Source organism: Thalassotalea sp. Y01 (assembly GCF_012932945.1).
GTDB lineage: Bacteria > Pseudomonadota > Gammaproteobacteria > Enterobacterales > Alteromonadaceae > Thalassotalea_A.
In genome coordinates, this window is the sequence record NZ_JABBXG010000008.1 from 115,343 (window position 1) to 173,013 (window position 57,671).

Annotated in this window: 53 protein-coding genes (2 of these 53 running past the window's edge); 38 read left to right on the forward strand and 15 right to left on the reverse strand. The window is 43.1% G+C overall.

The window, feature by feature from the left end; all coding sequences use genetic code 11:
* Window positions 1-635, forward strand: the 3' portion of a protein-coding gene (locus tag HII16_RS17150) for a type II CAAX endopeptidase family protein (RefSeq protein ID WP_169130619.1). 121 nt of this gene lie to the left of the window's left edge; the window shows 635 of its 756 coding nt (coding positions 122-756); its start codon lies beyond the left edge, outside the window; the stop codon is at window positions 633-635.
* Between the two features lie 225 nt (window positions 636-860).
* Here HII16_RS17150 and HII16_RS16780 read toward each other — a convergent pair whose 3' ends face one another.
* Window positions 861-1,568: a DUF4114 domain-containing protein gene (locus tag HII16_RS16780; protein WP_189637860.1), complete on the reverse strand. Its 708-nt coding sequence runs from the start codon at window positions 1,566-1,568 to the stop codon at window positions 861-863.
* Between the two features lie 328 nt (window positions 1,569-1,896).
* Between HII16_RS16780 and ttcA the strand changes: the two genes are divergently transcribed.
* From ttcA to HII16_RS12740, 7 genes are all read left to right on the forward strand, one after another.
* Window positions 1,897-2,820 carry a tRNA 2-thiocytidine(32) synthetase TtcA gene (gene ttcA / locus HII16_RS12710; protein ID WP_169130621.1) on the forward strand — a complete coding sequence of 308 codons (924 nt, stop codon included), beginning with the start codon at window positions 1,897-1,899 and terminating at the stop codon, window positions 2,818-2,820.
* A 92-nt stretch (window positions 2,821-2,912) separates the two neighbouring features.
* A complete protein-coding gene (locus HII16_RS12715; RefSeq protein WP_248289620.1) occupies window positions 2,913-4,082 on the forward strand; it encodes a hypothetical protein in 1,170 nt (389 codons plus the stop codon).
* Between the two features lie 131 nt (window positions 4,083-4,213).
* Window positions 4,214-5,182, forward strand: coding sequence for a glutathione S-transferase family protein (locus HII16_RS12720; protein ID WP_169130623.1), 969 nt, complete (start codon window positions 4,214-4,216; stop codon window positions 5,180-5,182).
* A 36-nt stretch (window positions 5,183-5,218) separates the two neighbouring features.
* On the forward strand, window positions 5,219-6,115 hold the full coding sequence (locus tag HII16_RS12725) for a LysR family transcriptional regulator (RefSeq protein WP_248289621.1): 897 nt from the start codon (window positions 5,219-5,221) through the stop codon (window positions 6,113-6,115).
* 210 nt (window positions 6,116-6,325) lie between these two features.
* Window positions 6,326-7,033: a histidine utilization repressor gene (gene hutC, locus HII16_RS12730; protein WP_248289622.1), complete on the forward strand. Its 708-nt coding sequence runs from the start codon at window positions 6,326-6,328 to the stop codon at window positions 7,031-7,033.
* A 19-nt stretch (window positions 7,034-7,052) separates the two neighbouring features.
* Complete coding sequence (gene hutH, locus HII16_RS12735) at window positions 7,053-8,555, forward strand: histidine ammonia-lyase (RefSeq protein WP_169130625.1); 1,503 nt, start codon at window positions 7,053-7,055, stop codon at window positions 8,553-8,555.
* 17 nt (window positions 8,556-8,572) lie between these two features.
* The gene (locus HII16_RS12740) at window positions 8,573-10,576 is read left to right on the forward strand and encodes a urocanate hydratase (protein ID WP_169130627.1); all 2,004 of its coding nucleotides are present in this window, start codon (window positions 8,573-8,575) and stop codon (window positions 10,574-10,576) included.
* 168 nt (window positions 10,577-10,744) lie between these two features.
* On the opposite strand, the gene HII16_RS12745 is transcribed toward HII16_RS12740, so the two are convergent.
* Window positions 10,745-10,981 carry a hypothetical protein gene (locus HII16_RS12745; protein ID WP_169130629.1) on the reverse strand — a complete coding sequence of 79 codons (237 nt, stop codon included), beginning with the start codon at window positions 10,979-10,981 and terminating at the stop codon, window positions 10,745-10,747.
* A gap of 282 nt (window positions 10,982-11,263) precedes the next feature.
* Here HII16_RS12745 and HII16_RS12750 point away from each other — a divergent pair, with 282 nt between their 5' ends.
* A complete protein-coding gene (locus HII16_RS12750; protein WP_169130631.1) occupies window positions 11,264-11,950 on the forward strand; it encodes a pirin-like bicupin family protein in 687 nt (228 codons plus the stop codon).
* 8 nt (window positions 11,951-11,958) lie between these two features.
* On the opposite strand, the gene HII16_RS12755 is transcribed toward HII16_RS12750, so the two are convergent.
* Window positions 11,959-14,061 (reverse strand): TonB-dependent receptor, encoded by a 2,103-nt coding sequence (locus tag HII16_RS12755; protein WP_169130633.1) that lies wholly within the window; start codon window positions 14,059-14,061, stop codon window positions 11,959-11,961.
* Between the two features lie 199 nt (window positions 14,062-14,260).
* Here HII16_RS12755 and hutI point away from each other — a divergent pair, with 199 nt between their 5' ends.
* Window positions 14,261-15,496 (forward strand): imidazolonepropionase, encoded by a 1,236-nt coding sequence (gene hutI / locus HII16_RS12760; RefSeq protein ID WP_169130635.1) that lies wholly within the window; start codon window positions 14,261-14,263, stop codon window positions 15,494-15,496.
* Between the two features lie 99 nt (window positions 15,497-15,595).
* On the opposite strand, the gene rraA is transcribed toward hutI, so the two are convergent.
* The 8 genes from rraA to rpmE all read right to left on the reverse strand — a co-directional run bounded on the left by rraA (window position 15,596) and on the right by rpmE (window position 23,949).
* A complete protein-coding gene (rraA, locus tag HII16_RS12765; protein ID WP_169130637.1) occupies window positions 15,596-16,081 on the reverse strand; it encodes a ribonuclease E activity regulator RraA in 486 nt (161 codons plus the stop codon).
* A 150-nt stretch (window positions 16,082-16,231) separates the two neighbouring features.
* Entirely contained in the window at window positions 16,232-17,338 is a 1,107-nt protein-coding gene (locus tag HII16_RS12770) for a DUF3541 domain-containing protein (protein ID WP_211183513.1), read from the reverse strand.
* The gene (locus HII16_RS12775; protein ID WP_169130641.1) at window positions 17,322-18,419 is read right to left on the reverse strand and encodes a DUF3541 domain-containing protein; all 1,098 of its coding nucleotides are present in this window, start codon (window positions 18,417-18,419) and stop codon (window positions 17,322-17,324) included. The genes HII16_RS12770 and HII16_RS12775 overlap by 17 nt, the downstream gene beginning before the upstream one ends.
* On the reverse strand, window positions 18,403-20,265 hold the full coding sequence (locus HII16_RS12780) for a M3 family metallopeptidase (protein WP_169130642.1): 1,863 nt from the start codon (window positions 20,263-20,265) through the stop codon (window positions 18,403-18,405). Before HII16_RS12780 ends, HII16_RS12775 begins: the two co-directional genes overlap by 17 nt.
* Window positions 20,240-21,190 carry an alpha-L-glutamate ligase-like protein gene (locus HII16_RS12785; RefSeq protein ID WP_169130644.1) on the reverse strand — a complete coding sequence of 317 codons (951 nt, stop codon included), beginning with the start codon at window positions 21,188-21,190 and terminating at the stop codon, window positions 20,240-20,242. Before HII16_RS12785 ends, HII16_RS12780 begins: the two co-directional genes overlap by 26 nt.
* 17 nt (window positions 21,191-21,207) lie before the next feature.
* Window positions 21,208-22,704, reverse strand: coding sequence for an inactive transglutaminase family protein (locus tag HII16_RS17155; protein ID WP_169130646.1), 1,497 nt, complete (start codon window positions 22,702-22,704; stop codon window positions 21,208-21,210).
* A 3-nt stretch (window positions 22,705-22,707) separates the two neighbouring features.
* A complete protein-coding gene (locus tag HII16_RS12795; protein ID WP_169130648.1) occupies window positions 22,708-23,421 on the reverse strand; it encodes a RimK/LysX family protein in 714 nt (237 codons plus the stop codon).
* Between the two features lie 315 nt (window positions 23,422-23,736).
* Window positions 23,737-23,949, reverse strand: coding sequence for a 50S ribosomal protein L31 (gene rpmE / locus HII16_RS12800; protein WP_135438119.1), 213 nt, complete (start codon window positions 23,947-23,949; stop codon window positions 23,737-23,739).
* A 219-nt stretch (window positions 23,950-24,168) separates the two neighbouring features.
* Here rpmE and priA point away from each other — a divergent pair, with 219 nt between their 5' ends.
* From priA to HII16_RS12835, 7 genes are all read left to right on the forward strand, one after another.
* On the forward strand, window positions 24,169-26,391 hold the full coding sequence (priA, locus tag HII16_RS12805) for a primosomal protein N' (RefSeq protein WP_169130650.1): 2,223 nt from the start codon (window positions 24,169-24,171) through the stop codon (window positions 26,389-26,391).
* Window positions 26,392-26,529: 138 nt separating this feature from the next.
* On the forward strand, window positions 26,530-27,129 hold the full coding sequence (locus HII16_RS12810) for an SPOR domain-containing protein (RefSeq protein ID WP_169130652.1): 600 nt from the start codon (window positions 26,530-26,532) through the stop codon (window positions 27,127-27,129).
* 116 nt (window positions 27,130-27,245) lie between these two features.
* On the forward strand, window positions 27,246-27,764 hold the full coding sequence (gene hslV, locus HII16_RS12815) for an ATP-dependent protease subunit HslV (protein ID WP_135438116.1): 519 nt from the start codon (window positions 27,246-27,248) through the stop codon (window positions 27,762-27,764).
* A gap of 50 nt (window positions 27,765-27,814) precedes the next feature.
* Window positions 27,815-29,146: an HslU--HslV peptidase ATPase subunit gene (gene hslU, locus HII16_RS12820; protein ID WP_169130654.1), complete on the forward strand. Its 1,332-nt coding sequence runs from the start codon at window positions 27,815-27,817 to the stop codon at window positions 29,144-29,146.
* A gap of 113 nt (window positions 29,147-29,259) precedes the next feature.
* Window positions 29,260-29,610, forward strand: coding sequence for a gamma-butyrobetaine hydroxylase-like domain-containing protein (locus HII16_RS12825; protein ID WP_169130656.1), 351 nt, complete (start codon window positions 29,260-29,262; stop codon window positions 29,608-29,610).
* Between the two features lie 21 nt (window positions 29,611-29,631).
* Window positions 29,632-30,105 carry a DUF1456 family protein gene (locus HII16_RS12830; protein WP_135438113.1) on the forward strand — a complete coding sequence of 158 codons (474 nt, stop codon included), beginning with the start codon at window positions 29,632-29,634 and terminating at the stop codon, window positions 30,103-30,105.
* An 18-nt stretch (window positions 30,106-30,123) separates the two neighbouring features.
* Window positions 30,124-30,507, forward strand: a complete 384-nt coding sequence (locus HII16_RS12835) for a YbaN family protein (RefSeq protein ID WP_169130658.1) — start codon at window positions 30,124-30,126, stop codon at window positions 30,505-30,507.
* Here HII16_RS12835 and HII16_RS12840 read toward each other — a convergent pair.
* The 3 genes from HII16_RS12840 to HII16_RS12850 are packed head-to-tail and all read right to left on the reverse strand — an operon-like array spanning window position 30,453 to window position 32,944.
* Window positions 30,453-31,454, reverse strand: coding sequence for a biotin-dependent carboxyltransferase family protein (locus HII16_RS12840; protein WP_169130660.1), 1,002 nt, complete (start codon window positions 31,452-31,454; stop codon window positions 30,453-30,455). The two genes, HII16_RS12835 and HII16_RS12840, sit on opposite strands and share 55 nt — an antisense overlap.
* A gap of 7 nt (window positions 31,455-31,461) precedes the next feature.
* The gene (locus tag HII16_RS12845) at window positions 31,462-32,196 is read right to left on the reverse strand and encodes an allophanate hydrolase subunit 1 (RefSeq protein WP_169130662.1); all 735 of its coding nucleotides are present in this window, start codon (window positions 32,194-32,196) and stop codon (window positions 31,462-31,464) included.
* Window positions 32,189-32,944, reverse strand: a complete 756-nt coding sequence (locus HII16_RS12850; RefSeq protein WP_169130664.1) for a 5-oxoprolinase subunit PxpA — start codon at window positions 32,942-32,944, stop codon at window positions 32,189-32,191. The genes HII16_RS12845 and HII16_RS12850 overlap by 8 nt, the downstream gene beginning before the upstream one ends.
* Before the next feature lie 168 nt (window positions 32,945-33,112).
* Between HII16_RS12850 and HII16_RS12855 the strand changes: the two genes are divergently transcribed.
* From HII16_RS12855 to HII16_RS12895, 9 genes are all read left to right on the forward strand, one after another.
* A complete protein-coding gene (locus HII16_RS12855; protein WP_169130666.1) occupies window positions 33,113-33,673 on the forward strand; it encodes an RNA polymerase sigma factor in 561 nt (186 codons plus the stop codon).
* 11 nt (window positions 33,674-33,684) lie between these two features.
* On the forward strand, window positions 33,685-34,185 hold the full coding sequence (locus HII16_RS12860; RefSeq protein WP_169130668.1) for a hypothetical protein: 501 nt from the start codon (window positions 33,685-33,687) through the stop codon (window positions 34,183-34,185).
* A 51-nt stretch (window positions 34,186-34,236) separates the two neighbouring features.
* Window positions 34,237-35,211: a DUF4097 family beta strand repeat-containing protein gene (locus HII16_RS12865; protein WP_169130670.1), complete on the forward strand. Its 975-nt coding sequence runs from the start codon at window positions 34,237-34,239 to the stop codon at window positions 35,209-35,211.
* A 564-nt stretch (window positions 35,212-35,775) separates the two neighbouring features.
* Window positions 35,776-37,710, forward strand: a complete 1,935-nt coding sequence (locus HII16_RS12870; RefSeq protein ID WP_169130672.1) for a PrkA family serine protein kinase — start codon at window positions 35,776-35,778, stop codon at window positions 37,708-37,710.
* Between the two features lie 80 nt (window positions 37,711-37,790).
* Entirely contained in the window at window positions 37,791-39,095 is a 1,305-nt protein-coding gene (locus tag HII16_RS12875) for a YeaH/YhbH family protein (protein ID WP_169130674.1), read from the forward strand.
* The gene (locus HII16_RS12880; protein WP_169130676.1) at window positions 39,088-40,644 is read left to right on the forward strand and encodes a SpoVR family protein; all 1,557 of its coding nucleotides are present in this window, start codon (window positions 39,088-39,090) and stop codon (window positions 40,642-40,644) included. Before HII16_RS12875 ends, HII16_RS12880 begins: the two co-directional genes overlap by 8 nt.
* A 102-nt stretch (window positions 40,645-40,746) precedes the next feature.
* The gene (gene dnaB, locus HII16_RS12885) at window positions 40,747-42,150 is read left to right on the forward strand and encodes a replicative DNA helicase (RefSeq protein WP_169130678.1); all 1,404 of its coding nucleotides are present in this window, start codon (window positions 40,747-40,749) and stop codon (window positions 42,148-42,150) included.
* A gap of 6 nt (window positions 42,151-42,156) precedes the next feature.
* Window positions 42,157-43,242 carry an alanine racemase gene (gene alr / locus HII16_RS12890; protein WP_169130680.1) on the forward strand — a complete coding sequence of 362 codons (1,086 nt, stop codon included), beginning with the start codon at window positions 42,157-42,159 and terminating at the stop codon, window positions 43,240-43,242.
* 150 nt (window positions 43,243-43,392) lie between these two features.
* Complete coding sequence (locus tag HII16_RS12895; RefSeq protein ID WP_135438101.1) at window positions 43,393-43,611, forward strand: DUF2375 family protein; 219 nt, start codon at window positions 43,393-43,395, stop codon at window positions 43,609-43,611.
* A gap of 12 nt (window positions 43,612-43,623) precedes the next feature.
* Here the strand turns inward: HII16_RS12895 and HII16_RS12900 are convergent, their stop codons facing one another.
* The gene (locus tag HII16_RS12900) at window positions 43,624-44,058 is read right to left on the reverse strand and encodes a transcriptional repressor (protein ID WP_169130682.1); all 435 of its coding nucleotides are present in this window, start codon (window positions 44,056-44,058) and stop codon (window positions 43,624-43,626) included.
* Window positions 44,059-44,250: 192 nt separating this feature from the next.
* On the opposite strand from HII16_RS12900, the gene HII16_RS12905 reads away from it, so the two are divergent.
* From HII16_RS12905 to HII16_RS12960, 12 genes are all read left to right on the forward strand, one after another.
* A complete protein-coding gene (locus HII16_RS12905) occupies window positions 44,251-47,196 on the forward strand; it encodes an esterase (RefSeq protein ID WP_169130684.1) in 2,946 nt (981 codons plus the stop codon).
* Between the two features lie 204 nt (window positions 47,197-47,400).
* The gene (gene dusA, locus HII16_RS12910; RefSeq protein ID WP_169130685.1) at window positions 47,401-48,384 is read left to right on the forward strand and encodes a tRNA dihydrouridine(20/20a) synthase DusA; all 984 of its coding nucleotides are present in this window, start codon (window positions 47,401-47,403) and stop codon (window positions 48,382-48,384) included.
* A 727-nt stretch (window positions 48,385-49,111) separates the two neighbouring features.
* Complete coding sequence (locus HII16_RS12915; protein WP_135438097.1) at window positions 49,112-49,429, forward strand: hypothetical protein; 318 nt, start codon at window positions 49,112-49,114, stop codon at window positions 49,427-49,429.
* A gap of 12 nt (window positions 49,430-49,441) precedes the next feature.
* The gene (gene pspA, locus HII16_RS12920; protein WP_169130687.1) at window positions 49,442-50,104 is read left to right on the forward strand and encodes a phage shock protein PspA; all 663 of its coding nucleotides are present in this window, start codon (window positions 49,442-49,444) and stop codon (window positions 50,102-50,104) included.
* Between the two features lie 183 nt (window positions 50,105-50,287).
* Window positions 50,288-50,491 carry a PspC domain-containing protein gene (locus HII16_RS12925; protein WP_135438095.1) on the forward strand — a complete coding sequence of 68 codons (204 nt, stop codon included), beginning with the start codon at window positions 50,288-50,290 and terminating at the stop codon, window positions 50,489-50,491.
* 21 nt (window positions 50,492-50,512) lie between these two features.
* Window positions 50,513-50,857: a hypothetical protein gene (locus HII16_RS12930; protein WP_169130689.1), complete on the forward strand. Its 345-nt coding sequence runs from the start codon at window positions 50,513-50,515 to the stop codon at window positions 50,855-50,857.
* Between the two features lie 99 nt (window positions 50,858-50,956).
* On the forward strand, window positions 50,957-51,391 hold the full coding sequence (locus tag HII16_RS12935) for a copper chaperone PCu(A)C (RefSeq protein WP_169130691.1): 435 nt from the start codon (window positions 50,957-50,959) through the stop codon (window positions 51,389-51,391).
* Between the two features lie 20 nt (window positions 51,392-51,411).
* Window positions 51,412-52,404 (forward strand): DUF2333 family protein, encoded by a 993-nt coding sequence (locus HII16_RS12940; RefSeq protein WP_169130693.1) that lies wholly within the window; start codon window positions 51,412-51,414, stop codon window positions 52,402-52,404.
* A gap of 7 nt (window positions 52,405-52,411) precedes the next feature.
* A complete protein-coding gene (locus tag HII16_RS12945; RefSeq protein ID WP_135438091.1) occupies window positions 52,412-53,131 on the forward strand; it encodes a TIGR04219 family outer membrane beta-barrel protein in 720 nt (239 codons plus the stop codon).
* A 242-nt stretch (window positions 53,132-53,373) separates the two neighbouring features.
* Window positions 53,374-55,194 (forward strand): assimilatory sulfite reductase (NADPH) flavoprotein subunit, encoded by a 1,821-nt coding sequence (locus HII16_RS12950; RefSeq protein ID WP_169130695.1) that lies wholly within the window; start codon window positions 53,374-53,376, stop codon window positions 55,192-55,194.
* A complete protein-coding gene (cysI, locus tag HII16_RS12955; RefSeq protein WP_169130697.1) occupies window positions 55,195-56,922 on the forward strand; it encodes an assimilatory sulfite reductase (NADPH) hemoprotein subunit in 1,728 nt (575 codons plus the stop codon).
* 15 nt (window positions 56,923-56,937) lie between these two features.
* Window positions 56,938-57,671, forward strand: the 5' portion of a protein-coding gene (locus HII16_RS12960) for a phosphoadenylyl-sulfate reductase (protein WP_169130699.1). It continues 7 nt past the right edge of the window; only the first 734 of its 741 coding nucleotides appear in the window; it begins with the start codon at window positions 56,938-56,940; its stop codon lies beyond the right edge, outside the window.

Genomic DNA, 57,671 nt, shown 5'->3' on the forward strand with positions numbered 1-57,671 from the left:
TACCTACCATCCTTTTGAGCATTGGCTTTGCCGTTTACGCCGATATAAACCCAAATATTATTGACCCGAGAGTGTGGTTTTTCGATGGTGATACCACATCGCTATTCACCATACTTATGGCGTTTGTGACCTTACCTATGTTGTACCTTGGTAGTTTTCGAGAGCCATATCGACAAGCGTTTTTTGCCCTACATAAACCGTTTACTGTCGGTGAATTTCGACCGTACTTTTTGGCGACTTGTTTGTACATTATTGCCAGTGTGGTTATTCATACACTGGTCAATACGCCAACACCGGCATTTATGGTTGATATCCTAAATACCACGGATTATATCTGGTTGAGTTTTTTGGCGATTTGCATTGTCGCACCGATATTTGAAGAGCTGGTGTTTCGAGGTTTTATTTATGCCAAATTGGCGTCCACTCGATTACGACATTCCGGTTCTATACTGGTAACTGCCATACTGTTTACTTTTGTTCATAGCCAATACAGTGGCTTAGTATTGGTCGATTTGTTTATCTTAGCTATGTTATTGTCAATAACGCGCTACAAGACAGGGAATGTTTATTATTGTATCGCCATTCACGCCATTAATAATATGATGTCGATGCTGTTGTTATACACCTCAAATTAACGGCTTTATGAAAACCAAAGGCTCGAGCTAATTGCTCGAGCCTTTGGTTTTCTCTTTGTATATAAAGTTTGTATTTGAAATATCTGTGCCTGAATTATCACCACTGAACCATTCGAGTTATTTTGCTACTAGCCAAAGGCAACACTCGAGCTGCTTGTGCCATTTTCTGACCAGCTAATTTACGCCAAAGCCTCTTATTTGCGCTGGTGTCACAGCTAGGCACGGTTACTTATGCAATGATTTTCTGCTGTATACAAACAACAATAAACCAAGGCCCATCAAAAACAACGTTTCTGGCTCAGGTACTTCCGCTGGTGGGTTAATGGGCGGTTGCACTGGTGGTTGTACGGGAGGCTGCACTGGTGGTTGAACAGGCGGCTGCACTGGTGGTTGTACAGGCGGCTGCACTGGTGGTTGAACAGGCGGCTGCACTGGTGGTTGTACAGGCGGTTGTGTAGGTGGGATAACATCGGTATTGGAAAATAAAAATTGCAGATCGTCGTAATCAAAATCAAACCCGCCAAAGCGGTCTTCAAAACCTACATATGTTTTACCACTTTCATGCATTGCATCAACAAAAGTGTGCAAAATATTATCAGGGTTTAATGACGGATCATTGCCGCTGTAGTATCGGTAATCATTTTTAATTTCAAGAATGTAAAACAGCAGGATATCGCCGGCGTCGAATTCGCCAATGGTGATTAGGTCACCAACTTCATTTACTTTATTGTTGAATAAAAACAAGTCATCGCCATCTTCAACGTAGAGAAACAACAGGTTGGTTAGCGATGCCGTATGGCTTAATACTTCAAGTACGACCTCACCATCTTCTTCAACAACGATTTCGCCACCTAAAATTAAGGTCGAGTGTGCCTGTTGAGTTATAAACAGGGAACTCAAAATAAAGAGAAAATTGCGTATCCACCTTTTCATGTTTCGTCCTTTGTCGGCCTTAAAGTCTTTCTTGAAGCCATGTATAGCTTGGTTTTAAAGAAGCAAACTATATGCCATTACCGTTGCAAGATTTATACCGCTAAATATCATTATGATTTTGCTACTCTTTTTATTGGCGTGTTTTTGAGGTGTAAAAATATCTGACAGAAGAGCGAATAAATGAGCGATTTTAATCTGTTTTTTTCGCCTTAAAGCCTTTTAAATAGGGCTTTTCGGTGGTTGTGTGTACAATTTTTAATACCCTTTATTGTCGAATTTCAGTATAATCCGCGCCGATTTACTTTTATCCCTATCATTTGAGGTCAAGATGCAAGACGCTATCAGCAAAAAACAGGATTTCAATTTTATTAAATTGGAAAAACGTATACGCCGCGAGGTGGGTAAAGCCATAGCTGACTTTAATATGATAGAAGATGGCGACAAGATTATGGTCTGTTTATCCGGTGGTAAAGACAGTTATACCATGCTTGATTTGTTGTTACATATGCAGCGTGTGGCGCCAATTTCGTTTGACATTGTTGCCGTTAACCTTGATCAAAAGCAACCTGGCTTTCCAGAGCATGTATTACCAAAGTATTTGTCATCAATCAATGTTGAGCACATGATTGTTAACGAAGATACCTACTCCATCGTCAAAGATAAGATCCCCGAAGGCAAAACCACCTGTTCATTATGCTCGCGTTTACGTCGCGGTATTCTTTATAAAACGGCGAAAAAAATTGGTGCAACAAAAATTGCCTTAGGGCACCATCGTGACGATATATTAGAAACACTATTATTGAATATGTTTTATGGTGGTAAGTTAAAGAGTATGCCACCTAAATTGGTTACGGATAATGGTGAACATATCGTCATTCGACCTTTGGCCTATTGCCGCGAAAAAGATATTATTCGCTACGCCGATGAAAAAAATTACCCAATCATTCCCTGCAACCTCTGTGGCTCACAAGAAAATTTGCAGCGTAAAATTATCAAAGAAATGCTTAATGGATGGGATAAACAATACCCTGGACGTATTGAAACCATGTTTAAAGCAGTCACCGATGTTGTACCTTCACATTTAGCCGATACCAAGCTATATGACTTTGCTGGATTGCAAGCGACAGGAGCGCCATTTGCTGACGGCGATATTGGTTTTGACAGCCCTGATATTCCCAAGCAGCCACTAATTGTTGATGAAGATGATAAACAGCAGCAAATGAATCAGCTGAACATTGTTAATCTAAGCTAATCATTGCTGACAATTGAAACTCTCTGAAACAGCGCTTTTTAAGCGCTGTTTTTTTTGCTTTAATAAAGTAAATTCTCAACAAGACGATGCCCATGCGCCATTTCAAAAAACACCTGATGCTTGCTTGTAGCTTTTGCTTGTCATCATTGAGCTATGCTCAATCACCGACTTATATCAGTTATGAAGAGGCTAAGATAGCTCAAGCTGTAAAAGAGTTGCCGTTAGTCGCGGATAAATACCAGCGTCAAGTAGCTCGATTTAGCGCCGAATTAACCTCGTTGAAAGATGCCAGTAAGGTAACCAGTTTGGTCATAGAGCACGCCAGTAAGCTATGGTATATCGCCCGTAACGATGTGCAACGAGAGCAAAGCTTTGATGGCAGAAGTTTGTATTGGGGGCGATTGCAATTGAGCAAGGCCTTAAAAGTATCGGCATTGTTTCATCAGCTGACCCCAGTTCAACAACAACAACTTTTGTGGCAACTTGAACTCGCGAGCCGTGGTAATGAGGACATCGATTTTCAACAAAATACCGACAAGAAAATTGTCATCACCGGCTTCGACCCGTTTTTCTTACATCGCAATATTGGCCAAGCGAATCCATCAGGGATTGCTGCGTTAAGTCTTGATGGCATGATAATCGAACACCAAGGTCAAACCGCCGAAATTCAAGCATTAATGATCCCGGTACGTTTTACTGATTTTGATCAGGGCATGATTGAAACCATGTTAACGCAACATTTTAAAAATCCTGATGTCGATATGATCGTAACCATCTCTATGGGGCGAGAACACTTTGATTTAGAACGCTTTCCTGGGTTAAGGCGCAGTGCGGTGGCACCGGGCAATCGAGGATTCTATACCGGTGCTAACAGTAAAGCTCCTTTAAAACCTTTATTACACGATGAGCCTTTACAAGGCCCTGAATTTGTTGAATTCAGCTTACCTGTTAAGGCGATGCAGCAGGCGCAAGGAGCTTATCAAGTGATTGATAATGGTAAGGTAGAAACCTTAGAAAAGGGTAAGTTTTCCGCAAAGACCTTGGCTGAGCTAGCGCAACAAACATCGGTCAATGGCTCTGGTGGCGGTTACTTGTCGAACGAAATATCGTATCGCAGTATTTTGTTGCGCGACAAATATCGACGCGACTTTCCGGTAGGGCACATTCATACACCGCGAATTTCCAGCTATGAACAACCGCAAGTGAAAGCCATTGTCGAGCAAATCAAAGCAATGCTGCAGTACAGCATTAGCGAAATTTAATCAGTCACAAGCATTTTACAAACGCCATTCATTCGTTATATTAGAATGAATGGCGCTTATATTTGAAATTTTAATCTTTCTAGTCGAACGCCATACTGTCCTTAATGAACAACACATCGTTAGGAAATATTATGGGCTTATTGGTTGATGGTGTCTGGCACGACACCTGGTATGAAACAAAAGAAAATAAAGGTGAATTTAAGCGTGAAGCGGCACAGTTGCGAAACTGGATAACCGTGGATGGCAAATCAGGCACCACCGGCGATAGCGGATTTAAAGCTGAAAAAGGGCGCTATCATTTGTACGTTTCTTTAGCTTGTCCTTGGGCGCATCGCACTCTTATCTTCCGTCAACTAAAAGGCTTGCAGGATTATATTGATGTCTCGGTTGTTAGCCCCGACATGCTTGATAACGGTTGGTCATTTGATACATCGACAGGCTCTAGCGGTGATGCGTTATATCAGCTTGATTTTATGCATCAGCTTTATACAAAAAGCAAAACCAATTATTCGGGGCGTGTCACCGTTCCGGTGTTGTGGGATAAACACAGCCAGCGTATCGTTTCCAATGAGTCATCGGAAATTATTCGCATGTTTAATAGTGCCTTTAATCATTTAACGGGTAACAAAGACGATTATTATCCTCAGCCGTTACGCGACGAAATCGATGAAATAAACGATTTTGTCTACGATGCGATTAACAATGGTGTGTACCGCGCTGGGTTTGCCACAAGCCAACAGGCGTATCAACAAGCCTATGATAAATTATTTGCTGCATTAGATGTGATTGAGCAGCGATTAGCTAAGCAACGCTATTTAGTTGGCGACACATTAACCGAAGCTGATTGGCGTTTATTTACCACATTAATTCGTTTTGATAGTGTCTATGTAGGCCATTTCAAATGCAATAAACAAACCATTGAAGAGTATGACAATATCAGTAATTATCTGCGTGAGTTATACCAATTTAGCAGTGTCAGTGAAACCGTCGATTTCTATCATATTAAACGACATTATTACTTCTCTCACACCATGATAAATCCGACGCAAGTGGTGCCAGCAGGCCCTGAAATTGATTACTTAGCGACGCATAACCGCTAATAAGTAGCGCTTAATAGAATGACAAATGAGTATAAAATGGATCAATTACTACGAATTACATTAGAGCAATGGCGCATGTTTCGCGCCGTGGTGAAACATGGCGGATTTAATCAAGCTGCAGCACATATACACAAAAGTCAGTCGAGTATTCACAGTGCGGTAAGTAAAATCGAAGATTCATTGAGTCTTAAATTATTTGTTGTAGAAGGCCGTAAAACGGTGTTAACCCCGGCCGGCGAAAAACTGTTGCAACGAGCCGATTATTTGCTGCAAGAAGCGGCCAAATTGGAGGCTGTAGGTATGACTTTAGCGCAAGGCGAAGAAACCACCTTGCGTGTTGCGGTAGAGGAAATCTTCCCTGCGGCGGTATTATATCAAGTTTTAGAGAACGTATCGGCTCAATTTCCACAGCTTAATATTGAAGTGAGGGAGTCGATTCTTGGCGGGGCACGAGAATTACTCGAGAATGACGAGGTCGATTTAGCGATTTCACCGTTTAGTATTGATGGTGGCTTTAGTGAGCAAATCACTCGCATTGTTTTTCAAATTGTCGCCAATCCTAATCATGCCTTGCATCAAGTCAGCAGACCGCTAACGATTGAAGATCTAAAGGCCCACCGACAAATCGTGGTTCGCGATTCAGCGCTTAACACCAACACTGACGCCGGTTGGCTAGGTGCAGAGCAGCGTTGGACCGTTAGCCATATGCGCACCTCAATTGACATCATAAAAAGTGGTTTAGGTTATGCGTGGCTTCCCCATAGCTCCATTGCTAATGAGTTGAAATCAGGCGAATTAAAGCCATTGAATATGAGCTTTGAAAATCATCGTGAAGCGCCTTTGTATGTCATATTTAAAGATGGCGATCGCTTAGGGCCAGCAACCAAAAGCTTTTTAGGCGAGCTACGATACCTATGTGAGGATGAGCAATAATCCTAACCTGACCCGGTAAAACGCTCTCCAAATCCAGTTTTATAACCCATACCTTCACCTAGGTTAACAGCGTCTTTGTCTAAGGCGCTGCTCAATCTGCAGCGCAAATCCCCCCCTTTTTACTGAAAACATTTGCAAACTCCACCCTTGTATATACAAGGTTTTTGTGACAGACTACGGCCTCTAAGATTGTATATACAAGTAATTGTGATGAATGAATCCATGCCAAAATTTGTTGTCATCAAACAACACATTTTTAATAACATTGAGCTAGGTCTGTGGCCTGAAAATCATAAAGTTCCTTCAGAAAATGAGTTGTCAGAGCAATTTAATGTCAGTCGCATGACGGCACGCCGCGCCTTGCAAGAACTTACCGATGAGAATGTCTTATTCCGTACTAAAGGCATCGGCACCTTTGTTGCCAGCTTTAAATCGCAATCTTCTTTGTTAGAAATTAAAAATATCGCCGATGAAATTCGTGAACGTGGCCACAGTTACAAGGCGAAAACGATTCAAATAAAACAGACATCTTTGCCACAGGCATTAGCACCATTATTTGGGCTTAAGCAGGGCACAAAGATTTTTTATAGTGAGATTTTGCATCTTGAAAATGATCAGCCGATTCAACTAGAGCAGCGTTATATCAATTCGTTAGTCGCACCGGATTATTTAGATCAAGATTTTAGTGAGCTCACGCCACACGAATACTTGTCAAATGTTGCACCGTTAACCGAAGCAACTCACGAAATAGAAGCTATTATTGCTTCAAAGCAAATTAATCAGTTGTTGGCGATTACTAGCCAGCAACCTTGTTTACAGGTAAAACGCCGAACCTGGTCATCTCAGGGTGTAGTAAGTTTTGCCATATTGACCGCTCCAGGTGATAAATATCGCCTCGGTGGGCATTTAACATTTTAAGAATATGTAGGAGAATACTGTGACGTTTAAATATGGTGTTGATCGTTTAGATCTAGATACTGTGAACGGCATAGCCGATGGGCGTATTAAAGCCGAGCTTAGCCAAGAAGCGTTGGATAAAATTAACCAAAGCCGACGAAATGTTGAGGTTATGGCAAGTTCTAACGAAGCTGTTTACGGTATCAATACCGGTTTTGGCCCTTTATGTGATACGCAAATTTCACCTGAAGAAACCCATTTACTGCAAAAGAATTTATTGATCACCCATGCCGTTGGCGTAGGTGAACCAATTGCCAAAGACATTTCAAAGCTTATGTTGATCACCAAAGTCCATGCCTTAAGTCAGGGGTTTTCTGGTATCCGTTTAGAGGTTGTTGAGCGCATGCTGACCTTTATTGAGCTTGATTTAATACCGGTTGTACCAGAGCAAGGCTCTGTTGGTGCGTCAGGTGATTTGGCACCATTGTCGCACTTGTTTTTGCCTCTATTAGGCGAAGGTGAGTTTTGGCAAGATGGCAAAGTCGTAGCGGCCTCGCAATTGTTGCAAGAGCACGGCTTAGAGCCAATAGAATTGCATGCTAAAGAAGGTTTGGCATTGATTAACGGTACGCAATTTATCTTATCCCATGCGATTACCGCGTTAACCAAAATGGGGTACTTGTTAAATCTTGCTGATTTAGCCGGAGCAATGAGTATCGAAGGTATGCAAGGTAGCGAATCGCCATTTAGAGATGAGTTACACCAAACCCGTGCCTTTAAAGGTAACTTAGAAGTTGCAGCGCGTATGCGTGGTTTCTTTAAAGACTCGCAAAATATGGCTGATCATGAAGAATGTGATCGTGTTCAAGATCCTTATTCATTGCGCTGTATCCCACAAGTTCACGGTGCCTCGCGTAACGCTTATTACCACTTAAAAGAGTTATCAGAAATCGAAATGAACTCAGTGACCGATAACCCAATTGTTATCAGCAGTGAGGAAGCCATTTCAGGTGGTAGCTTCCACGGCCAACCATTGGCTATGGTATTAGACTATGCGTCGATTGCGGCGGCTGAATTGGGTAATATTTCTGACCGACGTTGTTACTTATTGTTGGAAGGCCTACACGGTTTGCCACGTTTATTAACCACCTCTGGTGGTTTAAACTCAGGAATGATGATTCCGCAATACGCAACGGCAGCGTTAGTAACGGAAAACAAATCATTGTGTTTCCCGCCATCGGCAGACAGTGTGCCAACGTCTATGGGTCAAGAAGACCACGTTTCTATGGGCAGCATTTCAGGTCGAAAACTAAACCAAATTCTAGGCAATTTGGATAAGATTTTTGCTATCGAGTTAATGTATGCGGCACAAGCGATAGAATTTAGACGACCAAATCGTTGTTCTGATTTGATTGAAGAAAACTTTGCTTTGATCAGAAGTAAAGTGGCCAAGCTTGAAGAAGATAGACTATTGAAGCCAGACATCGATGCGATGATTGAGCTGGTTAAATCACAAGTATTTAACGTTAGCGTTGAACACTAAACAGGGGGCTTAGAATAATGACTGATTTTCAACAACAGATTACCCAAGGCATTCCTACTGAGTTGCCTGCAGCTAAGCCTTATCCGGTTGATGCTAACCGTGCTCCTAAGCGTAAAGATATTCTTAGCGCCGAAGAAAAGCAATTAGCGGTGCGTAACGCTTTGCGCTACTTCCCAAAACAATGGCACCAAGAATTGGCACAAGAATTTGCACAAGAGTTGAAAGACTTTGGTCGCATTTATATGTACCGTTTTAAGCCAAACTATGAGTTAAAGGCGCGTTCGGTAACGGATTATCCTGCTAAATGTGAGCAAGCTGCGGCGATCATGCTTATGGTCGATAACAACCTAGACCCAGCGGTTGCGCAGCATCCAGAAGAACTGATTACCTACGGTGGTAACGGAGCTGTATTCCAAAACTGGGCGCAATATCTGTTAGCTATGAAGTACTTGAGTGAAATGGAAAGTGATCAAACATTGCATATATACTCAGGGCACCCGATGGGCTTGTTCCCATCTTCGCCAGATGCTCCGCGTGTGGTTGTTACCAATGGCATGATGATCCCAAACTATTCACAACCTGACGATTGGGAAAAGTTTAACGCATTAGGTGTGACCCAATATGGCCAAATGACAGCTGGCTCGTTTATGTACATTGGTCCGCAAGGCATCGTCCACGGTACCACAATTACGGTAATGAACGCATTTCGTAAAGTATTAGAACAAGATCAAAGCCCACAAGGTAAAATTTTCCTAACCGCGGGTTTAGGCGGTATGAGTGGTGCGCAACCGAAAGCCGGTAATATTGCCAACTGTATTACCGTATGTGCTGAAGTAAACCCGAAGGCTGCGACTAAGCGTCATCAGCAAGGCTGGGTAGACGAGCTTATTGATAATATGGACGACCTTGTTAGCCGCGTGCAACAAGCACAAGCCAATCAAGAAGTTGTCTCTATTGCCTATATCGGTAATATCGTTGATGTTTGGGAAAGCTTTTATGAGCACGAGATTTTCGTTCACTTAGGCTCAGATCAAACGTCATTGCATAACCCTTGGTCAGGCGGCTATTACCCAGTAGACATCAGCTATGAAGAATCTAATCGTTTAATTCGTGAAGAGCCAGAGCTATTCAAAGTTAAAGTGCAAGAAACCTTGAAACGTCATGCCGATGCCGTTAACAAGCACACCGCACGCGGTACCTACTTCTTTGATTACGGTAATGCCTTCTTACTAGAAGCGTCACGTGCCGGCGGCGATGTGATGGCTGAAAACGGTATTGATTTTAAATACCCGTCTTATGTACAAGATATTCTTGGCCCGATGTGCTTTGACTATGGTTTTGGTCCATTCCGTTGGGTATGTGCCTCAGGTAAGTCTGAAGACTTAGACAAAACCGATGAGATTGCTGCGCAAGTGCTAAGCAAAATCATGGAGCAATCTCCTGAAGAAATTCAGCAGCAAATGCAAGATAACATCACTTGGATCAAAGACGCCAAGCAAAACAAATTGGTGGTTGGCTCTCAGGCTCGCATTCTCTACGCTGATGCACAAGGTCGTATGGAAATAGCTAAAGCCTTTAATGACGCCATTAATCGTGGTGACATTGGTCCGGTTGTTTTAGGCCGTGATCACCATGATGTGAGCGGTACCGATTCACCGTTTCGTGAGACCTCAAATATTTATGATGGCAGTCGTTTTACTGCTGACATGGCGATTCATAATGTTATTGGTGACAGTTTCCGTGGTGCCACGTGGGTATCTATCCATAATGGTGGCGGTGTCGGTTGGGGCGAAGTAACCAACGGTGGTTTTGGCATGTTGCTTGACGGTAGCGCTGACTCTGAGCGTCGATTGAAGTCAATGTTGTTGTTTGATGTAAACAACGGTATTGCTAGACGTAGCTGGGCGCGCAATGAAGAAGCCAATTTTGCTATAAAACGCGAAATGGCGAGAACGCCGAAACTAAAAGTGACTTTAGCGAATCTTGTTGATGACGATATCCTAGACGATTTATCGTTCTAAAACATTAGCTGAGCTGTGCCATGGCTGCGCTGTAATTGGCGTAGACATGGCATAGCTCAAATGTTTAATTACATTGCCCACCGTCTCCGCATTATCTCGACATTCTCTCATTCCATTACCTATTACAGCCACATTGCGACCACATTGTTAGCATTCTATGCTGACTTATCATAAAAGTGCCAGCAGCATGGCGATAGCAATCAATACACTAATATAGATAAACAATTTACCAAGCTCGTTATTGGCTTTATGCTGTTGCTCATAATCTAACAGCATTTGCTCAACTTGTTGGTCTGATAAACCATGGCAGTGATGACAATTTTCTTGTTTTTTTGGAAACGACAATCCACAGCCTTGACATCGCTGACTAGGTCGCATTTTTATTGGTACGCGGATTGGGGACATACTTGTCTGGCCTATGTTCGCTGAGAACTCTTAATATCTATTAATAAATCATCGGCTTAGATGTTGATTGTATCTATTGCATATGAGCGACAAATGCTATCGATAGATTGATGCATGGTATGGTCAAAACTATCCAACAATGGCTAACGGTTCAATGAATTGTTGCATCCGTATTATTTACTTCGTTTGATAAAGTCGAACAAAAAGCGCCAATATTACTAATTTTATTCGCTTGCATAGCTTATTACACTGTATCTATTCAATCCGATACAGGAGTAAGTTATGAAATATGTTCGCCGCAATAATGAGCGAGGACAGGTCGATATCGGCTGGTTGCAATCCAAGCACAGTTTTTCATTTGGTCACTATTATGATCCTGCGCATATGGGGCTGTCGGTATTGAGAGTGATAAATGATGATGTTGTCGCACCCGGCGCTGGTTTTGGTGCGCATGGCCACCGTGATATGGAAATCATCTCCTATGTACTCTCTGGTAGCCTTGAGCATCAAGATAGCACAGGTAACCGCTACCAAATCGAGGCGGGCGAGGTGCAACGTATGAGCGCGGGCAGTGGCATTATGCATTCTGAATACAATGCTTCTCAAGATGAGCCGGTCAACTTTTTGCAAATCTGGATAAAGCCTCAGCATAAAGGGTGCACGCCATCATATGAGCAGAAAAAGATTGTCCAAAATGGCGCGCTGACGCCTTTGGTTACCCCCGACGGTAGCGGTGATTCGTTAACCCTTGATCAAGATGTGCAGTTATCTCGATTGCAGCTAGAGCAGGGCGATGGCTTTGAGCTGGGCGATACACAATATCAGCTGTATCTGCACGTGTATTCTGGTGAGATTGATGTCGCAGGGCAGCGCTTTGTCGCCGGTGATGGCTTTGCTATTGACCGTGGTGAACTGTATACCTTACAGGCCCAAAGCAAAGTTCAGGCCTTGCATTTTCTGTTACCCTAACCGCTTATCTAAAATTGGTAGCGCAGGTCCAGATATACGCGACGTTGTTGTCCGGGGAAATAACGCTCCCCGGCAAAGCCACTAAAGTCTGCACGAGCGGCGTATTGTTCACCTAACAAATTAGCAACTCTTAATTGCAGGTTAAATTCCGGGCTAAATTGATATTTACCGGAAAGATCAAACAGCTGATGGCCATCATAACGGTGTTCATTTTCAGCGTCGGTGTAATATTGATCAACAAATCGATACTGAATTTGTGAGCTAAGTTGGTCATTTACTTGCCAAGCTAGTCCTGCCGTATGCAATTGCTTTGGTGCCGAGTCCATATCGTTACCGGCAATGTCGGCAAACTGATCGCTGTTACCATGGGTATAGGTGTGGCGACTGTAACTACTGTGTTGAAAGTAGCGTAACCACGAGGTTATTTGCCAATTCAGATCCAGCTCAAGCCCTTTATGACGTGAACCAGCACCATTGACGTTAAAGGAATCGCTGTCGCGAATAATAATGTCTTCTTTTTCGCTATAGTATCCCGCTAACTTTAAGTTGATAGACGGGGTGATCATCGTATAACCCAGCTCTATGCTATCGGTTTGTTCAGAGTCTAAGTCGGCACTTTGTTGATCGCGTTGTAAACGATACAGTTCGGTCGCTTGTGGGGCTCTAAAGCCATGACCAGCATTAACATAAAGCTGTGATTGGTTGTCGATTTGGTATTGAGCACCTAACTGATAAGACGGATTGTTAAACGAGTCTTCACGACTTTGCGGCCTGCTATAACGGCAACCACCAAAACCACATGGCTCGCCATTTTCATCGGTACGACCGCTTATCATAAGATTATCGTAGTCATAATGTTGATAATCGATACGAGCGCCAAACTGCCAACTTAGCTTGTCAGTATGTTGCCAAACACCACGAACAAAGGCACCACCATAACGTGCATTCACCTCATAATCGTACTGTTTACCAACCGGGATCGTCTCTTGCAAAAACTTTGAGCCTTGTGTTGGCTGCTCTTGAAATTGCAATAGGCTGGCTTGGGTAAATTCACTATCGATACCGAATAACCATTGCAGCGCAGCTGTTTGGCGCAAATGGTACTGAGCTTTTAGACCGACACTTTGCTGACGATTTTTTTCCACTGGCTGCCCCGGCAAAAAGTGCATTAAGAATTCCATATCAGCGTGGCGTAAATAGGGGGTAATACTCAGCTGATCACCATTTTGCATTTGCTGTTCAATATGCATCGATGCGCGCAAAGAGTAGGCGTCTCGATACGCTTCTGGGTTTGGGTTTGATTCATTGATATCATCATCTTTATAGGCATCTTTACCAACAATGTAGCCCGCTGTTTGCTGTGCTAAGTGACTGGCACTGATGCTCGTGGTGTAACTGGTGTTTGCCGCATCATGTTGATGCTTGAGTTGAAATTGTTGCTGTTCAAAACCAGAATCATCACGCCAGCCTTTATCATCGGTAAGTGATAATTGGCTTCTGATGTTCGACTTGGCACTATTGCCATCAAAGCTTGCCCGATAAAGCTCTTCACTGCTGATACTGGTGCGAACCTCTAACATATCGTCATCGAGTACCTCAGGGGTGATGACATTGATAACTCCGTTTTGCGCATTAGAGCCGAACACCGAACTCCATGGCCCCTTGAATACCTCAATGTAACTGGCTTGATTGAACGGCGTTTCAAACAACTCATTGATATTACAAAAGCCAGCGGCACGAATTGGCACACTATCAACCAAGGTCAATAAACTGCCACAGGCGCCGGCACCGGTTAGTACAGGTGAGCGCAATGACGGCAGGTATTCGACACCACTACCACGATGAATGTCACTGCCACTGATACGTACCATGACTTGTTCAATATGCTCGGCATTGATGTCATTTAATGTTTGCTTATTTAAGGTGCTTATCAGTGTGTCAGCGCCATTTTTGTTGTCGACAACGATACGCTCCATGGCACTGGAGCTATCTTGTTCTGATACGGCTGCCGCCACTGAAAAAGGCACACTGGTGCATACAATTAGGCTAATGAGTGAAACAGGTTTGGGTAAACGCATAGAAATTATTTTGCTTGTTTTTATCGCTGACATACTAACACTTGTTAAATGAAAGTTAACAGTAAAACTAAACAATAAAACGGAATATCTAAGATGCTATCTGTTGCAGTGTCGCTCGTACACATTGCTTGGCAAAATGCTGTTTGCTTTTAACGCTTTATATTTGCTCCAAAACAGCATGCACCGTACAATAGCGGGCAATTATAGATATCAATATTTGAAAGGATTACTCATGCAATCAGTGTTGTCTCACTCTTGGCAAACGGTGTTTATTAACGCCAATATTGCGACCATGACCCAAGCGGCTACGTCTTACGGCACCCTTGAGAATGCGGCGTTGGCAATAGCGGATGGTAAGATCGCTTGGTTAGGTCATATGAGTGTGTTACCGACATTAAATGATGCCGTAGAGGTCGTTGATGTGCATGGTATGTGGTTAACACCTGGGCTAATAGATTGTCATACCCATATTGTATACGGTGGCAATCGTGCTAATGAATTTGAAATGCGTTTGCAAGGTGCGAGCTACGAAGAGATTGCCGAAAGTGGCGGCGGTATTGTGTCTACGGTTAAAGCAACTCGCGCGGCCAGTGAAGATGAACTATATGCCAGTGCATTAAAGCGTTTGCACGCGTTACATAATGAAGGGGTTACTAGCCTAGAAATAAAATCTGGTTACGGTCTTGATTTAGATACTGAATTAAAAATGCTTAGAGTTGCCAAACGATTGGGCCAGGCCTTACCGGTGAGCATTGAGAAAACCTTCTTGGGGGCGCATGCATTACCTATTGAATATCAAGATGATAGCGATGGTTATATTGACTTAGTATGCAATACCATGATCCCAGAGGTAGCAAAACAAGGGCTCGCTGATGCCGTTGATGTCTTTTGTGAAGGAATTGGCTTTAACATCGAGCAAACCGAAGCAGTATTTAAAGCCGCCAGTGAACATGGCATTCGTGTCAAGGTACATGCAGAGCAGTTATCTGATTTAGGCGGCAGCGAATTGGCGGCGCGTTATAACGCATTATCAAGTGACCATTTGGAGTATTTGTCCAAGTCTGGTGCAAAAGCCATGAGCGGTGCGGGTATGGTTGCGGTGTTATTGCCGGGCGCGTTCTATTTTTTACGTGAAACTAAATTACCGCCTATACAGACCCTGCGTGAAAATAATGTGCGTATGGCGATTGCCAGTGATGCAAACCCTGGTTCATCGCCGATTAACTCGATTCAATTAATGCTCAATATGGCATGTACCTTGTTTCGTATGACGCCAAACGAGGCGCTAGCGGGGGTGACTTGTAATGCAGCTCGTGCATTGGGCATTGACGATAAAGTTGGTGAGTTAGCCATCGGTATGAATGCGGATATTGCTATGTGGGATATTAAGCAACCGGCGGAGCTTTGTTATCAATATGGTGTTAACCCATTAGCCGCATTGTATAAATATGGCCAAAAGGTATCTTAACTCTCTGATTTTACATTGTATATTTCATAAAAAAGGGCTGGCGTTATTTACGCTAGCCCTTTTTTAATCTGTTAAAACCCTGCGCTGTTAATTGTGCTGTTATTCAATATCAAGTGGGTCTTGAGATAATATGATACCGGTGTTATCTGCGTAGATATGATCGTCCGGTAAAATCGTGACGCTGGCGAAATTGACCGCGACGTCGACCTCACCAACATCGGTGTCATCGGCACCGACAGGAATCGAAACCATGGCTTGAATGCCCATGTCGATATCTTCTAACTGGTCGACTTCGCGCACGCTGCCGTAACAAACAATGCCTTCCCAACCGTTTTTCTCAGCCGTTTCTGCTATGTATGAGTCAATCAACGCACGGCGAGTGGAACCGCCACCATCAATAACCAGTACTTTACCGCTGCCATCTTGTTCAACCATGTCACTGATTAAGCCATTTGACTCAAAGCATTTAATGGTCACCACAACACCGCCAAAAGAACTACGTCCACCGTAGTTACTTAGCATAGGTTCGAGTACGTCAATTGAGTCACCATAAAGGTTGCATAACTCAGATGTATTGTATTGCATTTTGGGCTCCAAAATTCCTTTATTAAGGTTTTTCTTGGGAATCTGACTACTAGTATAACGGTTGTTCGATAACGAACAAGTGAAAGTTTTTTAACTGCAATGCTGCTGTGATGAGGCGATGTAAAAAGCGGCCGTTTGGCCGCTTTTTATTTACTGTTGATAGACCAAAGGTAAACTGGCTTTCATCTTTTTGTCTTCGAGTAAGAACGGCCCTTGATACAATTTCTTTGGCCAGTTCAACAAGGCATATGCCAATACATTACGATGCTCACCATAGCTAAGGCTATCGCTGCCACTGATTGATAGCACCATATTTTTTTCCGGATCAACGGCGTCATTAATCTCACGCTGCATTGCCGCCAACGTTGGATGATCGTTTAAGCCTGCCAATAGATAGCACAAGCCAATCTCGGCTTGAATGTCTTCTTTGGATTTCTTTTCTATGCGCTGTTGGCGTTTTTCAAAATAGTCGAGAATCCACGCATGCTTTTCTTTGGATACCATTTGCTGGTAATAATTACTGTCAGCTAGGACGATATGAGTAAGACCGTAGAGCTTATTATTGAATTGATTTTTACTTAATTGGTCATCTTTATCGTCTGGATAGGCGTTCTCAAAAGCCGCACGTAAATCCCCTGTCCAATCGACGACGCCTATGTATTTTAACCAATAAACGTAATTAGCGACTTGTGCTGCATAGGCATGAATAAAGTCCGCAGACATCATAAAATCATGCAAATCAGCGTGCTTTAGGTAATTAACAAACTGTTCATGCGCTGGGTGTTTTAAACCATACTCATTGAGCTTTGCCATTTGATAAATTAAATACAAGGCAAAGCGTTTATCGCCGGTTCCTTGCAGTGTCTTTTTACGCAACTTGCCGCGACGAGTATTTGATAGGCGATCAATCATTTTTTGCGCTTGCTGCTCACGCCATTTGCTGTTGCTAAGATTATCGGCGTACATATTTAGGCGATCGGTAATTTGATATACCTCAGCACCTGATTGTTGAGCATAATATGTCTCGCCGGTTAGGCGGTACATTCTTACCGCGTAATGATTTTGAGCATACGTCGCTAGGCGCACATAATTGCTGTCGTAGTTGTTGCGAATACGCTCTGCGGTGAGTTTGTATTGTTCTGCAAGATCTTGTTCAGCAAGATCCTCAGAACGTGACGGACTCGCCACAGCAAAAAATAATGTAGCGGCTAATACAGAACAGGTGAAAAAACCTTTCATCTTAATGTTCTCCGTCATGTTCGTCTTCGATTTCAAAATTGTGCGCCGGTATGTATCTTTGCACACCATGAATTTGGTGGAAGAAAGGTCCCTCAGTTAACTCTTCTGGCCAGGTGTATAGCATATAAGCAAGCACATTACGGTGTTCGCCACTGGCAAGGTCTATTTTTCCAGAGACACTTGGTATCATGCCCGCTTGTTCATTAAATGCCTCAACTAAAGAGTCTTTTGCTTTACCGACCATTGGGTGTGACTTTTCTTTCATCAGCAAGTAACTGATACCAACTTCTGCCATAATATCGTCGGTCGAGTCTTTCATAATGCGTTGTTCATTTTTGCTAAAATAGCTCAGGATCCAGCCAAATTCATCTTTACTGACGTACTGTTGATAATAGCTAGATGCGGCGAAGATAAAGTGAGTTAAGCCATACAGTTTATTGCGAAAATGCCAACGCGATAATTCGTTGTCTTCGGCATCTGGGTATGCGGCAATAAAGGCCTCTTTGTATTGCTTGCTGTAGTCAGCAATGCCTAGCTGTTTTAACCAATAAACGTAATTTGCCAATTGCGCAGCCCAAGCTCTAATCATGGTTTTATCTGTAAGTCCCGGCAGAAAGTCGTAGTTTTTTAGAGTGCTAGTGACTTGCTCTGGCAAAGCCACGCCAAATTCGTCCAATCTTGCCGCATAACGCAGTAGCTCGTCGGCATAGAAAATAAATTCAGGGTAATTTTCTAGCGCTTTGCGGCGGGCTTTACCACGGGTTCCTTTGCTCATCGCATCGGTTAATCTCTTCGCACTTTGTTCAATATAACCTGGGTTATCAAGGTAGGGCAGGATGGCGTGCATGCGGTCATTAACCACATAGTAATCATATAACGCCGATGCGAGGTATTTATTATCGCCCGTCATTCGATAAAGGCGAATTCCATAGTGTCCTTGAGTACGTGGCGGTAACTGAAATAGGTTGCTTTCAAAGGTATATTTTATTTTACTGGCAACATCGTCATAACTTAGTTTGTCGGTCTGTTCAGCGCAGGCGACTAGACTGACAAGACTTAGTGATAATCCGCACAATAGTGAGTTAAAGATCTTTTTCATTTGCCACCCATAAAATGATGTCTTGCAGTGTTACCGGCTTTTTATACAGTTTAGAAATCATTTCTGTCATTTTGATACTGCTACCTTGTTCAAACAAAAAATGCAGGTAATCTTCGCCAGTGTATCGTTTGGCCATATAGTCTTCGAGCAAGCGTCGAGCAATGGCTTCTGACCAAATATAGCTATAATATCGCGGCCCATAAGTCCCTAAGTGAGAAAAACTATATTGGTTTGATGCGCCCTTAGGATAAGGGTGGCCGAGATAAAGTTGTGAGAGTTTAGCGTTTATCTGTTCAATATTGGCTGCGGTCACAGGTTGTGAGTAAAAGGCCAAACCTTGTGCTGCTTTAAATAATCTCAGTCTAAATTTGGTGCCGGTATCAGGCTTCTCGCTTGTGGCAACCACTTTACCAAACATGCGTTTTTGCATTGCCGGATCAAAACTTAACCATTCAAACCACTTGGCAGGCATCTCAACAAGATCTCGCTCAATACTGATACCTGCAACAACATGATATGGCTGAATTGAGACTAAATTGTGTAACAGGTGACCAAATTCGTGAAAAAACGATTTCAGGTGGGTTTGTTGCCATTCATCTTCTGGAAGGTTGAGGATTAATGCACTGACTGGCATCTGCACATCAGTAACACCGCGGCGCATCGCTCGATGTCGATTGTTGGGGTATTTTTTCTTGCGCGGATACAAATCAAGATAAAACTTACCGATGTCTTTACCTTGCTCTCCCGCCTGTTTTAGCATGTAAACTGAGACGCTTTTATGCCAAGCCGGTTCGTCCAGTTTTCTTACCTGCAAGCCAAACTCGGTTTCGAGTAAGGTAAATAAACCTTGATGAGCTTGTTCTGGGGTTAAACTTTCGTTGACGTCGTTAGTTTTTTCGAGCTCTTCTTGTTGCTCTTGGATATAGTAAAAATTCCAAGGCGCTGGCGCTTCAGGCTCTTTTTTTACAATACCTTTTAAAAACGCCTCAACATCTTTGGTCGACTCGATCATGGTTGATTGCAACTGCAATTGTGCGTAATTATCAAAACCGAGGGCTTTGCCACTTTGATCGCGCAATCTTAACATGTCGAATAAATGCTCTTGATTGGTCTTGCTATGTCGTCCCTGATATTGGGCGTAGGCCATTTTACGGCACTGTTCATCAGGTAACCGCCTGATAAATGTGGCATAGGTTGAGCCTTCAATTTGGGCATCAATTCGGTCATTTTTGACGTATCGTTTTTTGTACTTATCTTCCAAACCATTGGCACAATTTGGTGGCAGCTTAAATTTTTCTTTTACTTTATCTTTTGTGCCTTTACGAAAAAGCACGGACGCTTCTTTGCCTTGCGCTTTTAAACTCGCAAAATCTTCATTACCAAGTAATTTATTGCGATATCGATATTTTTCTAACACCCGTATTTGCAAAGGCGTTTTTGCGTATGGTTCAGCATTATCAAGCACTGAGGTAACGGTTTGACTGCCGAGAAAGGCATCAATATTGACCGCTGCAGACAGCTGACATTGTTCTGCGGCTTTAATTAACTTGCTATCTGATAACACGTTAGCGTATAAAAAACTTTCGAATAATAGGTTGTATGCGGGGGTCAATATTTGTTCGAGTTGTTGGATATTGCCGTCAAAACTGTCTTTTGCGGTAATGGCTAGCGGTTGGTTTAACTTATCGTGCAGTTCAACACAACGCATTGCAATATCTTCACCAAATGTTACTGGCTGTTGTTGTTTTGATGCAGCAAAAGCCGTTGCACTAAACGCAGATGTAAAGATTAATAAAGTCGTAACCAAATGAATGGTTAGGTTAGTCACTAAAGTGGGTTTTGGCATATTCGACTCGCTCTTCAACGCTTTTGGGGCGACGATGGTCAAGAGCCTCAAGTTGTTTCAAACGAGGCAGCATACCCATGCCGTTTGCTATTTGAATGGCCAGACCAGGGCGAGCGTTTAGCTCGAGCACCATAGGCCCTTTTTCTTTATCTAAAACAATATCTGCACCTAGATAGCGCAACCCCGACATTTCAAAACACCCAGCAGAAAGCTCTAATAAGCGATCCCAGTTATGTATTTCAATATCGGCGAAAATTTTACCGGTATCAGGGTGAGATTTTATCGGCCTGTCGTATTGCACCGCACGTTTGGCTTTACCTGTGGCTATGTTGATGCCAACGCCAACCGCACCTTGGTGTAAATTTGCTTTGCCGTCACTGGCGTGTGTCGCCAAACGTAACATTGACATCATCGGGTAGCCTTGAAAGACGATCACCCTAAGATCCGGCACACCTTCATGGCTTAATCCGGCAAAAATAGGATCGAACTGAATCAAGGCTTCTACTACGGCAACATCCGCTGCACCACCTAAACTGAATAGGCCGGCGAGAATATTACTGCAATGTCTGATAACTTCGTCTTTTGGAACGTATTCACCGCTGGCTTTCATGTAGCCTTTTTCATCGGTCTTGAGAATAACCAATATGCCCTTGCCACCACTGCCTTTGGCCGGTTTGATGCAAAAACCACTGTGTTGGTCCAGTAATTTAAATACCTGATTGACTTCATATTGGTAGCGCACAACACCAATTAGATCCGGTACCGCAATATCATGCTCTAGCGCCAAATGCTTGGTTTTGAGCTTGTCATCGACATTTGGATACAAAGCGCGATCGTTGTAGCGGCCAATGTAGGAAAAGTTACGTTGGTTCATGCCCATAATCCCGCGGTCGCGCAATTTAAATGGGTTGGCAAAATCAAACATAATCTGCTCCCTTTGCCTTAATCTTCAGCCATAGGCTTAAAACGACGCAATTCTAACAGTCGGTAACCAGTGTATTGGCCCATCATTAAAATCAATGCCATGACGATGGCGTGAGCGCCTAAAAAGTTAAATGCCCAATGACGTATCATATGATTGTCCATTAAGAGGTAGGCCACTATAGCGACGATCATCGAACCGGAACCTTGAATCAGCACTTCTTTGCCGCCTTCTTCTTCCCACAAGATACTCATCCGCTCAATGGTCCAAGCCATTATAATCATTGGGAAAAAGGTGATGGTCAGGGCTTCTGTTAGGCCCATGCGAAAGGCAAATACAGTAAACACGGTAATGATACCAATAACGACGATGACCACGGCTGATATCCTCGACACCAGCAGCAAATTCAAATGCGACAGATACGATCGAATGACTAAGCCGGCCGATACGATTAATAAGAAACCAACGACGCCGTTAAGCAATTCGGTTTGTATAAACGAAGTGGCGATCAATATCGGCATAAAGGTACCGCTACATTTTAGGCCGATTATGACCCGTAAAAACACCACAACTAGCGCACCTACCGGAAGCAACAATATTCCTTTAAACAGATTTTGCTCTTCGAGTGGTAATTGATATAAACCAAAATCAAAAAAGTCGCCTTGTTGGGCCGAGTTGTTGGCCTCTATAACCGCGCTGGTGGTAGTTTTACTGATTGAGAATCTTACTTTAGAATTGCGACCGCCTTCTAAGTCTAACAGTGATGGTACGCCTTGCTGCCACACTAAGATAGGCAACTCGTCGTCGATTGATTTTGATTCAATGTCGAGTAATCTCCAATTATCATTAATGTACAGTTGCACCAATGGAATCAGACTTTGGTTGCGGCGACCATCTTCTAGGGTTAAACCGCGTACCCGTTGAGAAGGGATATCCGCCATCAACATTAACTGGGTAAATATTTTGGTTTTTGAATATTGTGATTTTAAAATGGCAACGTCTTGATCATCTGAGTTTAGCGCTTTACGAGCTTGTATAACCAACGATGATTGACTGCCTGATTTACCGTAAATACTATCAAATAAGGTCTCTAATGAGCTTTGCATCGGTTCATCAAACGGAACGGGTTCTGAGGTTGTCATTGGTGCAGGCATAGGGTCAGGTGCAACCGCAAGTTTGACCGACGCTTGATAATAAAGCAGTTGCTTGCCTTCGGCCTCGCGCTTGCTCCATGTGACTGAGGGGTTTTCCTCGTCACGATCTATGTTCATGCCGTAACCTGGTGATGCGGTAAACTCATCGACCAGTTCAAAGTTATTATCTTTTGGCAGTGTCAGTGTCGCCGTTACCGGATCGCCTGAACCGGTAAATTGAATACTCGCTTCAATTTGCCATATATTGACTTGTTCGCCTGGAGTTAATGGTACCCCCATTTTTGCATGGCGATGATAAATGCTCGAAAGGCCCGCAATAAATAAAAACGCGATAAAAATTAAAAACGGTTTACTTGATGTCACTGATTATTCTCCACCTTGTAAGAATTTGGCACTAACATCGACCATGGCTATATCTTGTAAAAATTCTCGGCCAAGCAACACCTGGTATTCCAGGTGATCTCGATCTGCGAGTGAAAAATCGGCGCTGAAATCTTTGTCTCCGAGTTTGAAACGCATTTTAATCACTGGACGGCGATTAACGTCACTACTGGTTTGTTGAATAATGCGGATAATGCGATCAATTGGATATTCATACATATGAGCATTTTCATCTTTGTTTAGGCTAAATCGCACCCATTTTTTGCCGTCACGTTCAAATCGTTTTTCGTTATAAACACCCAGCGACGATGTTACTGCACCGGTGTCTATACGAGCCGAATACTTCAGTTTTTCTTTGGTAAAAAACACGCTTTCAATACCACCAACGATCATTTTGTCAGAGGTAACCTCGGCGTCGTCCTTGCTTTCTTCACTGCAATTTTCAACATAAACAATTTCTTTTTCTGGGGCTTTTTGATCAACCTTTTGTGCTTCCAAAGCCACCACAAGTTCATCAACCAGTGCTTGATTATCTTGTTGGCATTGGGCGTCAATTTGCGTGGTCAGGTTTTTTTCCATGCTATCGAGTTTGTTGTTTACTTGTTGTAAATGTTGAGCCGAATCTTCGCTCTGATCTGATGTTGCGACACATCCGCTGATAGCCAGTACTGCAAATATCGAAGTTAAGTGCTTGAACATATTGATTTTCTAGTAGTTGTTTTACGAAAGTGTACTATAAATTTTAAGACAAATTTCAGATTTTGTGACTTTTTAATAGTTTTAATATATTGCAGCTTAGATAAAGTGGTCATCACGCGAATAAAAATGAAAAGATTTACTCGGCGCAATTAATAGAGCGTGCTTTAGAAAGAGTTGTTGAGATTTTGCGGGCAATAGTTTGAAAGGTGCAGTACAGGTAATGGAGACTTAAAAACTATTGTTCTAGATAGCGCTTTAGATAGCAAAAAAGGCGCCCGAGCGCCTTTTTTTAAAACCTTTCGGTCGAAGTAATAATTACTTCTTACCAAGCATTGCGAAACGCTTGTTGAATTTGTCAACACGACCACCAGTCTCAGCAGCTTTTTGCTTACCAGTGTAGAACGGGTGACACTCTGAACATACATCTAGGTACAAATCTTTACCTACCGTTGAACGAGTTTCGATAACGTTGCCACAAGAACAAGTTGCCTTGATAGCTACGTAATTAGGGTGAATACCTTCTTTCATGGGATAACCTCTGTTTAGGCCGTATCGCCATCTGATCCTGTGCCAGACACCATACGAGTTACAATTTAAGGGTGCGCATGATACGTGATACACGGCTAATGTTCAACTAAATTCTACGTAAATAAGTTATTTTTTGTACTTTTATTTTCGCTTGGCAAATGTCAGCATACTGGTCACAATATTAGACAGCTAATTTTACCAACAAAAAACGATACTGCTTTGCCTAATAAGGATATTTTCATCGATGTTGCTCTGCCCGTGCCGATGCGACAATCATTTACCTACCAATATGATTCAGCACTGTCTGAACAAGCTCTGCTGCCTGGTAGTCGTGTCTTGGTGCCATTTGCTAATCGTAATCTGATTGGCCTAGTTTTGGCCGTCGATACCGATTGTCAATACGATGCCGATAAAATTAAATCGATCAGCGGTATATTGCCAAGTCAGGGCAACTTAAACGAAGAGCAAGTGGCGTTTTTAAGCTTAATCAGTCGTTATTATCATCATCCAGTTGGTGAAGTGTTTGCCACCGCATTGCCTGTGTTATTAAGGCAAGTAGCGCCACAAGATCTCGAACCTACACCATGCTGGCGGAGAAATCCGTTGTTGAGTGAGCAACAATTTGCTGATCAAAAAGCCAAAATTAAGGCCAGCGCCCATCAACAATTGGCGCTATTAGCATTTTTTACTGGCGATAAAGAATTAACTTGGCCAGAAATTCGTATGGCTGGTTTTAGCAAAGCACAATTGAATGCTCTGTTGAAAAAAGAGTTATTAGAAGAAGATGTGATAACCAACGAGGTTTATACCTTCCATCAACAGCAGTTAAGGGCAAGTAATAAGCCGCGTTTATCGGTAGAGCAATCCTTGGTTATCAGCGCCATTGCCAATGAACTAGAGTCTTATTCGTGTCATCTGGTTGATGGCATCACCGGTAGTGGTAAAACTGAAGTCTATTTGCAATTGATTGAAAAGGTACTGCAACAAAACAAACAAGTGTTGGTGTTGGTGCCAGAAATCGGTTTAACACCACAAACCTTAAGCCGTTTTGAAAAGCGCTTCGCTGTGCCTGTCGCCTTGCATCATTCCGCGTTAAGTGACAAAGAGCGATTACAAACATGGCTGCACAGCAAATCCGGTAGTGCGGCGATTATCATTGCCACTCGTTCGGGGGTGTTTACGCCGATGCTTAATCCTGGACTTATCGTTATTGATGAAGAACATGACGGCTCCTTTAAGCAGCAAGATGGCTTTCGCTATCACGCCAGAGATATTGCCATTCTCAGAGCGCGACAATTAAACATTCCTATTGTATTGGGCAGTGCAACACCGGCGCTAGAGACCTTACATAATGCCAAGTCAGGCAAATACCACTACCATCAATTAACAGAGCGTGCTGGTAACAGTCAGCTGGCGGATATTGAATTGATTGATATGGCCAGAGAGATCTCTGAATTCGGCATGTCAGGGACGCTTAAATTGGCGATTGAACAAACCTTAGCGAAAGATGAACAAGTGTTGTTATTTCTCAATCGACGCGGTTTTGCACCGGCGATGACCTGCCAAGAATGTAACTGGATTTGTGATTGTCAGCGCTGTAACAAGCCTTATACATTGCATCAAAATCAAGGCCTATTGGTGTGTCATCATTGTGGTAGTCAAAAACGTGTCATCAAGCAATGCCAACAATGCGGTAGCATTCGTTTAAAAACCATGGGCCAAGGCACTGAGCAACTTGAGCAGCGCCTTAATGAATTATTTCCCGAGTATTCATCGGTACGTATTGACCGCGACAGCACCCGTAAAAAAGGCCAATTAGCAAAATTACTGCAACAGATTAATGACAATGAGCATCAGATATTGGTAGGCACACAAATGCTCGCGAAAGGGCACCACTTTGCCAATGTGACCTTGGTCGCGGTGCTCGATGTCGATGGAGCACTATACAGTTATGATTTTCGTGCACCGGAACATATGGCACAACTGTTGGTGCAAGTGTCTGGCCGTGCAGGACGTGAAAGTAAAAAAGGTAAAGTGTACGTGCAAACGCAATTTCCTGAACATCCTTTATTACAAGATTTGGTCAATAATGGCTATGGCCATTTCGCGCAATTTGCCCTAACCGAACGACAACAAGCGTTTATGCCGCCCTATAGTTTTCAGGCGTTATTTCGTGCTGAGGCCAATGCGTCGCACTTACCACTGCAATTTTTAAGGGATATTAGTGCCATAGAGTTGGGGGATTGCATGCTCAGTGGCCCTGTTCCGCCACCGATGGAAAAAAAGGCCGGTAAGTTTCGTTTTCATTTGTTAGTGCAATCGGCAAATCGAGCTGCGCTGCACAATGCCGTTAAACAACTCACCGATAATATTCAGCAACACCCATTGAAAAACAAGGTTCGTTGGTCAATCGACATCGACCCACAAGAACTCACTTGGTAAATCCCCCCTCTGATATGGCACCGTAACGAATTAATACCGTGCCTCGAGTGCAATAAAAGGGCTGTATTTTGTGCACGACTGAGTTAAACTTATTTTGTAACGACAATAATAATCTTCTCAATTAAAAGTGAATGCGCTATGCCTCATAAAGACTATGTGACTCGGAATCCGAGAGCCAAGAAAAAACAACATAATCCCTATAAAGGCAAAAAAAATAGCAAGCAGGCTAAAACACAAGGTAATGCCAAGGTATACCTTGGCTTAATTGTTGTGGTCATTGTTGGCTTTGGCTATGGCTTGAAGTTATTAAAAGATAACGCCCCTGAAGTTGATACCGCGCAAACCACCTCAATAGCAAACGATGTTGCTCAATCCTCGTCAGCGCCTGTTGAAGACGTGGCAGATCAAATTGCCCCGGTGCCGCAAGAACGATTTGAATATCCTGAAGAACTTACCAACAAAAACGTTGAAGTAGACGAGTCCATTTACGATGTAAAACAAAAAGGCCCGTATCAAATGCAATGTGGTTCATTTCCCAGCAAATCACAAGCTGACCAGCTAAAAGCGACCATTGCCTTTGCTGGATACAGCAGTGAAGTACGCCGCACACAAGGTAAGAATGGCGTTTGGTACAAAGTGGTACTTGGACCATTTGAACGCAAACGTATGGCTGAAAAGGCCAAACATACCTTGAAAAGCAATAAGGTTAATGACTGCCAAATTTGGCTTTGGACTTGAAAACACCGCCAGTCATTCCCACATTAATCTACAAGTAGATATTTCCTACCGAAGTTCTACCCACAAGACCCTCTGTCTTTGGATATAACTTCGGTTTTTATTTGTAGAGGTTCGATGTGACAACCATAGTTTCTGTACGCCGCAATGGCAAAGTATGTATCGGCGGTGATGGCCAGGTAAGTCTGGGCAATACCGTGATGAAAGGTAATGCTCGTAAAGTTCGCCGTCTCCATAATGATAAAGTATTAGCTGGCTTCGCCGGTGGTACTGCCGATGCTTTCACGCTATTTGAGCGTATGGAAAGCAAGCTTGATATGCATCAGGGGCACTTAACGAAAGCGGCGGTAGAATTAGCCAAAGACTGGCGTAGTGACCGAGCTTTGCGTCGCCTAGAGGCGATGTTGGTTGTCGCGGATGAAACCGCCTCGTTAATCATTACCGGTAACGGCGACGTGGTGCAACCAGAAAACGATCTGATTGCCATAGGCTCTGGCGGTAACTACGCCCAAGCTGCTGCTACTGCACTATTGGAAAATACCGAGTTGTCTGCTCGCGACATCGTTGAAAAGTCGCTTACCATCGCTGGTAACATCTGTGTCTTCACCAACCTTACTCAAACCATTGACGAAATCTAATATCTAAGCCTGGTTTGTCGCTGTAACCGGGTATTTAAATAGGAAAAAATATGTCGAATATGACTCCTCGTGAAATTGTTCATGAACTGGATAGCCACATCATTGGCCAGAACGATGCTAAAAAAGCTGTCGCCATAGCCTTGCGTAATCGCTGGCGCAGAATGCAATTAAGTGACGAATTACGTGCTGAAGTAACGCCTAAAAATATTTTGATGATAGGCCCGACAGGTGTTGGTAAAACCGAGATTGCTCGCCGTTTAGCCAAACTTGCTAATGCACCATTTATCAAAGTCGAAGCAACTAAATTTACCGAAGTCGGTTATGTGGGTAAGGAAGTTGAAACCATCATTCGTGATTTAACGGATATGGGCGTAAAGCTAACCAAAGAAATTGAAATGGAACGCGTTAAGTTTAAAGCGGAAGAAGCCGCTGAAGAGCGTATTCTCGATATTTTATTGCCTAACCCAAGAAATACTTTTGGTGAAACCGAACAGGCCGACAATGCGTCAACTCGTCAAGTGTTCCGTAAAAAATTACGCGAAGGCAAGTTGGACGATAAAGAAGTTGAAATCGATGTCGCGCAACCGCAAGTTGGCATGGAAATCATGGCGCCTCCTGGCATGGAAGAGATGACTAACCAGCTACAAAGCATGTTCCAAAACATGTCATCGGATAAAACCAAAAAACGCAAAATGAAAATCAAGGAAGCGTTAAAAGCGGTACAGGAAGAAGAAGCCAGTAAGCTAGTTAATAGCGAAGACTTGAAAGAAAAAGCACTCGAAGCGGTTGAGCAAAATGGTATTGTCTTCATCGATGAGATTGACAAGATTTGTAAGCGCAGTGACGCAGCTGGTGGTCCTGATGTATCTCGTGAAGGAGTGCAACGTGATCTATTGCCATTGGTTGAAGGGTCTACCGTCACCACCAAACACGGTATGGTGAAAACCGATCACATTTTGTTTATTGCCTCTGGTGCATTCCAAATGGCCAAACCAAGTGATTTGATCCCTGAATTGCAAGGTCGACTGCCTATTCGTGTTGAATTAAGAGCATTGACCGTTGAGGACTTTATTCGTATTTTAACCGAACCAAATGCTTCACTAACAGAACAATATATCGCTTTGTTAGCAACCGAAGGAGTGCATGTTGAATTCACTCAAGATGGTATTGAAGCGATTGCCAAAGCTGCTTGGCAAGTAAACGAAACCACCGAAAATATTGGTGCTCGTCGCTTGCACACTGTAATGGAACGCTTAATTGAAGAGCTATCATTTCAAGCGGATGCTAAGTCTGGACAAACCATTAGCATCGATAAAGACTACGTTGAATCAAAACTGACCGTTTTGGTTAAAGACGAAGATTTAAGTCGCTTTATCCTATAGCGTGCGAGTCAAATAACTGAAATAAAGAGCAATATCTCTCGGGTATTGCTCTTTTTTTTGTATAATAGCGACATAGAGTTGTGTTTATTAAGTAGGTGAATGTGATAACGAAGATGCAATTGAATCACCAAGACCATGAGTTAGTCTTGCATTTCGACGATAATTTTCAGCAAAGCTTGAGCTATGAGTTCTTGCGCGTTTATTCGCCTAATGAACAAACCTCGGCGCAAGGTAAGGCGAAGCCACCTGTCAGCCATAAAAAAATGGTTAAACTAATGGCCATTGAGCCGGTCGGTAAGCATGGCTTTCGACTTGCGTTTGATGATCAACACAGCGCCATTTATCCACACCTATTGTTAAAAGAATATGCCCACAATCGCAACCGATTATGGCATGAATATGTGCAAGCATTAGAGATTACGGGTCATAGCCGAGAGGCAATGATCGACATTAAGCAAGTTTAACCTGAGTTAGTACCCACTATTATGACCAATAACGATATTCTGCGCCGTCTACGCTACATCTTCAGTTACAGTGACGCCGAAATGCTGGCTATTTTTGCTGAAGCTGATGCTAAAATCGAATTACCAAGTTTGCATCATTGGCTGCGTAAGGATGATGATCCGAAACTGGTAAACCTTACCGATACCATGCTGGCAATATTCCTTAATGGCTTAATCAATAAAAATCGTGGTAAACGTGAAGGCGAACAACCTAAACCAGAAAAGAAACTGAGCAATAATATTACCTTGCGCAAGTTGAAGATTGCTTTAAATCTCAATGATGCTGACATGATAGAGTTACTGTCATTGGCGGGCATTCGTGTTGGTAAGTCTGAAATCAGCGCGTTTTTTAGAAAGGTGGATCATAAACACTATCGCCAGTGTAAAGATCAGTTCTTACGCAACTTCCTTAAAGGCATGCAAATCAAATATCACGACAACAATCCTTGGCGTTAATGTGCGAAACCGTTGTCGATGAAACGCTTTTTATATTTATCTGTCGGTTTTGGTTTTGTCGGTTTAGCCTTGCTCGGGGTGTTTTTGCCGGTATTACCAACAACGCCGTTTTTGTTGGTGGCCGCCGCATGTTTTGCTAAGTCGTCACGCCGTTGGCACAACTGGTTACTGAACAATAAACTGTTTGGACCTATTATTCACAACTGGCAAACCAATCGTTGCATCCCAAAAAAAGCCAAACGTCTGGCCGTGATATCTATTCTGTTATTTGGTGGTTTTTCGGTGTTTTTTGCGGTGCCTAATATCTACGGTAAACTTGCCACCGCGGCGCTGCTGTCTATCGGTCTTTATGTGGTGCTGTCGATTCGTACCTGCCCAGACGCCTCAGCAAAGAAAAATTGATACATTAATTTCGTTTGCACACTGGCATGCTCCAGTGATACTGGCTGAAACCGCACTTTTTGTCCTGGCCGCATCTGTGCTAATTGCCAAGCGCTTTGACGGCTAAGGCTGCCGATCACTGGGTAACCCCCAATGGTTTGCGCATCTTTCATCAGCACAATAGGTTGGCCGTCTGCTGGTAATTGAATGGCACCAAAACAGGTTGGCCGTGAAATCACGTTATTCGATTCTATCTTTACCGGCTTACCTTTAAGGCGATAGCCCATGCGATTGGACGCTGGATCGATGTCATAGTGTTGCTGATGAAAACCGGCGCTAATATTTTGTTCTTGTTTTTGCAGCAGCAAACTGGGTAAGTATTGCAGTGTCGCCATTGCTGGGTAGTCTGATTGATAGGCTTTGGGCACGTTAAAACATCGCGATGGCTGCTCGAACGCATTGACTGATAACTGACAGCCTGACTGTAATGGTTTGCCATTTAAGCCACCTATGCTTTCACCAGGGTTTGTTGCATAGGCATTATGGCAAGGCTTAAGTTGCATTTCACCGGCAAATGCCAAGTAGCTCCGCAAGCCTTGTTGCGGTAATTGTAAGGTGAGTATTTCATCTTTGTTGATCACTGTTGACGTCCAGTTTGCAACCCTTTGCTTTGGCGTAGACAAATGCCCTGGCATGTGTGGGCTATCGAGCTGTTTAAAGGCATTACAATCGGCGCCGGTAAGAGCAATAACACACTCTTGGGAAAACTTTATCTGTACTTGGCCAAGGGTTATTTCCAACATTGGCGTATTCATTGGGTTATTGAGTAACTTATTTGCCCATAAGAACGCGTGTTCATCGATGGCACCACTGCCACTAAAACCTAAATGCTGCACGTGAGCACGGCCTAGATCTTGAATTAAGGTGTAGGCACCGGCTTTTACTATGTCTATATTGATGCGATTCATATTGTGCTTACCATGCATCGCTATTTCTCATAACAGAGCCGCCTTGCTGCACAAACTGTTGCTCACTGATGGCGTTAAACTTCACTTGATCACCGGCTTGCAATACCGGAGTAGGTGACAGTTCATCTGCTGTTATTAGCGACATCGCAGTTTGACCAAGAATCAGCCATCCGCCAGGTGATGCTTTGGGGTATATAGCGGTTTGCTGTTCTGCTATGGCTACCGCACCTTTTGGAATGCCGGTGCGTGGCGTGCTGTGCCGAGGTAATATGAGCTGTTGGTCAATAATGCCCATATACGCAAAGCCTGGCATAAAGCCATTGGCAAAGACTTGATAGGTCGGCGCAGTATGACGTTCAATAATGTCTTGTAAGGTAAGCTGACATTGCTGCTCCATATAGGCAAGATCCCAACCCGCATCGTATCCATAATAGACATCAATGTGATGCAGCTTACTCTGGACTTTGTTGGCTGCTGATGGCAATTCAATGCTTTTTTTGATGTGCCTGACCATGTCTTCAAGCAGCGCTGTATTGGCTGTGGTTGGCGGCTGTAAATGCACTATCATGCTGCTATAAGAACAGACGATATCGACTATGATGCCTGTAAACTTGTTAGCGATTGCCTGTTTGCAACGATGAATGCATTGATTTAACTGTGGGTCGATAAACTCTGCCCAGCAAAATAAGATTGCCGTTTCACTTAATGCTTGGAAGCTTTTCAACGGGTAATGGTTAGCCATCCTCGTTTAATTCCTCAAGCACGGTACGAATCGTGGTTACGATATCTGCAGCATTTGGGTTATCGCCATGCAAACATAAGGTGTCCGCTTTAATGGTAATGATCTCGCTGTTTACGGTGGTCATTTCCTGATGAGCAATCAGTTGATGCACACGTTTTTTCACTTTGATGCGATCGGTAATTAAGGCATTGTCATACTGCCGAGATTGCAATCGTCCATCACTAAGTAAGCCTCTGTCGGCAAATGCTTCATAAATCAGTTCAATATCATATTGTTTGGCAATATCCCGCTGCTCGCTATTATCCACCAAAGCTTGAATCATTAGCTTTTGCTGAGGCGTTCGTTGGCTATTGGTTTTTGCTATTGCTGCACACACCGAACTAAATATATCAGAGTCTTTCATCATATCGTTGTATAACGCACCATGGGGCTTTACATAGCTAACTTGCGCGTTTTGCTTTGTTGCCACATTGTGCAATGCGTCGATTTGCTCAACTAGGCTATTGACTAACTCGTCTTTAGCTATCGTTAATGACACTCGGCCAAAATTAGCACGGTCAGGGTAGCTTGGGTGAGCACCAATAATAACCTGTTCATTCTTCGCCATGGCAACGGTATCTGCCATCGTTTGCGCATCACCGGCATGACCACCGCACGCTATGTTTGCCATATCGATATAGGGCATAATGTGCGCGTCGGGGTTTTCTTCACTATTGGCGTGTTCACCAAGATCACAATTTACTTTCATACCGTTCGCCTAAAACTTTGCTATCAAACTTTTATTTTTAGCTAAGTGATTGATATATTAAACATCCATGTTTAATTCTAGAATATTTTTATATTCTCTTTAAACCTTTTTAAAAAGTTGTACGTCATAGTTAATAACAACAGCCAAGGATAAAGGAAAATTTAACAAGTGTCCGCGGATAACACGGTTATAGATGCTCAACAAATCTTTGCGCAAAAGCAGGAAGGCGAATGGATCGCAGCTGCCACCTTGGGTGATCGACAAGCGTTTGCCAAATTATATGAATTGCATATAGGTAAAGTGTATGCGTTGTGTCTGAGAATGCTGACAAATCGTGAGCAAGCCGAAGATGTTGCCCAAGAAGTGTTTGTACAAGTCTGGCAAAAAATCGGCAGCTTTAAAGGCGATGCAAAGTTTTCCACTTGGTTGCATTCAGTGGCAACCAATACGGTTTTGACACATATGCGCAAACAAAAATCCTGGGTGCAAAAAGTATTCAGTATTGAAGAACAAGTAAACACCGAGCCAGCAGGAAACGAAATACAAGACCTGTCGGATATTGATAAAGCGATATTGCGCTTACCCGAAAAAGCTCGATTAGTGTTTGTTTTGTTTGCGGTAGAAGGTTATCGGCACGAAGAAATAGCCACCATGTTGAACATGGCGGTGGGGTCCAGCAAATCTCATTTTCATCGTGCCAGAAATTTATTGAAGGAGTGGTTATCCTGATGAGAAAAACTATGACAGATCAAGAGCTTCAACAGCAGATCGAGACGCTAGATAAAGACATACAGCCGCAAAGAGACTTATGGGCTGGTATCGAACACGCGATTGAACACAGATCACAGAAAAAGCAGCCCAAAAGCCGTGCGACATTCACGCCATATGCATGGGCCGCCTCAGTTGTATTCGCCGTTTTGTTGACTTGGCAACTATTACCGACTCAACAAGTGCAAGCACCTGTCGAAGTAGCTGCAGTCGACCCTGTGAGCTTGCTACAAGAGCAATATCAAGAGCAACGAAACAGTATGCTGGTGAGTTTTGGTGAGCCGGATTTAACCCAGCTACCAGACAATATTAAACAACAATTTGATGAGCTTGATTCGGCACAAGAGTCATTATTGAAGGCGCTACAGGAAGATCCTAATAATAAGGATTTGCTTAACCTGTTAAAGTGGACACAGCAACAAGAACTGAGCTTGCTTGACCAATTGTATAGCCCTAAATGGCAATCTATTTAATTGATGAAGTGTGTAAGCCGATCAATTAAAACGAAAAGAAGAGAAAGAATTATGAAATATGCTCGCAATATAAAACATTACCTAGCGGCACTGATTGGTTGCTTTGCGCTGATAACATCGGCTCACGCTGAAAACCAAAGCGTTGATGAACGAAAAGCTGTTGCTGCGGATGCTCGCGTTAAAATTGATAACCTGCGCGGTAAAGTAACCATTATTGGTACCGATGATGATGAAGTATGGGTTAAAGGTCGACTGGATGAAAAGGCTACCGATTTTGTCTTTACTGTTGACGGCAAGCGCGTCACCATCGTTGTTAAGATGCCAAAACAAATGAACAGCAGTTTTTGGGATAACCAAGCCAAAGAAACCGATTTGGTGATCAATCTACCTAAGACCGCTGATGTTAGCTTTAAAGGGGTTTCCAGTGATGTTGTGGTATCAAATATTCATAATGACACTAGGATCAAAACCGTTAGCGGCTCTATAGATGCGAAAAACCTTAGTAAAGACATTGAACTGGAAAGTGTCAGTGGTAACGTAGATACCAAAAACCTTGATGGCCATATTCGCTTATCGACGGTAAGCGGTGACATCAACGACAAAAATTCTAAAGGTATACTTAATTATCATGCCGTCAGTGGTGATATTGATGCACAAAGTGTGTCTTCTGAAGTTACCGCCAGTGTGGTATCTGGCGAACTTGATATTGAATTAGAACAAGTAAAAGATGCCAACTTGTCCAGTGTTAGTGGTAATGTTGATGCTAAAGTTGAGCTTTCTGATAATGGCTTACTGCGCCTGTCGACTGTCAGCGGTAAGGTGGAGTTAGCAATGCAAAAAGGTGTTAATGCCGATATTACCGTCAACTCAAATGCCGGTGGTCGTATTATCAATAAAGTCAGTGACGATGAAGTGGATAAAGCCAAATATGGCCCAAGTTCTAAGTTGGAAACCCGACTAGGTAACGGCAGTGCGTTAGTTAAAGCGTCAACGGTGAGTGGTAATGTTGTTGTCGCCTACCAATAAGACTTTTTAGCAACAATTTTAGATAGCTGAAAAACAGCGTGTCACTGGTGTGATGCGCTGTTTTTTTATGTCTAATTTGTAGCCTAATACAAAAGCCAAGACAAAAGCTAAGCGACAGCAAAGTTAATCGACTTTGGTTAAAGCGAGCTGTTTATTGAATGCTGGATTATCGTTGAAAATGATGAGGGTTCGTCGCAAATGTATACTTATATCGAGTTTTTAAACGCTTTTTTCGGCCATGTCACTCTTTTTGGGGCGCCTGTTTTGACGAAAGGGGAGTCTGTTTTTTAATCGTTTTTGAGCAATCCAATTGCCGCGATTTTTCGTATATCTCTTCAGTATAGACAAACTTGCCAAGTGCTGCATTTGTGCCATGGTTAAATTAGCAGGTGAATGAAATGTTTAGGCTTTTTTGACACAAAATGACTGTTTGTTCACCCCGTGTGGAGCCGCGATAAGAAGAATTTGGTTACAAATAAAAGCAGTGATTTTGGCAATTATTTGCAAACTTACTTGGATTTCCCGGTCTAATTATTATAAGAGACTATCGCAGTTGGAGGCGTTATGAGCATTTTTGAACATTACCAAAGCCGTTATGAACAGGCTCGCCAAGAAGAGATGAGTCTGCAACAGTTTTTAGACGTTTGCCGTGACGACAAAATGGCCTATGCCAATGCTGCGGAACGTTTACTGGCAGCCATAGGTGACCCGCAAATGATAGACACGGCTGCGGACCCTGTTATGAGTCGTATTTTCTCTAACCGAGTTATCGCTCGGTATCCAGCATTTTCCGAGTTCTTCGGTATGGAAGAGGCTATTGAACAGATCGTCTCATATTTGCGCCATGCCAGCCAAGGTTTGGAAGAGAAGAAACAAGTATTGTATCTTTTGGGACCTGTCGGGGGCGGTAAATCGTCTTTGGCGGAAAAGCTCAAAGGTCTAATGCAACAAGAGCCAATTTATGTACTTTCTGCTAATGGTGATTTGTCACCGGTGAATGACCATCCATTTTGTTTATTTGACGCTGATTCCGATGGCAAAATCTTAACCGAAGAATACAAAGTTCCGGCGCGTTATCTTAACACCATCATGTCACCTTGGGCGGCGAAACGATTACAAGAATTTGGCGGCGATATTTCCAAATTTAAAGTGGTTAAGTTACACCCTTCAATTCTGGCGCAAATTGCGGTTGCCAAAACCGAACCTGGTGATGACAACAACCAAGATATCTCATCATTGGTCGGTAAAGTTGATATCCGTCGTCTTGAACATTTTGCGCAAAACGATCCCGATGCTTATGGCTACTCTGGTGCTCTGTGTAGAGCCAATCAAGGCATTATGGAATTTGTTGAAATGTTTAAAGCGCCAATCAAAGTATTGCATCCGTTGCTAACGGCAACTCAAGAAGGTAATTACAACCCAACGGAAGGCTTATCAGCACTGCCGTTTGACGGCATCATCCTAGCCCATTCCAATGAATCGGAATGGCAGAGTTTCCGCAACAATAAAAACAATGAGGCATTTCTCGACAGAGTCTACATCGTCAAAGTGCCGTACTGTTTACGTGTTAGCGAAGAAGTGAAAATTTACCAGAAATTGTTGTCCAATAGCGAATTAAACCACGCCAAATGCGCACCAAACACGTTAGATATTTTGTCACAGTTCAGCGTATTGTCGCGCTTAATTGAACCAGATAACTCAAGCATTTATTCGAAAATGCGGGTCTATAACGGTGAAAGCCTTAAAGACACCGACCCTAAGGCCAAATCATTTCAGGAATATCGCGACTTTGCTGGCGTTGATGAGGGCATGAACGGTCTATCGACGCGATTTGCCTTTAAGATTTTATCCCGTGTTTTTAATTTTGAACACGGTGAGGTTGCGGCTAATCCGGTGCACTTATTTTATGTTCTTGAACAACAAATTGAGCGCGAACAATTACCAAAAGAAAGAAACGACAAGTACTTAGAATTCATCAAAGGGTATTTGATTCCGCAATACATTGAATTTATCGGTAAAGAAATCCAAACCGCGTATCTCGAGTCGTACTCAGAATACGGTCAGAATATCTTTGATCGATACGTTGTGTATGCGGATTTTTGGATTCAAGACCAAGAGTATCGCGATTCTGATACCGGGCAAATACTCGATCGCAGTGCCTTAAATGACGAGTTGGAAAAAATTGAAAAACCAGCGGGTATTTCCAATCCCAAAGATTTCCGTAATGAGATCGTTAATTTTGTGCTGCGGGCGAAAGCCAATAACAACGGCCAAAATCCGCTTTGGACCAGCTATGAAAAACTGCGTACCGTGATTGAGAAAAAGATGTTCTCAAATACCGAAGACTTGTTACCAGTGATTTCATTTAACACCAAAACCTCATCAGACGACCAGAAGAAGCATGATCAGTTTGTTGAGCGCATGGTAGAGAAAGGCTATACCCACAAACAGGTTCGCCTATTGTGCGAATGGTACCTTCGGGTGAGAAAAGCTTCATAGAGCCACACTTCAAATAAGGAAGTGAGCCCTGCCCAAATGGAGCAGGGCGAGTCAAGGTAAACAATTTGCAGGGAGGTACTATGGCAAATTTTATCGACAGACGTTTGAACGGAAAAAACAAATCTATGGTTAATCGCCAGAGATTTGTACGCCGCTATAAACGTCAAATTAAGGACTCTTTGGCCAAATCCATTACTGATCGTCAGGTCACCGACCACAAGTCAGAGCAAAACGTCACCATTCCCGATAAAGACTTAAAAGAGCCGTTGTTTCAGCGCGGTAAAGGTGGTCGCCGAGACATGGTATTACCGGGCAATGATCAATTTAATAGCGGTGATAAAGTGCCTAAACCACCACGTGGCAGTGGCCAAGGTCAAGGGCAGGGTAATGCCTCAAACAGTGGCAATGGTGAAGATGAATTTAGCTTTTCTATCTCCGCAGATGAATACATCGACTTACTGTTTGAAGATTTGGAATTACCGAACCTGGTCAAGAACGAGCAAAACCAATTAGAGGAAACCAAAACCGTTCGTAGCGGCTATTGCAGTGATGGCGTGCCTGCTAATTTAGACATCGTACGCTCGCTGGAAAAATCGATGGCCCGCAAGATTGCCATGACCTCATCTACCCGCAGCGAACTTAGAGGGTGTGAACAAGCACATGAAGAATTAGTCGCATTGCAAGCCTTACAGTTTGATAATCAACGACAACAACAGATTGAACAACTCGAGCAACAGATTGCTGATCTCAAAGCGAAAATCAGCAAAGTGCCTTTTATCGATACCTTTGATTTACGCTTTCGCAATTACCAGCAGCAATCCGTGCCTAGCTCGAAAGCGGTGATGTTTTGTTTGATGGATGTTTCTGGCTCGATGACCCAGCAAACGAAAGATATGGCAAAGCGTTTCTATATTATGCTGTATCTGTTTTTGTCACGTAACTACAAAAAGATTGATGTGGTGTACATTACCCATCACACTACCGCCAAAGAAGTCAGTGAGCAGGAGTTTTTTTACTCCAGAGAGACTGGCGGCACCATCGTTTCATCGGCGTTGACATTAATGGATGAAATCATCAAAGACCGTTACCCACCTGGGCAATGGAACATCTACGGTGCCCAGGCAAGTGATGGTGATAACTGGCAAGACGATACCCCGAAATGCATGCAGTTATTGGAAAACAATTTGTTGCCTGTATGCCGCTACTTTACCTACATTGAAATCAATAAGCTGGTACCCAAAGCGATGTGGCAACACTATCAAAAGCTTGCCTTAGAAAACCGTCACTTTACCATGCGACAAATTAAACAAGTAGCGGATATATATCCAGTATTTAGAGAGTTATTTAAAAGACAAGACAACAAAGCCGAGGTGGCTTATGGCTAATAAAGCAAGCAGTAATGAGCACGGTAAAGACTGGTTAGATGATGGTCCCGACTGGAGTTTTGATAACTTAAAAACTTACCACAACCATATAGAACGCGTTGCTGATTCATACGGCCTTGATTATTATCCGAATCAAATTGAAATGATCACCTCTGAACAAATGATGGACGCCTATGCCAGCATCGGTATGCCGATTGGTTATCATCACTGGAGTTATGGTAAGAAATTTATTCAGACCCAGCAAAACTACCGTCGCGGTCATATGGGCTTGGCCTATGAAATAGTCATCAATTCTAATCCTTGTATCGCCTATTTGATGGAAGAAAACACCATGATCATGCAGGCGTTGGTGATGGCGCATGCGTGCTATGGTCACAATTCATTTTTTAAAGGCAATTATCTGTTTCGTACCTGGACTGATGCCGATTCTATTATTGATTACTTGTTGTTTGCTAAACATTACATCCAAGACTGTGAGCAAAAATACGGTATTGAGGCGGTCGAGAATACCCTAGATGCCTGTCATACGTTAATGAATCTTGGCGTTGATCGTTTTAAGCGCCCGCAAAAGCTGTCGGTTGCGCAAGAAAGAGAACAGCAAATTGCCCGTGAGCAGTTTGTCCAATCGCATCTCGATGATTTATGGCAACGTGTTGATAAGCAAGTAAAATCTGACAAAGTACCAAAATCTCACAATTTCCCTGAACACCCACAGGAAAACATCCTTTATTTTATCGAAAAGAACGCGCCTAAATTGCACACCTGGCAACGAGAAGTTGTCCGTATTGTGCGCAAAATAGCGCAGTACTTTTACCCGCAGCGACAAACTCAGGTTATGAATGAAGGCTGGGCTTGTTTTTGGCATTACACCTTAATTAATCACCTTTATGATGAAGGCCTGTTGAGCGATAACTTTATGATGGAATTTATTCACCATCATTCTAATGTGATTACCCAACTGCCATATAATCATCCGGCATTTTCTGGCATCAACCCTTATGCTTTGGGCTTCAAGATGTTTATGGATATTCGCCGTATCTGTGAGCAACCAACAGAGGAAGACAAACACTGGTTTCCAGATATTGCCGGTAAAGACTGGTTAGAAACCATCAAATTTGCGATGCAGAATTTTAAAGATGAAAGTTTTATCAGCCAGTTTTTATCACCACATTTGATGCGTGAAATGAAGTTATTTCAATTGCACGATGATGAGCGCAACAATTACATGGATGTTGTCGCGATTCATAATGAGCAAGGTTATAAAAAAGTGAGAAGTGCTCTGTCTAAACAATATGACCTGAGCCAGTTAGAAGCCAATGTGCAAATTATCAATGCAGATATCAATGGCGATCGTTCACTGACACTCGAATATATCCCGGTAGATGATGCGCCTTTGCATCAAAATCACCACGAAGTGCTTAAACACCTGCACCACCTATGGCAATTTGATGTCAAATTAGTGCAAAAAGAAAAGCTGGGTGAAGACTACCTCACTTTAGCGCAGTGCCCACCAACAAAGGACAAGGAATCTGACGCTAGCGGCATTTAATCACACTAAATATATTATTTTTAACTTCAAATTTGGCCTCAGATCGCTTAAATTGGACAGCTACCTTTGTAAAAACTTCAGCTGTACAGGATTTGAACACCCATGGCGCAAAAACAGGCATTCAAACAGCCCAAAGATAAGCAAGTCGAGCTTTTAAAAGTTGCCCCTCATTCTATGGAGGCTGAGCAATCCGTTTTGGGCGGACTGCTGCTTGATAATAACGCCTGGGATAATGTTTCTGAGCGGGTTGTTGCCGAAGATTTTTATTCTCGTGGCCATCGTATTATTTATCAAAGTATCGGTGACTTAATCGAGAAGGGGAATCCAGTCGATTTGATTACCTTGTCGGAAGACCTCGAAAATCAGAAAAAGATCGATGACGTAGGCGGTTTTGTTTATCTCGCTGAGATGATGAAGAACACCCCTAGTGCAGCCAATATCCTAGCCTATGCAGACATCGTTCGTGAGCGTGCCGTTACTCGTGAATTAATTAGTGTTGCCAATGAAATCGCCGATGCCAGTTATGACACCAGTGGCAGAAGCAGTGCCGAGTTATTGGATTTTGCCGAGGGTAAAGTATTTGCTATTGCCGAGCAACGCGCCAATAAATCCGAAGGCCCTGAAAGCGTGCACACCATTATGGAAAAAACGGTCGATAAGATTGAAAAGCTTTACGGCCAACCGCACGATGGTGTTACTGGGGTATCCACAGGCTTTACCGATCTTGATAAAATGACCGCCGGTATGCAGCCATCGGATTTGATTATCGTCGCAGCACGTCCATCAATGGGTAAAACCACATTTGCCATGAACTTGGTTGAAAGCGCGGCAATGATGCAAGACAAACCAGCATTGGTATTTTCACTGGAAATGCCGTCAGATCAAATAATGATGCGTATGTTGGCATCACTTGGACGCATCGACCAAACCAAAATTCGTACCGGTCAGCTTAATGATGAAGATTGGGCTCGATTGTCATCAACCATGGGCTTGTTGGTTGAAAAAGGTAAACTCTTCGTTGATGATGCCGCGGGCTTGACACCAACAGAAGTGCGCTCTCGTGCGCGTCGTGTTGCTCGTGATAATGGTGGTTTATCGATGATCATGATTGATTACTTGCAGTTGATGCGAGTACCACAATTTAGCGATAACCGTACTTTGGAAATCGCCGAAATTTCCCGTTCATTAAAAGCCTTAGCGAAAGAGCTAAATATTCCTGTTGTCGCGCTATCACAGCTTAACCGTTCACTAGAGCAACGTGCGGATAAACGCCCAGTTAACTCAGATTTGCGTGAATCAGGTTCAATCGAGCAGGATGCCGATTTGATCATGTTTATTTATCGTGATGAAGTATATAACGATGACTCGGCAGACAAGGGCACCGCGGAAATCATCATAGGTAAGCAACGTAATGGCCCAATCGGTCGTGTGCGCGTAACTTTCCAAGGTCAATTTTCTCGATTTGATAATTTCGCCGGCCCTGGCGGCATTATGGATGAAGATTAATCATTGATGTTTAAGGTTCAACAAACAGCCACTGCCAGTATTGATCGTGATGCCTTGTTGCACAACTATCAGGTTATTCAAGAAATCGCACCACAAAGCCGTGTATTAGCGGTTTTAAAAGCCAATGCCTATGGCCATGGCCTAGTGCGCATTGCCAAGGCGTTACCCCATGCTGATGCCTTTGGCGTTGCCAGAATCGATGAAGCATTAGAATTACGACAAGGTGGTGTGGTCAAACCCATTGTCTTACTCGAAGGCTTTTTTGCTAGCGAGCACCTACCGATTATTGCCGCCAACAATTTGCAAACCATTGTCCACAATCGTCAACAACTTGAAGCATTGCAGCAAGCGCAATTGCAGGAGCCGATTCAGGTTTGGTTAAAAGTTGATACGGGAATGCACCGACTTGGTATCGAACCGCAAGAATTTGCCGAGATATACCAAGCCTTGCAGCAATGTCCAAATGTGCAAAAAAATATTCGTCTAATGAGCCACCTTGCCTGTGCCGATGATTTAAACAATCAACAAACCTTGCAGCAACAGCGCTTATTTGAACAACTCACCGGTCACATCAATAGTGAGAAAACCTTAGCCAACTCAGCGGCAATTTGTGCTTGGCCAGAATGTCATTATCAATGGGTTCGCCCTGGTTTGATGTTATATGGTATCGACCCTCGTATTAGTGAGCAGGCGCATCAAATTGACTTGCAACCGGTAATGACTTTGCATTCAAGCCTGATTGCTATTCGTCACGTTAAAGCTGGAGAAAGCATTGGTTATGGCGCTGCTTGGCAAGTAGAAAAAGACACTTGTATTGGTGTGGTGGCAATCGGCTACGGAGATGGTTATCCGCGTCATGCTGCAAATGGCACGCCAGTATTGGTTAATGGTCGAGAAGTGCCTTTAGTAGGCCGCGTATCGATGGATATGATCACCGTTGATTTAGGTTGCAATGCTGAAGACCAAATTGGTGATTATGTTGAGTTATGGGGCAAAAACCTGAATGTGAATCGTGTCGCTCATCATGCGACGACCATCGCTTACGAGTTATTGTGTAATATTTCCCGTCGCGTCAAAATTGACGTTCTTTAATACGACTCCTGCATCGTCATCCAGTCTGACCCTTTAATTTTGAGCAATCAGCGGTTTTTGACTATAGTTACTTAATCCATTACCTCAAAAGGACTTGTTGTCCTTTTTGCTTTCCCGGTAATTGCTAATAATTATCAAAAGGATACACTTATGGAAAGTGGTACTAATGCAGTAACTGTTTTGTATTATGAACAAGATGACATGGTGTCTTTATGTTCCGATGTTTTAACCAATGTGCGCATCGAAGCTGACAAACGGGTCATTTTTCCAGAATCATTTCGTGACAATAAAATCATTATTGCCGTGCTCGATGGCAATTGCCATGTGCGAAATTCTTTAGGCGATCGACCTATTTACGCCAGTTCCTGATAGACAGCTAGCTTATTGGCAGTGTTTGCACGTGCCATGAGCTTCAACCACCTGTTTACTGATGGTAAAGCCACTGGCGTCAGCCATTGCTCTGAGTGCTAAATCTAGATTATTGGATTGGATTTCTTCGACCCGACTGCAGTTGTCGCAAATTAATAATTGCACTGGGTGATTGCATTCGCTGAAATGATCACACATCAAAAACGCATTGATTGATTCTATTTTGTGGACAAAGCCTTGGCTGGCTAAAAAGTCCAAAGCGCGATAAACCGTTGCAGGTTTGGCACCGGGATCAATTTTCTGTAATTGTTCCAATAAATCATATGCGCCAATTGCGCCATCATTTTTTGCCAGTAAGACAAACACCTGCTCACGAGTCGGGGTTAGGCGAGCTCCATTCTTTTTGCAATATTCTCTTGCCTGTTCAAGTAGTTGTGTAGAATCCATATACATCTTTAGACTGGGTTAACTGTTCCTAGTGTAACATACCTTGGTCTTGATGCCAGTAGTGCCAATAGTGGATTAACCGCTAAAATACATATGTATAAAATTGTTACCCTAAGGTCATTCTTTGTCGCTTTTCATTTACCTTGAACTATAATTTCCGCCAATTGTTCTCGCTGTATAAATGAGTAGTAAATGCGCAGATTATCAATCACTTTCGTGGTTTTGGCCGCCGCCCTTGGCATGGTCGCTTGTCAGGGACCTATCAACAAAGGCACGGTACAGACTATCGATGTCGAACAGAGCCGTGTTTTGCCAGCCTATTTTATCCGTGGTGGCTTCAATAATTGGAGTACAGGCGCTAAGTTTGAACAGACCAAAAATGGTCTGTATCAGGTTGAGATTGCCGTTGGATTAGGTATTCATGAATACAAAATCGCCAGCGCCGATTGGCAAACCCAGCTAATGATTGCTAATCGACGTCATGCGGTCGTCGATTTAAATCGCGAAGAATATTTACAGCGCCATTATCCGTTAGCGATAAACCAAACTGAATCAGCGGATTTGTTGTTGGTAGAGAAAGCAGGTGTGTATCGTTTTACCTTGGATACCCGTCAATCTTATCGTCCAATCGTTACCATCAATCGCGTGAAAGACCTTGTGCTAGAAAGTGATCTGCAACATTTTAGCGATAAACAATCACTGACGTTTCAAAGTTTTGATAAACAATCTCGCCATGTGGTGATTTCAGCACAGCAAAGTCAAAGCGGATTGCGCTCCTATGTTCACTCTACCGACCAATCGCTGCGTGACCCGGTACCACAAATTAATGGCTTTAAAGAAGACCCCAACAAGCCTTATATTCGCACCGGCTCCATCGCGTTTGACGGTTTATTTGCCTTAGCGATTGACGAGATGAAAAAACTGTCGGTGAGCGACATTAATGATGGCAGCTATAACTTTGGTCAATCGATTAAATGCGATTGTTTTAAGACAGGGCAAAAATGGGACTATGTTTGGACTCGTGACTTGTCTTATGCTGCGCATTTGTCATTGGCGTTACTTGACCCAGAGCGGGTAAAAAATTCATTGGAATATAAATTGTCACCGTATCGCCAAGGTGTACAAAAGCCTGAATTTACCAAAGGCGATAGCTCTGGCTTACAAATTATCCAAGATACCGGTAGTGGTGGCAGTTGGCCAATCAGTACCGACCGAGTAACGTGGGCATTTGGCGCACAAGCGGCATTGCAAAGCCTAGACGAGGATAGTCAAAGCGCTTTTGCAAAAACCGCGTTAAGCGCACTAATTAACACCTTAGAAAATGATCGTATTGTTGCCTTTGATGCGCAAACAGGGTTGTATATGGGAGAGCAGTCTTTCCTTGATTGGCGTGAGCAAAGCTACGCTGACTGGGTCAAAGATGACTTAAGCTATATGGCCACGTCGATCTCTGTTTCAACCAATGCAGCGCATTACCAAGCGCTTGTTTTGGCCAGCCAGTTGGCCGAAAAAGACGGTCAGAGCGATTTAGCCAAGCGTTATCGTTCTTGGGCTGAGCAATTGAAACAGGCAATAAACGATAAGCTGTGGCTTAAAGAATACGGTATGTATTCAAGCCTGACCGCCGGTCACTTTGATAAAACAGCGATGCCAAAATTTGATTGGTTAGGGCAATCGCTGGCGATTATCACTGGTATCGCCAGTCAACAACAGAGCCAGCAAATTCTTGCCAACTATCCACATGGGCCTATGGGCGCACCAGTAATATTTCCACAGCAACCGGATATTCGTATTTATCACAACCGCGCGATCTGGCCGTTTGTTACCGCATATGGCGTTAACGCCGCGATAAAAGGCGATAATGCGGCAGTCGTGGACGCTGGCTACAATACCTTAATTCGTGGCACGGCACTGAACCTTTCTAATATGGAAAACCTTGAGTGGCTTACCGGGCAGGCAATTTATTTGCAACGCGAAGATGTCAGTAAATCTGGACCTGTGATCAATTCAAAGTACCAACTTTGGTCTGTTGCCGGTTATTTATCTATGGTAATTCACAATGTATTTGGCGTGCAGCAGCATCAACAGCAGCTGCAATTTCAGCCTTACCTTACCGTCCAACTGGTCGAACAATATTTTGCTGACAGCCAACAATTAGCTTTGTTTAATCTGCAATGGCAGCAACGTACGCTCAATATCACCATGGAATTGCCGCAGCAACGCGCTACCGATGGTGTCTATCAATTAGAGTCTATCGAGTTAAATGGCAAGCCCGTGGCGAACAATATTAGCAAACAGCAGTTGCTAGATAGCGACAATGAAGTGCGCATTCGATTAGCCCCTGCTAGGAAAAATAGCGCATCTGTGACGTATATAGAGGCGCTACCAACATTGCTTGATAACAAGGTGTTTGCGCCTAAAGAGCCGATCATTGGTCTGCGAACCTATGCGGATAACGTCAGCCTATTTTTAGATGACAGACAACAAGACGGTATTGCTTTTAATATCATCAAAAATGGTGTTGTTGTTGCCAAAGGCGTGCGGGAATCGAGCTGGCAAGATCCACACCCCATGCGCTGGCAATCTTGTTACAGCGCACAAGCCGTATTCGTCGACTCCGGGCTTGTTTCCCATAATACCAAGGTACAATGCGTACAACCTGGCATAACTATCGATGTCGATGATAACCGAGTGCAATCGAGCATAGCCTATAGTCGTAAAGACTATACCGCGTTCATTAAAGACTTTGGCGATGTCGATGATCAACTGTTGTTTGGCGACATTGCCGTCGAGCAGGCTGGTCACTATGCGCTACAACTAAACTATCGCAATGAGAATAATAAAACCAACACGGGTATTACCGCTGGGGTGAAATGGCTGCAAATAGAAGACGAGCAGGGCAATGTCATTCAATCAGGTGTTATTCAAATGCCGCACATCAGCGCGTCGAGTAAGCCGGTATATTCCACTCCGGTTTCGGTTGAGTTAGGCAAAGGCAATTACCAAGTAAGGATCTCTGATTTTTACAATATGAGTTATTTGCAAAATAACCAAACCTATACCCAGGCGGGTGGTATAGATGGAAGCCGCAATCAGGTCGATGTTTATCATTTGCGTTTACTGCCTGTGCCGAAATAATTGCGGCCTACATATGCATGTCTGACGTTATCAGGCATGCATTATGGTTCATTGCCGCTATCATCTGATGCGTAATTTACCTAGTATTGCTCGTGTGTTGCCGTGCTAACGGTTTATAATAACGCAGTTAGCGAGGACAAGGGTTTTGTTTCTCTATCGCTATACTTTATAATCCGCGGCAGAATTTTTTAATGGCTCATATGAATGTCTGAATTTACCGAACAATTATCCGTTGCACCTATGCTCGACTGGACGGATCGTCACTGTCGTTACTTTTTACGTCAATTATCCAAACATACGGTGTTATATACCGAGATGGTGACGACAGGTGCCATTTTATTTGGTAAGGGTGATTATTTAAGCTACAACCAGCAAGAGCATCCTGTTGTGTTGCAACTTGGTGGTAGTGATCCCAAAGCGATGACAGAATGCGCCAAGGTGGCTGAGCAATATGGCTATGATGCCATTAATATCAATGTAGGTTGTCCTTCGGATAGGGTTCAAAACGGTCGATTTGGTGCGTGTTTAATGGCCGAGCCTGAATTGGTGGCCGAATGCGTTAGCTCGATGCAAAATGCGGTGAAGGTGCCGATTACGGTAAAGTCGCGTATTGGCATCGATGATATGGACAGTTATGAGTTTTTACATCGCTTTATTGATTTGGTCAGTAAAGCCGGCTGTGAGCATTTTATTGTGCATGCTCGTAAGGCTTGGTTAAGTGGGCTTAGTCCGAAACAAAACCGTGATATACCGCCGTTAGACTATTCTCGTGTCTATGATATTAAGCAGGATTTTCAACACTTGGCCATTTCAATTAATGGTGGCATCAAAACATTAGCAGAAAGTAACCAACATTTGCAGCATATAGATGGTGTGATGATTGGCCGCGAAGTGTATCAAAATCCGTATATGCTGAGTCTTGCGGATCAACAGGTGTTTGCAAAAGACTATGTGCAAATATCACGTGAGCAAGTGATTGAGCAAATGTGTGCCTATATTGATGAAGCAATAAAGCATGGACCAAGAGTGTGGCATATCGTGCGCCATATGCTTGGCTTATGTAATGGTTTACCTGGTGCACGTAAATATCGTCGCTTCCTCAGTGAAAATGCAGGTAAAGAAGGCGCAGATTCTAGTGTGTTAAGGCAAGCCTTTGCTTTAACCGGTGTACCGCAAGACGTTGCCTAGCCAAACCTAGTCTACAAAAAACTTGTCTAGAAAACCCAGTCTGGAGAAGCCAAGCCGAGCTTTTTCGTTAGACAACATACCGATTTATCATTATAAAATCCTGATTTGCGGTTTATTTGCCGAAATCAGGATTTTTTTAACATTTTTTTAAACCTTTTTCTTATTTGTCGCGACTAATAACCATATTCAATAACTTTATATACGAGAAAAGGTGTAAAAATGGTTGGCATGACACACTTGTTTTTTATTTTATTATTACCTGGGGCACTAACCGTGCTGTGCTCACTTGCATTAGCTGTGACAGAAAAACTTTAAGCCCAAGATACACTTTTAAATATATACTTTTCAATACGTTACATATCATCTTTAGTACATTCGTACTTTTTAAATCAACTTTATTCCAGCGTTAAATCGACCTTAAACCGGTAATGGCATACAGCTATGTGCATGGCTTTCTTTAGCATATTTATATTTGTTTTTATTTTTTGGTCAAAATTACTAACGGGTTAGTCAAAAACACTAAGTGCAGCATTGTTAATCAATTGTTAATTTGTCGTGTTAAAAATTGAAAATATATAAAAGTGCTTTAAAAACAACGCCTTATAAATTTTTTAAAAACTTGGCACAAGCTTTGTATTAGTTATTACAAACGCGGCCAATAACGATAATAAAACGCACTTAACACACTTAATAATTATCAGTACCCGCAAGGGTGTAGGAGAAGACGATGAAAAACTTAACAAGTAAAGCAGCAGTATTTGCAAGCGTTTTAGGATTGGCCGCGATGGCACCAGGTGCAGCAAATGCAGAGCAAGTATCACTAGAAACCTATTTACAGTATGTAGTGGCACAACAATCAGAATCAGTATTCAATGCCGTAGCGCAAGAAGTAGCATACAACATCGAAGAAACCGTTGCTAACTTCAATATCGATTCAGTATTCAGTACCGAAAAAGGTACACCGTCAGTGACTATTTCAGAAACGACGGCTCGTGTTGAGTCATCATCAAGTCAGCTTTCTGATGAAGCAGCAGAAAATAAATAACAGGAGTACATCATGGGCATGTTTTCAAGAATAACAGACATTATCAACGCCAACATTAACGCCCTTTTGGATAAGGCGGAGAATCCAGAAAAAATGATTCGCCTTATTATCCAAGAAATGGAAGAAACATTGGTTGAGGTTAGATCAGAAGCTGCAAAGCACATTGCCGAGAAAAAGCATTTATCACGCAACTTGCGAAATGTGCAAAACAAGGAAAGTGAATGGCAGCAAAAAGCGGAAATCGCTCTTGCAAAAGGACGTGAAGACTTGGCTCGAGGTGCACTGATCGAAAAGCAAAAAGTTGCTACCGATCTAGAGAATCTGCAACAGCAAGTACAACACATTGATGAGGTACTAGAGAAGATTCAAGACGACAGTAATCGCTTGCAAGAGAAGTTGACTGAAGCGAAGCAACGTCAACAAGCATTTAACCAACGTCAGCAAAGTGCAGAAGTACGTCTTCAGGCTAAAAAAGTCCTGGATAGCAGCAATATTGATAGCGCCATCGCTAAATTTGAGAGTTATCAGCAAAAAGTAGATGAGCTAGAAGCACAGGTTGAATCGTATGATTTTGTAGCAAGTAAGAGCCTATCGCAGCAAATCGCTGAGTTAGAACAAGACGACGAAGTTGAACAACAACTTGAAATGATGAAAAAGAAGGTGGCTAACGGGTAACACCGTGCCCCTTTCACGAAACGCTAAGGAGCAGAACAATGTTTGGTTTATCACTGGTGATGACACTGTGGATGGTACCAGTAATTAGTTTCTTTGTTGGTGCTGGAGTATTTGGTTTAGCCAAGTCCTGGCACTAACCACAGATTGTCCGCAATCTATATTATTTGAATTTTGGAGAAAGTCATGAGTAGTTACAGCAAATACAATACGTTACGTAAAGATATGGTTAATAAGAAAGTCTGCGGTGTATGCGCAGGTGTCGCTCGCTATTTTGACCTACCGGTATTTGGTGTGCGTGCAGCGACCGTTGTTTTAGGCCTTATGATGCCAACAACGAGCGTCATTGCTTATTTGGTTGCCGCATTGGTTATGCCAAGTCGTTATTAAACGAGTTAGCAAGGCAAGAACATGAGTTTCTTAAAAGCGTTATTATTGGCCATTGTTGCCACCCTAGTAATCACTTGGGCATTAGGTGTTTCACTAATTGAATTGTTTAATGTCAGTTTGTATGTAGAACAACAGCAAATAGAATCCTGGACCGCGGTCAGTGTTGCGGCTCTAATAGCGGTTATTGTTGCCATTGTGACAGCCGCAATTCTGGTCAGCGTTTTCGGTTTTGTTATTTTTGTGCTGTTGTCTTTATTTGTCGCACTTGCGGCGTTCGGCATTGGCCTGTTTTGGCCTGTACTGCTGGTGGCCCTAGCGATTCATTTGTTAACCCGCGAGCGCAATGTGGCAGGACAGCAAACGTAACCGACGCAGATAAATATGTGGCGTAAGGTATTTGCCCATTGTCGACCTGATAAAAATGAGCGATGATTAACCTAAGTTATTGCAATATATTGATATAGAATGAAAAAAATACTTAGCTTAGCATTCGCTCTTTTCGCTTTTGACATCGCTGCACATCATCTGATTATTGAGCAACCTTACGCCAAGGAAACCATTCCTGGCAGCAAAGTTAACTCAGCATATATGGTCATCAATAATTACTCTGACAAATCGCTAAAACTGTTATCTGTCACCTCACCGATAAGTGATCGCATTGAATTACATGAACACACCTTTGTCGATCAAATGATGAAAATGCAGCAAGTCGATGCCATTACCATCGAAGCAGGAGATTATGTTGCCTTACAGCCTCATGGCTATCATTTGATGATCTTTAAACCAAAACAACCACTTAAAGCCGGAAAAGAAATCGAACTGAGCTTATACTTTGATGATGGATCAACTGCTACTATTAAAGTACCCGTAGTTGGTTTATCTAAAAAATCTAACCCGTAAATGAACAATAAGGATTCGTTATGGCGCTAAATATTTCCGCCAAGTCGGCCTCGATCACTGCATCTGTAGTGGTTTTTCTATTTTATTTGTTGGGAGTTTTCTGGAGTTTTGAGCCAGAGACTTTTGATATACGTGAAGCCGCGATTGCAGATGCAAAAGTTGACAATGTAAAGCCTGTGGTCGGTTATACCACGACAACGGCGATCATAAAAATTGCTGAGACCATTTTGAACAAACCAGGTGGTTATCTTGCTAATGACATTACGCCACCATCGGTGATGTTGGATAACATCCCAGCCTGGGAATTTGGCGCTTTGGAAATGGTACGTGATATATCATTGAGTATGCGCCAGTCGTTTTCTCGCTCGCAATCACAATCGTTAGAAAACAAGTTTCTAAAACGCGCGCAACCAAAATTCAATATCGATCATACCAATTGGGCTATTCCATCAGCGGAAGGCGAGTATGAGTCTGCAATTCAAGATTTATATTCTTACCGTAAAGACCTAGCGGATCCTTTGGTTCAGGACGCACAGTTTTATGCGCGTGCTGATAATTTACGCGATTATATTCGCGAAGTTGAAAAGCGATTAGGTAGCTACTCGCAACGATTAAGTGCCAGTGTTGGACGTAACCAATTAAATACGGATTTAGCCGGTGATAAAGTTGCGCAGCAGTCCACATTTACCGCGTCTGCTGTTATAGTAAAGACCAGTTGGTGGAAAATCGATGATGTCTTTTATGAGTCACGGGGTGCTTGTTGGGCGCTATTGCATATGCTCCAAGCCATTGAAGTTGATTTTGCCGACGTATTAGAAAATAAAAATGCTGCCGTAAGTGTAAGCCAAATAATAAGAGAGCTTGAAGCAACTCAACAAACCGTCTGGAGTCCAATGATTCTCAATGGTAGTGGGTTTGGTTTCGTTGCCAACCATTCGTTGGTAATGGCGAACTATATTTCCCGCGCCAATGCGGCATTGATTGACTTGCGAGAGCTGTTAAGTCAAGGATAAAAATAAAATGAAAAAAAGCGCTGCGTTAATTAGTTCGCTAATGATGTTAACCAGCCCAAACGCCAATGCCGATGCCATTGGCGTTTACATAGGTGCTCAAGTTTGGGATATGGCTGCAGAAGGCAGCTACGATGATAGTAAGGTTCAGCAAGAATTTAATTTTGACGATGATACGCAAAATCGTTTTTATATTGAATTCGAACATCCACTACCATTTATTCCAAATATCAAAATCGCTCATTCTGAGCTAATGACTACCGGTGTTGAAATAAACCCTGCCGCTGATTCATTGCAAGGCAGCAGTGAATTAGACTTATCTTATACCGATTATACCTTGTATTATGAACTGTTTGACAACGGCCTGTTTTCGTTCGATTTTGGTTTGACTGGTAAAGACTTTGAAGGTGAATTTATCACCCTTGATCGTTCTGGCCTAGACGTTGATAACGTTGATGAAATCATTCCTATGTTGTACTTGTCAGCAGAAGTCGAATTGCCACTAACTGGTTTAGGTGTATTTGCTGAAGGTAATATTTTAGCGCTTGACGATCACACTGCAGCGGATTATCAAGCTGGTATTTCTTACGCGCTTATCGACAACATGATTGTTGATGTCGATATTCAACTTGGTTATCGTTGGGCTCAAGTTGAGTTAGAAGATTTAGAAGGAATATATTCTGATCTGGACTTTGACGGTGCATTTGCAGGTGTCGAAGTACACTTTTAAATAGCGTTAATGATTAATAACGATTAATAAAAACCTGAATTAGACATTGATAATTCAGGTTTTTTTATGTTTTTCAGCGATGAAAATAGATTGTATGTAATAGGGTATAAGATAAACCCTTTCGATCTATCAGTGTAGTATTCGATTTTGGAATAAAAAATCGTTATCCATTCTTTTATGTTTTAACCAAAGCTGATTATTCTTTGCTCATGTTAATTAACTGTAATTTGTGAGCAAACACCATGTTGGTTAAAGCCAATAACGCCGCTAACGAAAGCGGTGCCAGCCTTAGCAGTGCCCAATTGGAGCAGCTGCAACAGGTGATCGGTCAATATACACCACTGCAACTCGCTTGGGCGAGTGGCTATCTTGCGGCCAAAAGCGAAACCTCGCCGCAAGCAGAACCCTCTGCGCAATTAAATCCTGCACCTGTACTGACCATTTTATATGGTTCTCAAACCGGCAATGCCAAAGGCGTCGCCGAACAGGTGAAAGCCGCGGCTGAACAATCGGGTCTAGCGGTAAACTTATACAACATGGCTGACTATAAGGTTAAAAACCTTAAGACAGAAAGTCACGTCATTATTGTTGCTAGTACCAACGGTGAAGGCGAACCACCAGATGATGCGATGGCCCTGCACGAGTTCTTAGCCTCTAAACGTGCTCCGAAATTAAACGACCTGCAATACGCGGTGTTGGCTTTAGGTGACTCAAGTTACGAGTACTTTTGTCAAACAGGTAAAGATTTTGACCAACGACTCGCGGCATTAGGTGGTAAGCCATTATTCGAACGTGTCGATTGCGATGTCGATTATCAGCCTGACGCTGACACTTGGCGCGACAAGGTGGTCGATAAGCTGGCAGAGCAATTTAAGGCTGAACAGCAAAACTCAAACACAGGTGCAGACGTGGTCACCTTGCCGTTTGCGCAGAGCCCAGCCGCCAGTGTTTATAACAAGCAAAATCCGTTTACCGCGAGCATTATTGAAAATCAAAAAATCACCGGACGTGATTCAAACAAGGTAGTGCATCATATTGAAATTGATTTGCAAGGCTCTGACCTGCAATACCAACCTGGCGATGCGTTAGGTGTATGGCCGGTCAATGACAATGCCTTGGTCGATAGCCTGATTGCACAACTTGGTTTGAACGCCGACAGCAAGGTAACCCTTGCCGAACAACAGGTGACGCTGCAACACGCTCTTTTGCGTAAAAAAGAAATGACCGCATTAAACAAAGCGGTATTGCAAAAATGGGCAGACCTTGCCGACAACGCTGACTTGAATAGCTTACTCGCCGATGGCGAGCAATGTCGCCAGTATCTGTCGTCTACGCAACTTATCGATATGAGTCGTCAATTCCCGGTAAATATTGACGCTCAGGGCTTGGTTGATTTGCTCGCATCCCTTGCGCCACGTTTGTATTCCATTGCCTCGAGTCAACAAGAGGTCGAAGACGAAGTGCACTTAACCGTCGGGTTGCTTGATTATCAGCAAGATGAGCAGCAACGTCGAGTTGGTGCTGCATCTGGATTTTTGATTGAGCGTTTACAAGCCGACGATGAAATTGACGTGTTTATCGAGCACAACAATAACTTCCGTTTACCAGAGAATGACGATACTGCGGTGATCATGATAGGTCCCGGGACCGGTATTGCGCCGTTTAGAGCCTTCTTGCAAGAGCGTGATGCACGACAAGCTGGCGGTGATAACTGGTTATTCTTTGGTGACCAAACCTTTACTCAGGACTTTTTATATCAAACAGAATGGCAGGCTTATTTGAAGTCGTCGTTATTGTCGAAGTTGGATGTCGCCTTTTCGCGCGATCAGCAGCAAAAAGTCTATGTACAACACAAATTGCAAAAACAGGCTGAGCAGGTTTATCAGTGGCTGCAACAAGGTGCGCACTTGTATATCTGTGGTGATATGCAGCGCATGGCGAAAGATGTGCATAACACCTTAGTAGAGATTGTCAGTGAAAAAGGGCAAATGAGCTTAGAAGATGCTGAACAATATTTAAAACAGTTGCGAATAGATAAGCGCTATCAGAAGGACGTATATTAAATGACTGCGAAACCAGCAAACCAAGCCGATAACCTCATTGTTACTGGCAAACTGGCTGATAACGAACGAATAAAAGGTGACAGCAATTATCTGCGTGGCACCATCGCCGATGATCTTAACGATGAGATCACTGGTGGTTTTACGGCGGATAATTTTCAGTTAATTCGTTTTCATGGCATGTATCAACAAGATGATCGTGATATTCGTCAAGAGCGCAGCAAGCAGAAGCTAGAGCCATTGCACAATGTTATGTTGCGTGCTCGTATGCCAGGTGGTGTTATAACGCCAGAGCAATGGTTAGCTATCGATAAGTTCGCTGCGGATCATACGATGTACGGCAGCATTCGCTTAACAACCCGTCAAACGTTTCAATTTCATGGTGTGTTAAAGCCTAATATCAAATTAATGCATCAAACTTTGAATGCAATTGGCATTGATTCTATTGCCACTGCCGGTGATGTAAACCGTAATGTGTTGTGTACCTCGAACCCTGAACAGTCAAAACTGCATCAGACAGCTTATGAGTGGGCGGCGAAAATCAGTGAACATCTATTGCCTAAAACCAACGCCTATGCAGAGATTTGGTTAGATGGCGAGAAAGTTGAGCAGACCGACACGGTTGAACCGATTCTTGGCAAAAACTATTTGCCGCGTAAGTTTAAAACCACCGTGGTAATTCCACCGCAAAATGACGTTGATGTTCACGCCAATGATCTTAATTTTGTTGCCATCGCTGATGGTGAAGAATTAATCGGCTTTAATGTCTTGGTCGGTGGTGGTCTGGCGATGACCTTTGGTGATGATTCTACTTACCCTCGCCGTGCGGATGATTTTGGTTTTGTTGCCTTGGCGGATACCTTAGCCATTGCTGAAGCCGTGGTTGGCGTGCAGCGTGATTGGGGCAATCGTGTCAATCGTAAAAACGCCAAAACTAAATATACTTTAGACCGAGTTGGTATTGATACCTTTAAGCAAGAAGTTGAAAAACGAGCAAAGGTGAATTTTGCACCGTCAAAACCGTTTGAGTTTACTTCTCGAGGTGACCGTTTTGGTTGGGTGGAAGGCGTTGATGGTAAGCATCACTTGACTCTGTTTATCGAAAATGGACGTATTCTTGATACCGAGCAAGCGAAGCTTAAAACCGGTGCACGAAAGTTAGCTGAGATCCATAAAGGCAGCTTTCGCATGACCGCCAATCAAAACCTGATTGTCGCCGGTGTTGCAGAGCAAGATATTGCCACGATAGAGCAAATCGCCATAGCGCATGGCTTGCTAGATAGCAGCCACTCTTCGCAACGTAAGCAGTCCATGGCGTGTGTGTCTTTCCCGACCTGTCCATTGGCAATGGCTGAAGCGGAGCGTTTTTTACCTGGCTTTGTCACCGATATAGAAGGTTTGCTGGCAAAATACGGTATTGCCGATGAACATATTATATTTCGCGTCACCGGTTGTCCGAATGGGTGTGGTCGAGCAATGCTAGCTGAAGTGGGCTTAGTAGGTCGAGGTCCAGACAAATACAATATGTATTTGGGCGGCAATTTGGCTGGTACCCGCATTCCCAAACTCTATCAAGACAATATCAGTTCGGCGCAAGTGCTAGAGCATTTAGATAGCTTAATTGCTATTTGGGTAGAGCAGCGTCATGAGCATGAATGTTTTGGTGATTTTGTGATTCGTCACGGTATTGTCGATGAAGTAATCGTCAGTGCCAGAGATTTCCATAAGTAAGGATATGCAAAGAAGATGACAAATCTCGCTGTAAATAATCGTTTTCCAGCATCTTTACCAGACAGTTTACTGGATAGCTGGAATCAACAGTTGGCCTCTCTTTCGGCAACTGAACGTGTACTGTGGGCGATGGAACATTTGCCAGGAGAATTCGCATTAACGTCGAGTTTTGGTATTCAGTCAGCGGTAATGCTGCATATGGTGACGAAAATAAAAGCGGATATTCCTGTGGTGCTAACCGATACTGGCTATTTGTTTCCAGAAACATATCGTTTTATTGATGAAATGACCGACAAGCTGAACTTAAATTTAAAGGTGTTTCGCTCGGAATTAACCCCTGCATGGCAACGCGCTCGTTATGGCGAGCAATGGCAAAGTGGTGAAGAACAGCTAAAGCAATACAACTTAGCCAACAAAGTTGCACCGTTAGAGCGTGGTCTTGACGAACTGGGTGTAAATACCTGGTTCTCAGGTGTGCGACACAGTCAAACGCAACATCGTCAAAACTTACCTATTTTGCAGGTGATCAGAGGGCGTTTTAAAATGCATCCGATCATTGAGTGGAGTAACAAGGATATTCATCAATATCTGCAGTCCCATAATCTGCCTTATCATCCATTGTGGGAGCAAGGCTATGTATCGGTGGGAGATGTTCATTCGAGTAAACCACTTACTTTGGGTATGCAAGAGTCGGATACCCGTTTTAATGGTCAACAACGCGAGTGTGGTCTACACACCGATGGTGATGG

Excerpts from the sequence above, each read along its gene's own strand:
- HII16_RS12895 (WP_135438101.1), top strand. The coding sequence starts at position 43,393 with ATGGAAAGTGGTACTAATGCAGTAACTGTTTTGTATTATGAACAAGAT.
- rpmE (WP_135438119.1), bottom strand. The coding sequence starts at position 23,949 with ATGAAAGAAGGTATTCACCCTAATTACGTAGCTATCAAGGCAACTTGT.
- rraA (WP_169130637.1), bottom strand. The coding sequence starts at position 16,081 with ATGCAATACAATACATCTGAGTTATGCAACCTTTATGGTGACTCAATT.
- HII16_RS12740 (WP_169130627.1), top strand. The coding sequence starts at position 8,573 with ATGACTGATTTTCAACAACAGATTACCCAAGGCATTCCTACTGAGTTG.
- hutC (WP_248289622.1), top strand. The coding sequence starts at position 6,326 with ATGAATGAATCCATGCCAAAATTTGTTGTCATCAAACAACACATTTTT.
- HII16_RS12925 (WP_135438095.1), top strand. The coding sequence starts at position 50,288 with ATGAGTAGTTACAGCAAATACAATACGTTACGTAAAGATATGGTTAAT.
- alr (WP_169130680.1), top strand. The coding sequence starts at position 42,157 with ATGTTTAAGGTTCAACAAACAGCCACTGCCAGTATTGATCGTGATGCC.
- HII16_RS12870 (WP_169130672.1), top strand. The coding sequence starts at position 35,776 with ATGAGCATTTTTGAACATTACCAAAGCCGTTATGAACAGGCTCGCCAA.
- HII16_RS16780 (WP_189637860.1), bottom strand. The coding sequence starts at position 1,568 with ATGAAAAGGTGGATACGCAATTTTCTCTTTATTTTGAGTTCCCTGTTT.
- HII16_RS12840 (WP_169130660.1), bottom strand. The coding sequence starts at position 31,454 with ATGAATCGCATCAATATAGACATAGTAAAAGCCGGTGCCTACACCTTA.
- HII16_RS12785 (WP_169130644.1), bottom strand. The coding sequence starts at position 21,190 with ATGTTTGATTTTGCCAACCCATTTAAATTGCGCGACCGCGGGATTATG.
- HII16_RS12755 (WP_169130633.1), bottom strand. The coding sequence starts at position 14,061 with ATGTCAGCGATAAAAACAAGCAAAATAATTTCTATGCGTTTACCCAAA.
- HII16_RS12830 (WP_135438113.1), top strand. The coding sequence starts at position 29,632 with ATGACCAATAACGATATTCTGCGCCGTCTACGCTACATCTTCAGTTAC.
- HII16_RS12725 (WP_248289621.1), top strand. The coding sequence starts at position 5,219 with ATGGATCAATTACTACGAATTACATTAGAGCAATGGCGCATGTTTCGC.
- HII16_RS12935 (WP_169130691.1), top strand. The coding sequence starts at position 50,957 with ATGAAAAAAATACTTAGCTTAGCATTCGCTCTTTTCGCTTTTGACATC.
- HII16_RS12860 (WP_169130668.1), top strand. The coding sequence starts at position 33,685 with ATGACAGATCAAGAGCTTCAACAGCAGATCGAGACGCTAGATAAAGAC.
- HII16_RS12720 (WP_169130623.1), top strand. The coding sequence starts at position 4,214 with ATGGGCTTATTGGTTGATGGTGTCTGGCACGACACCTGGTATGAAACA.
- HII16_RS12795 (WP_169130648.1), bottom strand. The coding sequence starts at position 23,421 with ATGTTCAAGCACTTAACTTCGATATTTGCAGTACTGGCTATCAGCGGA.
- hutI (WP_169130635.1), top strand. The coding sequence starts at position 14,261 with ATGCAATCAGTGTTGTCTCACTCTTGGCAAACGGTGTTTATTAACGCC.
- hslU (WP_169130654.1), top strand. The coding sequence starts at position 27,815 with ATGTCGAATATGACTCCTCGTGAAATTGTTCATGAACTGGATAGCCAC.
- HII16_RS12905 (WP_169130684.1), top strand. The coding sequence starts at position 44,251 with ATGCGCAGATTATCAATCACTTTCGTGGTTTTGGCCGCCGCCCTTGGC.
- HII16_RS12750 (WP_169130631.1), top strand. The coding sequence starts at position 11,264 with ATGAAATATGTTCGCCGCAATAATGAGCGAGGACAGGTCGATATCGGC.
- cysI (WP_169130697.1), top strand. The coding sequence starts at position 55,195 with ATGACTGCGAAACCAGCAAACCAAGCCGATAACCTCATTGTTACTGGC.
- HII16_RS12775 (WP_169130641.1), bottom strand. The coding sequence starts at position 18,419 with ATGAAAAAGATCTTTAACTCACTATTGTGCGGATTATCACTAAGTCTT.
- HII16_RS12880 (WP_169130676.1), top strand. The coding sequence starts at position 39,088 with ATGGCTAATAAAGCAAGCAGTAATGAGCACGGTAAAGACTGGTTAGAT.
- HII16_RS12875 (WP_169130674.1), top strand. The coding sequence starts at position 37,791 with ATGGCAAATTTTATCGACAGACGTTTGAACGGAAAAAACAAATCTATG.
- pspA (WP_169130687.1), top strand. The coding sequence starts at position 49,442 with ATGGGCATGTTTTCAAGAATAACAGACATTATCAACGCCAACATTAAC.
- HII16_RS12745 (WP_169130629.1), bottom strand. The coding sequence starts at position 10,981 with ATGTCCCCAATCCGCGTACCAATAAAAATGCGACCTAGTCAGCGATGT.
- HII16_RS12900 (WP_169130682.1), bottom strand. The coding sequence starts at position 44,058 with ATGGATTCTACACAACTACTTGAACAGGCAAGAGAATATTGCAAAAAG.
- HII16_RS12825 (WP_169130656.1), top strand. The coding sequence starts at position 29,260 with ATGCAATTGAATCACCAAGACCATGAGTTAGTCTTGCATTTCGACGAT.
- HII16_RS12945 (WP_135438091.1), top strand. The coding sequence starts at position 52,412 with ATGAAAAAAAGCGCTGCGTTAATTAGTTCGCTAATGATGTTAACCAGC.
- HII16_RS12810 (WP_169130652.1), top strand. The coding sequence starts at position 26,530 with ATGCCTCATAAAGACTATGTGACTCGGAATCCGAGAGCCAAGAAAAAA.
- HII16_RS12940 (WP_169130693.1), top strand. The coding sequence starts at position 51,412 with ATGGCGCTAAATATTTCCGCCAAGTCGGCCTCGATCACTGCATCTGTA.
- HII16_RS12850 (WP_169130664.1), bottom strand. The coding sequence starts at position 32,944 with ATGAAAGTAAATTGTGATCTTGGTGAACACGCCAATAGTGAAGAAAAC.
- HII16_RS12950 (WP_169130695.1), top strand. The coding sequence starts at position 53,374 with ATGTTGGTTAAAGCCAATAACGCCGCTAACGAAAGCGGTGCCAGCCTT.
- dnaB (WP_169130678.1), top strand. The coding sequence starts at position 40,747 with ATGGCGCAAAAACAGGCATTCAAACAGCCCAAAGATAAGCAAGTCGAG.
- ttcA (WP_169130621.1), top strand. The coding sequence starts at position 1,897 with ATGCAAGACGCTATCAGCAAAAAACAGGATTTCAATTTTATTAAATTG.
- HII16_RS12770 (WP_211183513.1), bottom strand. The coding sequence starts at position 17,338 with ATGACGGAGAACATTAAGATGAAAGGTTTTTTCACCTGTTCTGTATTA.
- HII16_RS12780 (WP_169130642.1), bottom strand. The coding sequence starts at position 20,265 with ATGCCAAAACCCACTTTAGTGACTAACCTAACCATTCATTTGGTTACG.
- dusA (WP_169130685.1), top strand. The coding sequence starts at position 47,401 with ATGTCTGAATTTACCGAACAATTATCCGTTGCACCTATGCTCGACTGG.
- HII16_RS12915 (WP_135438097.1), top strand. The coding sequence starts at position 49,112 with ATGAAAAACTTAACAAGTAAAGCAGCAGTATTTGCAAGCGTTTTAGGA.
- HII16_RS12865 (WP_169130670.1), top strand. The coding sequence starts at position 34,237 with ATGAAATATGCTCGCAATATAAAACATTACCTAGCGGCACTGATTGGT.
- HII16_RS12930 (WP_169130689.1), top strand. The coding sequence starts at position 50,513 with ATGAGTTTCTTAAAAGCGTTATTATTGGCCATTGTTGCCACCCTAGTA.
- HII16_RS12845 (WP_169130662.1), bottom strand. The coding sequence starts at position 32,196 with ATGGCTAACCATTACCCGTTGAAAAGCTTCCAAGCATTAAGTGAAACG.
- HII16_RS12835 (WP_169130658.1), top strand. The coding sequence starts at position 30,124 with ATGAAACGCTTTTTATATTTATCTGTCGGTTTTGGTTTTGTCGGTTTA.
- HII16_RS12715 (WP_248289620.1), top strand. The coding sequence starts at position 2,913 with ATGCGCCATTTCAAAAAACACCTGATGCTTGCTTGTAGCTTTTGCTTG.